This is a genomic window from Brachybacterium huguangmaarense (genome assembly GCF_025725725.1).
GTDB classification, from domain to species: domain Bacteria; phylum Actinomycetota; class Actinomycetes; order Actinomycetales; family Dermabacteraceae; genus Brachybacterium; species Brachybacterium huguangmaarense.
In genome coordinates, this window is record NZ_CP107020.1 from 2219043 (window position 1) to 2275764 (window position 56722).

Sequence of the window (56722 nt, forward strand, 5' to 3'; positions counted from 1 at the left end):
ACGAACGAGCCGTGGTCCATCCAGTAGTAGTCGGCGGCGTCGAGGCCGCGCAGGCTCAGCGACGGGCCGTCGGCGCCGCCCTCGGCGCTGTGGTTGTAGACGACGTCGCAGATGACCTCGATCCCCGCCGCGTGCAGGGAGCGGACCATGGCGCGGACCTCCTCGAGCACCGCGCCGGGGCCCGCCTCCTGGGCGCGCCGGGTCGCGTACGAGGGCTCGGGGGCGAAGTAGGACAGCGTCGAGTAGCCCCAGTAGTTGGTCAGGCCCGTGCGGGCCAGATGGGCCTCGTCCATCGCGGCGTGGATCGGCAGCAGCTCGATCGCCGTGACCCCGAGGTCCCGCAGGTACCGGGTGACGACGTCGTGGCCGAGACCCGCGTAGGTGCCGCGCAGCTCGGGCGGCAGGTCGGGATGCAGCGCCGTGAAGCCGCGCACGTGCGCCTCGTACAGCACGGTCGTGCCCCACGGGGTGCGCGGGGCGCCCTCCCGGCCGACGGGCACGTGCGGGCTCCCCACCACCGACCACACGGCCTGGTCGGCGTTGTCGTCGGTGCTCATGCGCAGCGGCCCCTCGGCGACGGGACGCAGCAGGGCGTCGACCTCGTGGCCGAACATGCTCGACAGCAGCGGGGACGAGTGGGAGACCGCGACGCCGCGCGGGTCCAGCAGCACCTTGTGCGGGTTCGCGAAGCAACCCGCGCCCGGGTCCCAGGGACCGTACACGCGCAGCCCGTAGTGCGTGCCGGGGGTCAGCCCCTCGACGTCACCCCACCACATGCCGCCGTCGAAGCGGTCGAGGCGGATCCGGTGCTCGAACGCGCCGTGGCGCACGCACAGGTCCACGGCCTGCGCCCGCGGGGCGTGCACGCCGAACGTGCCGTGCCCGGACGCGTCGACGTGCAGGCCCGGCTCCGCTGGGGGAGGAGGCGGGCCGACGGCAGGACCGACGAGGGCGGGGGCGGGGCGCGGTGACACGCGCAGAATCCTGCCACCCGCCGGGGGCCGGTGCGACATCAGGACCCGGCGCGCGGCGGCCCCTCCCGGCGCGGCCTCGGGCCCGGACGCTAGGATCGGTGCGTCGCGACGGCGGGTGAGCCGACCCGCACGGCGATGCCGCGCGGCCGGGCCACGGGCCGGCCGCACCGATGATCCACAGCACCACGGGGAGCGCACGGACAGATGAGTCAGCCCATCCAGGCACGCCACGACGATCCCCGGCGCGCGAGCGCTCCCGTGCGCTCGGGCCGCAGCTTCACCCCGGCGACGCCCGCCCTGCGCGTGCAGGACCTCGAGCGGTCCGGTGCGATCGTCACCGCGATCTCCGGGGTCTTCGGCTCACGCGTGGTGGGCCAGGAGAACCTGCGGCTGACCCTGCTGGCCTCGCTCGCAGCCGGCGGCCATGTGCTGCTCGAGTCCGTGCCCGGCCTGGCCAAGACGACCGCCGCCTCGGCTCTCGCGTCGGCGATCGGCGGCTCCTTCCACCGCATCCAGTGCACGCCGGACCTGATGCCCAACGACATCATCGGCACCCAGATCTTCAACTACGGCTCCGGCACGTTCACGACGCAGCTGGGCCCCGTGCACGCCAACATCGTGCTGCTCGACGAGATCAACCGCTCGAGCGCCAAGACCCAGTCGGCCATGCTCGAGGCGATGCAGGAGCGCCAGACCTCGATCGGCGGCGAGATCCACCGCCTCCCCGAGCCGTTCATGGTGCTCGCGACCCAGAACCCGATCGAGGAGGAGGGTACCTACGTCCTCCCCGAGGCGCAGATGGACCGCTTCCTCATCAAGGAGGTGCTGACCTATCCGCGGCCCGGCGAGGAGCACGAGATCCTCGACCGCTCGACGGCCGGGACCCTCGCCGCGCCCCAGCAGGCGCCGTCGGCCGCGGTCACCCTGGACGACATCCGCTTCCTCCAGCGCGCCGTCGACCAGGTCTACGTCGACGAGGCCGTCAAGCGCTACATCGTCGACCTGGTCTTCACGACGCGCGGCTCGGGCCCCCGGCCCGTGCCCAACCTGACCCAGTCGGTGCGGGTCGGCGCGAGCCCCCGCGGCTCCCTCGCGCTCATGCGGGTGGGCCAGGCCCACGCCCTCATCCACGGCCGCGACTACGTCACGCCCGACGACGTGCGCGCCATGCGCTATGGCGTGCTGCGCCACCGCCTCGTGCTCACCTTCGACGCGCTCGCCGGCGGCGTGTCGCCCGAGACCATCATCGACGCGGTCTTCCGCGCCGTGCCGATGCCCTGACCGCATGGCCGCCTCTCTGCTGACCCGGGTCAAGGCCAAGGTCGACCTGCACACCTCGCGCCGCGCGCGGGGCCTGATCCAGGGCCGCGGCCGCTCGATGTTCAAGGGCAGCGGCGAGGACTTCGACGACCTGAAGTTCTACCAGCCCGGCGACAAGATCTCCGACATCGACTGGAAGGCCACGGCCCGCTCGGGCGAGCCCCTCATCCGCCAGTTCAACGAGGAGCGGGTGCGCCACCTCTCGATCGTCGCCGACACCTCCGACGCGATGGCGGCGACCGCGGCCGACGGCACCTCCAAGCGCGAGGCGATGATCCTCGCGGCGGGGCTCGTGTGCTTCCTCGCCCAGACCAACGGCGACCTCGTGGGCCTCGTCGCCGGCAGCCCCGCCGGGCCCGTGCAGCTGCCCTCGCGCTCCTCCGACGGGCACCTCGAGCTGCTGCTGCGCACCATCCAGCAGAGCACGGACACCGCCTCCCCGGCCCCCGACAGCGCGTGGCTGCTCGAGCGCGCCTTCCGCGTGACCCGCCACGCCTCGCTCATGACGATCATCACCGACGAGGCGCACCCCGCCCTCGAGGACTTCTCGATGCTGCGGCGCCTGACGACCCGCCACGACCTCCTCGTGATCCGGATCGCGGACGCCGACCCGCTGCTCGCCGACGACCTCGACCACGACGTCGTCGACGTCAACACCCCGCGCGAGATCTCCTCGATCTCGCGGTCCTCGGCCCGGGTGCGGCGCGACGTGCAGGCCTACCGCACCGGCCGCCGGGACGCGATCTCCGGCATGCTCGACCACCTGCACGTCTCCCACCTGGTCACCCAGGGCGAGACGACCGTGGTCGACGACATGGTCACGCTGCTGCGACGCAGGGAGTTCCGCCGTGACCATCGCTGACGGACCCCAGATCATCGACCCGCCCCAGTACTCGATCGCGTGGCTCATCCTCGCGGTGCTGTGCGTGCTCGTGATGCTCGCCCTCGTGCTCGGCACGCTCCGTGTGACGCGCGCGGTCGTCGAGCGCGCCGCCTACCGGGCGCGGCCGAGCGACATCGAGACCCTCAAGGCCGAGTTCCTGCGCGCGGTCAACGACATCGGCGACCGCTTCGACGAGGGCGAGCTCGACGCGCGCGCCGCCCACCGTGAGCTCACGGGCGTCATGCGGCGCTTCGTGCGCCGCACCACGGGCTTCGACGTGACCAGCCAGGACGTCACGACCCTGCTCGCCGACGCCCGCACCCGGGAGGTCGGGCGCCTCGTGGCCGACCTCTACGAGCCCGAGTTCGCACGCGCGAGCGAGCGCCAGCTCGCCGAGTCCCTGCGACGCGCCCGGGGGGTGGTCCGGTCGTGGTCATGAGCCTGTGGTGGGTGACGCTGCTGCTGCTCGTCGCCGGCGTCGCGGTGTGGGCTATTGCCTTCTGGAACCGGCGCTCGACGCGGCGCGCACCCGTCGTCGTCGCCAACTCCGAGTTCCTCGAGCGCGTGCCGAGCTTCGCGCGCTCCCAGTCGACCGCCCGACTCCTGCGCGTGCTGCTCGTGGTGATCGCCGTGCTGGGCCTGGTCGGCTCGTCCGTGCTCTCGGGCCGCGTCGCGACCGAGCGCGTGCAGACCCCGGCCTTCGCCAACCGCGACATCGTGCTGTGCCTGGACATCTCGGGGTCGATGTACCAGTACGACACCGAGATCCTGTCGACCTTCGCCGACATGGTCGACTCCTTCGAGGGCGAGCGGGTGGCCCTGTCGATCTTCAACTCGACCTCGCGCACGGCCTTCCCGCTGACCAACGACTACGACCTGATCCATCGGGAGCTGTCGGCCGACGCCCAGGCGATCGACTTCGACGAGCAGGGCTACCGGATGGGCACGCGCGAGTACTCGGCGGACAAGCGGCGCCAGTTCGCGGACTTCATCGCGGGCACCCGCGGACTGGACGACCAGGCCTCTCTCGTGCCCGACGGCCTCGCGGCGTGCGCCCAGGAGTTCGACCACGCCGAGCAGGACCGGAGCCGGTCGATCATCCTGGCCACCGACAACGAGGTCAACGGCGATCCGATCTACTCGCTCGACGAGGCCGCCTCGACCCTCGACCAGCGCGACATCACCCTCTACACGTTCTACCCCGGCGCCTCGGAGTGCTCGAGCACGTGCGCCGACGAGCTCAAGCAGGTCACGGAGGGCCACGGCGGCCACTTCTTCTCCTCGAGCGACCCGAACGCGATCCCCTCGATCCTCAACCAGATCCAGAAGACGCAGGCGGCCGAGATGGGGGCGACACCGACCCTGATCCGCACCGACCACCCGCTGTTCGGCTGGGTCGTGAGCTTCCTGGCGGTCCTGGGCGTCATCCTCGCGGGATGGAGGTCGCGCTGATGCTGCGCGCCGAGCACCTGATCCCGCTGTGGCTCACGATCGTCCTGTTCGTGCCGCTGCTCGCCGCGACCGTCGTGCTGCTCGTGCGCCGGCCGCGCCAGCGCCTGGCCTGGCTGCGCCGCGCCCTCATGGTGCTCCTGCTGCTCGTGGTCGCGATCCGCCCCGCGACCCCGCTGGACACCGAGCAGACCCATCGGATGAACGCCAACGTGTTCTTCGTGGTCGACCGGACCGGCTCCATGAACGCCGAGGACTACGACGGCGACACGCCGCGGCTCGACGGCGTCAAGGACGACATGCGCGCGATCGCCGGCATGACCGAGGGCTCGCGCTACTCGATCATCAGCTTCGACTCGAGCGCGACCCAGCAGCTCCCGCTCACGACCGACGCCGGCGCCCTCGACGCCTGGATCGACACCCTCACGGTCGAGCCGACCGCCTACTCGAAGGGCTCGAACGTGGACCGTCCGCTCAGCACCCTGCTGAGCGCGGTCTCCGAGGCCAAGCGGGACGACCCCGAGTCCTCGGTCCTCGTGTACGTCCTGTCCGACGGCGAGAACACCGACTCTCAGGAGTCCGAGACCTTCAGCGCCGCCGCCCAGTTCGTCGACGGGGGCGGCGTGCTCGGCTACGGCACCGCGCAGGGCGGCCCCATGAAGACGACCGGCGGCCCCGACGCCGGCCAGTACATCACCGACTCCTCCGGCGCCCGCGGCATCTCGAAGATCGACGAGAAGCAGCTGCAGACGATCGCTCAGCAGCTGGGCGTGCCCTACCTCCACCGCACCGAGCCCGGGCAGGACCTCTCGGCGACCATGGAGGGCATCACGCTGCGCTCCATCCCGTCCACGAGCAGCCGGCGCGCGCCGTCGTTCGAGGACTGGTACTGGATCGCGGCGATCCCGCTCGCCCTGCTGTTCATCTGGGAGCTCGGGGAGATGACCTACCGGCTCCCGCGCCGCATCGAGCGCACCGACTTCACCCGCTCCGGATCCGAGGGGGGACCATGACTGCACCCGCCACCGACCGTCCCGAGACTCCCGACGCCGACGTGCCCGAGACGCTCGCGCAGCCCGAGCCCCGGCGCCCGCGCGACTTCGGCATCGACACCCGTCGCCTGCGGCGCCTGCGACGGATCGTCTTCGCGATCCTCGCCCTGCCGCTGCTCGTGCTCGGCCTGCTCGCGATCAAGTTCGTGTCGATGCCGCTCACCCAGGCGTGGTCGACCTCCGCCTACGACGACGGCGACTACCCCACGGCCGTCGAGCGGCTCGGACCGCTCGGGGTCGTCAACTGGTTCGAGCCCTACCTGCCCCATCTCACGCGCGGCACGAACCTGCTCCAGCAGGGCGACGACGCCGCCGCCGAGAAGGAGCTGCGGATCGCGCTGAGCGACTGGGAGAAGGCCTCGGACCTCAACCATCCCCTGCACGCCCAGTGCAAGATCCTCAACAACCTCGCGATCTCCATCGAGCGCCAGGCCGACCGGATCGAGGATCCCACCGAGCGCGGCGACCGTCTCTACGAGGCCGAGCAGCTGCTCGCGCCGTGCGCGGGCGGCGGCGGAGGCGGCGAGGGGCAGGGCCAGGGCGGCGGAGGCGGCCAGGGCAACGAGGACGAGGGCACGACCGGCGACAACGGCAAGCGCATCGAGGACAAGCGCAAGCAGGCCGACGAGGAGTCCGGGCGCGGCGAGCGCGAGGGCGACCAGGACGAGGGCTCCGCGCCCCAGACCGACGAGCGCGACGACAACGACCCCAAGCACGACGACCCGTCGGGCACGGAGCCGCCCGAGGAGGCGCCGACCCCAGGCGACAGCGACGACCAGGACAAGCAGGACCAGCTCGAGGAGCGCAACCAGAGCGCCAACCAGGGCGAGGGCGACGAGTCCGACGACGGCGCCTCGCAGAACCCGGCGAAGCCATGGTGAGCGCCGACCGCGCGCCCCGCGCCTACCTCGACCACGCCGCGACCACGGCGCTGCGCCCGAGCGCGCGCGAGGCCTACCTCGCGACCGCGGACGTCCTCGGCAACCCGACCTCGATCCACGCGTCGGGGCGGCGGGCCCGCGCGGCGCTCGACGACGCGCTCGACTCGATCGCAGCGGACCTCGGCGTGCCGCGCACGTGGCTCGTGCTCACCTCGGGCGGCACGGAGGCGGACAACCTCGCCGTGCGCGGCGGCGCGCTCGGCGCCCTGGCCGCCGACCCCACCCGCACCGCGGTCGCCGTCTGCGCGACCGACCACCCCGCGACCCTCGAGGCCGCGCGGGCCCTCGGCACCTCCCATGAGGTGCGCGAGCTCCCGGTCGACGCGGACGGCCGCCTGGACCCCGGCGCCGTCGACGAGGCGCTCGCCGACGGCCGCGTCGGGCTCATGACTCTCGCCCTCGCCAACAACGAGACGGGGATCCTCCAGGACGTCGAGGGCCTCGCCGCGATCGCCCGGGGCCACGGCACCCTCGTGCACACCGACGCCGTGCAGGCCGTCGGGCACGCGGACCTGCCCGCCCCCGGCGCGGTCCCGCTCATGACGATGACCGGCCACAAGATCGGGGCGCCCGTCGGGGTGGGCCTGCTCGTGGCCGACCCCGACGTGCCGCTCGTGCCGCAGAGCGCGGGCGGGGGACAGCAGCGCGGGGTGCGCTCGGGGACCCTCGACGCCCCGCACGCCGCGGCCCTCGCCGCGGCCCTCCACGAGACTCTCGGGGACGCCGAGGCCGAGCGGGCCCGGCTGCGCGACCTCGGCGCCCGACTGCGGGCGGGCATCCGCGCGCTCGACCCGAGCGCCCGCCTCACGGCCGGCGACGGGGTCGACGTCGCCGACCACGTCGTGCACGTGCTCTTCCCCGGCGCCGACGCGCAGTCGCTCCTGTACCTGCTGGACGAGCGGGGGATCGACGCCTCGGCCGGATCGGCGTGCAGCGCGGGCGTCACCCAGGCGAGCCCCGTCCTCGAGGCGATGCACGTGCCCGAGCACCTCGCCCGCGGAGCCCTGCGCCTGTCGCTCGGCTGGACGAGCACCCAGGACGACGTCGCCCGGGTGCTCGCCGCCCTGCCCGAGGTGCTCGAGCGCTCGCGCGCCGTCGCGTCCCTCACCCGCTGAGCCCGGCGCCGCCCGGGCCTCGTGCGCACGGTCGTAGACTGCGCCGGGTGCCCGGCCAGGGCGCGACCACGACCCGGGACACAGGAGCGGACGGACATGAAGGTGCTGGCAGCGATGAGCGGCGGCGTGGACTCCGCGGTGGCCGCCGCACGCGCCGCGGAGGCCGGTCACGACGTCGTCGGCGTGCATATGGCCCTGTCGAAGTCGCGAGCCCAGACCCGCTCCGGCTCGCGCGGCTGCTGCACGGTCGAGGACGCCTCCGACGCCCGCCGCGCCGCCGAGCGCATCGGCATCCCGTACTACGTGTGGGACCTGTCCGACGACTTTCACCACCTCGTGGTCGAGGACTTCCTGTCCGAGTACGCGCAGGGACGCACCCCCAACCCGTGCGTGCGCTGCAACGAGCGCATCAAGTTCGCCTCCCTCCTCGAGCGCGCCCGGATCCTGGGCTTCGACGCCGTGTGCACGGGGCACTACGCGCGCATCGGCACGGACGGCCCGGACGGCGCCCCCTCGCTGCACCGCTCGCGCAACCTGCCCAAGGACCAGAGCTACGTGCTCGCCGTGATGGGGCCGGACGCGACCGGCCGTGCCCTCTTCCCCCTCGGCGAGTTCGAGGACAAGCAGGCCGTGCGCGAGGAGGCCCGCGCCCGCTCGCTCGGCGTCTCGACCAAGCCCGACAGCTACGACATCTGCTTCGTCGCCGACGGGGACACGCGCGGCTTCCTCTCCCGTCATCTGGGCAGCGATCCGGGCCAGATCGTCGACGCCGACGGCACCGTGCTCGGCGAGCACGATGGGACCCACGGCTTCACCGTCGGACAGCGCAAGGGGCTCGGGCTCTCCCGCCCGGCCCCGGACGGCAGGCCCCGCTACGTGCTCGACGTCGACCCGGCCTCGCGCCAGGTCGTCGTCGGCGCCGCCGAGCTGCTCTCCCGTCGCGAGCTCGTGGCCCGCGACGTCGTCGGCTTCGAGCCGATCGCCCCCGGGCGGGAGGTCACGGCCCAGATCCGCGCCCACGGCGAGGCGACCCCGGGCATCGTCGAGGCGGTGCCCACGGACGGCGAGGGCGTGCTGCGTGTGCGCCTGGTCGCCCCCGTGCGCGGCGTCGCGCCGGGGCAGACCCTCGTCCTGTACGACGGCGACCGGGTGCTCGCCTCCGCGACCCTCGAGAGGCACGCGTGAGCGCGCCGCTCCTCACCGTGACGGGCGACGGCACGTTCCGCGTCGCGCCGGATCCCCGCGGTCTCGAGGGCACGGGGGACGCGGCCCTCGACGCCCTCGTGCGCCTGCGGTCGCTCCTGGGCGACGACCTCGAGGAGCAGATCGCTGCCCGCCTGTACCTGCCCGCCGCGCTCGGCACCGAGAGTGCCGACCACGTGCTGCCCGCCTCGCTGTCCCTGCTCGCGGGGACCACGGGCGACCTCACGAGCTACGGCTGGCGGCTCGGCGCCGGGACCTCGCACGCCTGGCAGCGCGCGCGGGAGCTCGCCGACCGCCTGCTCGACGCCGCGCGTATCGCCCTGCTCGAGTACAGCGGACCGCTCGTGACCACGACGCTCGGCCCCCTCACGCTCGCCGCCGCGACCTTCCTGCCCTCGGGGGAGCGCACCCTCGCCGATACCGGCGCCCTCCGCGACCTGCCCTCGCTGCTCGCCGAGGGTCTCGCCGAGCGGATCGCGCTCGTGACCGACCGCGTGCCCGGCGCGACGCCCGCGGTGCTCGTGCGCGAGGACGGGGTCGGGGCCGTGCACCGCGGCGCCGTGCCCACCGCGTCCGGGTATCGCCGCCATCGGGCGCTCGCCGCCCCGGAGATCGGCGCCCGCTGGCAGACGCTGCGCGAGGAGCTGACCGCGGCCGCGGGTCTCGACGCGAGCGGACTGACCCTCGCCCTGCCCGCCGACGCGGACCTGATCGCCGCCGCCCGCACGGCGGGCTGGCGCTCCCTCGCCGTCTCTCCCGCCGCGGCGCCGAGACTGGAGACCTCGGCGGGGCGCCGGGTGTGGGAGACGATCGCCGACGCCCGCGAGAGCGGCGTGGAGCTCACACTCGTGGTCGACCCGGCGCGGCTCGAGCGCGAGCTCGAGGCCTTCGCGGGGGCGTGGACCCAGCTCGGGTACGCGCTCGCCGACGCGCGCGGCACGACCCTGCTGGCCCATCCCCGCGCGGAGCGGCCGCAGGACCCGGCCGCGGAGCCGGGGCGTGCGGCCCTGCTGGGCGAGCAGGGCCTCGAACGCCTCCTGCGCGCCGCACCGGCCTGGGCCGAGCGTCTCGAGGCGTAGCGCGGGGGTCGGGAAGGCGGTCGCGGCAGACGGGGCGGTGGCCGCGGCGGACGTCGGTCCTGCCCTGTGGCGGACGGTCCTGCCCCGTGGCGGACCGTGGCACGGCGATCTGGGTCCGTGAGCGGGCATGTGGCATGTGTGGCGTGTTGTCCCCGCGCTCCGCCTCCCTGCTCCCTTCGTGCGGCACACCTCGCTCTCGCGAGCCCCTCGTCTCCTCCGCGGGCTGAGTTGTCCACAGGTGAAGCCCGGCTCTCCCGAATGTCGGGCCGCCGCCCTATCCTGAGATCGAACAGGTGTTCGAAGGGGGTGGTCATGGTGCGGGACTGGAGGACGAACCGGCGGCACCGTCTGTCCCCGCTGACCCGGCGTGGTCTCGCCGCGCGAGCGGGCACGCTGGACGACCTGGTGCTGTCCGACGACCTGCGGGAGCTGTGGGACGAGGCGGTGGCCGCGTCGCGGCGCCTGGCTGTGGAGATGACCTCTCTCGCACGCTTCTGGGTGGACCCCGATGCTCCCGGCAGCGATCCCGGCGAGGCCGATGAAGCGGACCTCCGGGTCGCCCTCGCGCTGCGCGTCACCGAGCACGTGGCCCACCGGCGGATCCGTCAGGCGCACGTCGTCGTGACCGAGCTGCCGCAGCTGCACGTCCGGCTGGCGGCCGGCGAGCTTCCCGTGCCGTGGATGTCACGGGTGCTCCAGCGGACCCGGGACCTCACCCCCGCGCAGCGGGTCGATGTCGATGCCGAGGTCGCGTCGTGGGATCTGGCGATCACGGCCGAGCAGTTCACCCGGCAGCTCGGCCTGATCGTCGCGCAGGCCCGCTCCCGCGGGCCACTCGCCGCCGAGCAGACGCCCGAGGCGCGCCGCCGGGTCGAGGTGACTCCTGTGGACGAGGAGGGGCTCGCGTGCCTGCGGGTGCTCGGGCCGGTCCCGGAGATCAGGTCCCTGGCGATCCGCCTGGACGCCGCGGCCCGGGCCGTGCAGGCGGCCCAGCGTCATGCCCTCTCCGCCCCCGAGGGTCCCGGCATCGAGGGGTGCGATGCGGCCCTCCCCTTCGATGACGGCTCTGTGGCGACGAGCGGACGAGCGATGTCCCTCGCGCGCCTGCGCTACGAGATCGCGACCCGATCGGTGCTGCAGACCGGTGGGGTGGAGGTGCCCGCCGCGCGGTTCCGGATCGGCGTGACCATCCCGTCCACCACCCTGCTCGGCGCCGGGGACGAGCCAGGACTGCTCGACGGAACCGTGCCCATCCCCGCGGCGATGGCGCGGTCCCTCGCCGGTGGGGAGAGCACCTGGTACCGGGTGCTGACCGACCCGGTGACCGGCGCCTATCTCCCGGCGCGGCAGGAGAGGTATCAGCCCACCTCGGCCATGCTCGAGCACCTCCGCCATCGCCAGGGGACATGTGCGGTCCCCGGCTGCGCGCGGCCCGTGTCCTGGGCCTCGGAGTGCGACCACATCGAGGAGTACGACCACGCCGACCCCGCAGCGGGCGGCAGGACCGAGGTCGAGAACCTCCATCTGCTGTGCTGGCAGCATCATCTCGCCAAGACGCTCGGGCGCCTCGATCCCTCCCGCCTGCCCACCGCCGATCGCGCCCGAGGGGTCACCCGCTGGGAACTGGGTGCGGGCACCTCGGTCGACGTGCCCGACGACACCGACCTCTGGTCGGCGCGGATCGCCGTCGAGCTCGAGCACCATTGGCGGCTTCACGAACAGCTCGAGCGTCGACGACGGCACGAGGAGCCGGGACGCGAGGAGCAGCGACGCGAGGAGCGGGGACGCGAGGAGCAGCGACCGGGCGAGCCCGGCGGCCGGCAGGACGATCGGGGAGCCGTGGATCCGCCGGCGGACGGTCGGGAGCTGCCGATCGCACCCCCGGACGAGCCCCTGTGCGCGCCTCATCTGCACAGACCGCGAGACGTGCATCACGGCGAGGGGTCCTCCGAAGGTGCTGATTCCCGCCCGATCGAGCTGCCGAAGGGTCGTCACGGCGATCCGCCGTTCCCCGGGCATTCCCAGGGAAACGACGCCGCTCGGCCCGACGATGATCTCGGCCCGCCGCCGTTCTGACATGGCGGGCGGGAATTCCTGCCGAGGCGGATCGATCCTGTGGGCGGCGGTGAGCTGGGGGTTTTCCGGATCCCCGGTCCGCGGCGCCTCCTCCGGGCCGTGCCGCGAGGTGCGGGGAGCCCCTCTCGGCGGCGATTCAGCCTGCTCACGGGATAGCCGCCTCTGTTGCGTAATGGTCTGATCCATGTGGGCGACGCCATGGTGAAGGAGATGTGAACCATGCAGACCGGGGAACAACCGGCGCTCTAGTGTGGTTCCAGGAGATCGGTCCGCAAGACCCGTCGCCGTGCGGCCATCAATGGCGCTGTCGCATCAGATCGCCACCCATTGAAGGAGTCCTCATGGATCACATCGAGCTGGATCAGTTCTTCGCCGACCGTCTCGCGGCCGACCGGTTCCCGGTCGTCTCGATCGAGATCTCGACCCCGAGCGCCGCCCTCCGCGACGCCGTCTACGCAGGCGTCGCCCGCATGGCGACGTCCCACAGCGTGCGCCTCGAGAACGGCGCCGTCGACCTCTCGCGCACCCCCGTCTCCGGCATCCAGGTGCTGGCCGTCGGCCGCCACAGCGTCGCCGACATCAAGGCTGCCGTGCGCTCGTCCAAGTCCCTGCGCGCAGGCATCGTCGTCATCGACGACTTCTCCGAGCCGGAGCTCACCCGCTTCCTCGGCCACTTCGTCGACATGCCGGCCTTCGCCTGATCGTCTCGCGACGGGACACCTCCCGTCGCCCACCGGAGCCCCCGCAGCGCCACGCGCTGCGGGGGCTCTTCGCATCTGCGGCGCAGCGCCAGGACGTCGCCCCGAGCGTGGAGTCGCGCGCGCTCCTGCTCCCGCACCTGCACCTGCTCCTGCTCAGAGCATCGCCGAGAGCACGCGCAGCGCCAGACCGCGCACGGTCACGACGGGGGTCCCGTCGCCCGCCGCCACGGCGGCCCGCCGCATCTCCTCGTCGAAGCCGATGCAGTCGAGCACCACGAGGTCGCTCGTCCGCGCCACCTCGCGGGCCGCCGCCGCGATCTCCTCCCGCGTCCCCGTGTAGGGGCTCGCGGCGCTCACCGCGACCGGTCGGACACCGATGGAGTGCCCCCACTGCGGCAGGGCCTCGGCTGTCTGCTCCGGGAGCGGCCTCACGATCCCGAGCCGGTCCGAGCCGAGCCCGCGCAGCAGGCTCGCCGTCGCATCGTGGGCGAGACGTTCGGTGAGGAAGAGCGGTCGCCCGTGGCGGACCGCGGGGAACTCGCCCGAGCACAGCAGCAGGGTGGCATCGGCCCCGGAGGCCTCGGCCCGGCCGACGGCCTGCTCGACGAGAGGCACCGCCTGGTCGTGCCCGAAGACCGCAGAGCCGCCGTCGCGCAGGCGCGAGGTGAGCGCGGACTCCCCGGGGCGCGGCGCCAGGGCGGCGATCTCCGCCCCGGTGAGCCCGTCGAGCGCGCCGTGCTCGGTCACCTCGGCCTCGGCCGGCAGCAGGGCGTGCAGGTCCTCGGACAGGTCCGCGCGCGGCGCCTGCCCGATGGTCACGAGGCCGAGTCGCATCGGTCCTCCTTCCGGTCGGCGGCGGACGACGTCCTCATCGCCGCAGGGTGGTCAGGAGACGGTCGAGCAGGTGCCGTCCGTCCACCCGGATGCCGTCGTGCTGGTACTCGTTGGTGATGAGAGGACGCAGCCCGCGGGTCGAGGCCGCCGTCCGCAGGGACAGCTCGCGCGGCACGAACATGTCGTCGTGGTACACGGCCGCCGCGACCGGGACCTCGTTGTGCGCGAGCACCTCGGGGTCGTACAGGGCCGGGAAGTCCTCGCGCTCGGCGAGCAGATGCGCCGTCTCGCGCAGCGGCACGAGAGCCGGGTCCTCCTCGAACTGCCACGGGAAGATGTGCTCGCCCGTCAGCAGGGGCGCGTCGAGGTCGGGGTCGAAGGCCGGCAGCTGTGCGCGCACCCGCTCGGCGCTCCAGCGGGTGGCCCCCTCGGACGCCGCCCCCTGCGCGTAGATCGTCTCGTGCAGGAGGGCGTACAGCGGGTTGCCGGCGAAGGAGACCTTCGCCCCGACCTCCCGCAGGAAGCGCTCGCGCAGTCGCCGGGACCCGTGCACCGTCGTGAACGGGTCCTCGAGCAGGTAGTGCAGGCCCTCGAGGCCCGTCGCGGATCCCAGCGCGATGCCGAGGAGCAGCAGCCGGCGCACCGACAGCCGCTCTCCGCTCGGCAGGCGCTCGTCGGTCTCCCGCAGGTGCGCCGCGACGTCGCGCAGGGTCGCCGCGTCCTGCGGGTACCGCTGCGCGAACTCCCCGTTGCGCCGCGCCGTCTGGGCGAAGGTGAGCTCGTAGACGCGGTCGGGCGCGCCCGTGAGCGCGGGCAGGCCCGCGGTGATGAGCACCTCCCGCAGCGAGGCCGGGGCGGCGGACAGGTACGCCGTCGCGATGAAGCCGCCGAAGGACTGCCCGAGCACGCTCCAGCGGGTCACGCCCAGGGCCCGACGCAGGCACTCGGCGTCCCCGACGATCGCATCGGCCCGGAAGTGCGCGAGGTACCGCGCCTGCGCGGCCGCATCGCCGATCTCGGCGAGGGTCTGCCGATCGGCGGGGGTCGACAGCCCCGTGCCGCGCTGGTCGAGGAGGACCACCCGGTACTCCTCGAGCGCCCGGTCGAGCCAGCCTCCGATCGACTCGGGGCGGTTGGCCCGGTTGCCCGGACCGCCCTGGAACCAGATCAGGCGGGGCCGGTCCTCGCCGCCGTCGCGCACGACCTCGCGGGCGAAGACCTCGAGGGTCTCGCCGCCGTGGGGCCGGGCGTGGTCGAGGGGGACCGCCAGCCGGTGCTCGTGCAGGCGGTGGCCGTCGATCCGATGGCTCGTGGTCTCGAGGCGCTCGGGCGCCGATGCGGTCATGTGGTCCTCCGTCGTGCCGCGTGTCCTGTCCGTCGCCCGGACGCTCAGTAGCCGTCGACGCCGAGGCGCCGGCAGATCTCGACGAGAGCCGGGTGCACGTAGCGCCCATCCTCCTCGATCGCCTCGCCGTCGACGTAGAGGGAGGGGGCGAGGTTCGAGCCGTCGCTGTGGGCGGGGGCGACCCACGGCTCGCCGCCGATCCACGACCCCTTGGTGCCGATGCCCCACTCGACGCAGCCGAAGACGCGCTCGTCCTCGACGATGCGCCCGGTGGGGCGCGTGACGCCCGGGTTGTAGCCGAGCGACCAATGCGCGACCCGGTACATGTTCGGGTCGTCCTGGGCGGCGAGCCAGGAGCGGTAGACCGCGGCGTCGCGGCCGTCGCCGACGACCTCGGTCACGACGCCGTTCTCGACCGTGAGCGAGAAGGGCTCGCGGATCAGGCCGATCTCGTCGGGGGGCCACACGGCCCCGTCGAACACGATCGTGCCGTTCTGGGTCTCCTCGAGGGGGTTCCACGAGATCTGCCCGGCGAGCATGACGGACATGCCGGGCTTGTCGGCGGGGATGCCGCGCACGTGGATCGGACGGTCTCCCGTGCGCCCCGTGATGTCGGTGCCGTTGGCGGAGGTGATGCGGACCTCCTCGCCGGCGCTCATGAGCTCCACGAGCGCGTCGCCGAGCTCGCGCACGCCCGCGTAGTCGACCTTGCCGACCGTGTCGACGAGCATCTGCACGTCCAGCCCGGTCAGGCACGTGTACCGCGTGCCGCGCGCGAGCGCCGCCCGGAAGGCCTCGGAGTGCATGATGTAGCCCAGCTGCAGCTCGATCCACACGTCCGCGCCGAGCGCGGCGCCGGCGACGGGGGCCGGCGGCTCGACGGCGGACTGCCAGCGCGTCTCGTAGCGGACGATCACCGGGTGGGCGCCGACGGCCTTGGCCGCTCCGCCGAGGAGCTCGGCGACCCGCATGTCCGACGAGGTGTCCGCCGTGATGAGGACGTTCTCGCCCTCGGTCACGCACATGATCTCCTCGATCAGCTTGCGCGCTCCCGTGAACGCCTCGAACGCGAGGTACTCGCCACGGGACTCCGTGCGATTCGTGACCTCCATGAACAGTGCTCCTTTCGAAGGGGGGTGAGGGCGGCTCGGCGGACGCGCGGCTACTTGCCGCGGAACACCTGGCCGAGGGAGGCGATCGCGTCGCCGGCGATGAGACCGGCGCCGACGAGGCTGAGCTCCTCCTCGGCCGCGGCGCCCCGGACGCGCCGCACGACGAGCCGGATCGCGAGCGCGAGGAAGATCAGCCAGCACGCGTAGGGCTGAGTCAGCAGCAGCCCGGTCGCGAGCATGACGCCCATCTGCCGCTTCGAGCCGCCGACGATCTGGATGATCGCGCCGGGGATCGCCCACAGCAGCAGGTTCTTGACGGCGTCCGGGTTGGTCAGGCCGGCGGAGATGGTGTCGGCGAAGACCGTCGAGACCGGGGGGATCGCGCCCGACTCGAAGAAGGAGTGCCACAGCAGCGCGACCATGAGCAGGGCGACCGCGAAGCCGATGATGGACGAGTAGTACTGCTGGCGCCGGCCCGAGAGCTCGTAGGCCCGATAGCCCGGGTGGCGGGAGTGGATGCGCCGCAGGATCCAGCCGGCCTTGAGGTCGTAGCCCATGTCGGCGAAGGCGGGGCCGGTCGCGGCGCAGTAGCCGACGAGGACCATGAGCGGCACCTCGGGCAGGCCGACGATGAGCCCGAGCACGAGGAAGATCAGGGTCACGGCGAAGGCCGGGAACCAGCCCGAGTGCATGGCCGCGAGACCCACGATGATCTCGTGCACGAACGCGGCGAAGGCCGCGAAGACGATCCAGCCGACGAGGGCCAGGAGCGGCATGTCGGTCGCGATGCCCGTGATGAGCGACAGCAGCAGCGCGCCGAGCATGAACAGGCCGAAGCCGCCGCCGAGCGCTGCGCCGAGCTCGCGCGGTGAGCGCGAGACCTCGAGGGCGGGATCGGGACCGGTCTCGGGCTGCGCGTCGTCCTCGGGCGTGACGGCCCCCGTGTCGGGGACGTCGTGCGCGCGGCTCCTGCGGCGCACGAAGATCCCGACGGCCTGGCCCAGGGCGACCACCCCGGCGCCGATCATGATGCCGTGCGGGATGTAGTCGGCCGAGAGCGAGAAGTCCGCGAGGCCGGGGAGGATCGTGAGGTACTGGTTGATCATCAGGCCGATGCCGAGCATGAGCAGGGCGACCACGTTGCCGATGAAGGCGACGCCCGCGGCGGACCCCGAGAGCCCGAACCACGACAGCAGCAGGCCGAGCACGCCGCTGCCCAGGAGCACCTTGGCCCGCCGTCCGCCCTGGTCGCCGGCCTTGATGGTCTCGGCCGACGCCACGCCGGGAGGCCACGGCGCGGACGCCGGGAGGAAGCGCGAGCCGAAGGCGCGGAACAGCACGAAGGAGTCGATGCCGAGCCCCACGGCGACGCCGATCAGGAGCGGCCAGATGAGGTCGGCGCGGCCGAACACCCACGCGATCGCGATGGGGGTCAGCAGCGCGTTGGCCGCGGCGAAGGTCGCGCCGGAGATCGCGGTCTGCGCCAGGTTCTGGCGGTGGACGTCCTTGAAGCGGCTCAGGCCCAGGATCCCGATCCGCCCGATGACCATCGCGATCAGCGCGCCGATCACGGACGTGTTCGCGGAGATGCCCAGGGTGGTCACGAGGTGCAGGCCGATGTAGGCGCCGATCACCGAGAGCAGGATCGTGACGATGAGGGTGCGGGGCTCGAAGGCGCTCGGATGGTGCAGGCGCTGGTCCTCGGGGGCCGGGGCCTGAGGGGTGGCGGACGACATGGTCAGTCTCGATTCGGGGCGAGGCGGGAGGGGGCGGGGTCGTGCGTCGTGCGGAGCTCGTCGACGATGCGTCCCGCGGTCGCGAGCACGTAGGCGACGAGACGGTCGGCGGGCTCCTTCATGTGTCCGCGTGGGCCGAGCACGCCGACCGAGCCGAACACCTGCTCGCCCAGGACGAGGGGAGCGGCGACGGTCGTCACGCGCGGGTCGAACTCGCCGTCGGAGACCGCGTAGCCCTCGCGGCGGGCGCGTTCGTGACGGGCCGTGAGGGCGGCGAGCGCCTCCGGGCCCGGCTCCGCGCCCTCGGCACGCAGGAGGTCGTGGGCGATGCTCGCGTCGAACAGGGCGAAGATCGCATGCCCGGAGGCTCCGAGGTGACCCGGGTAGGAACGCCCGATCTCCGTGTTGTAGCGGATGGGACCCTGCCCGTCGCGCGCGACGAGGGTGCGGTAGCGGAAGCCGTCGGGCACGCACACGACGGCGCTCTCGCCGGTCGCCGCGGCCAGCTCGTCGACGTGCACCGCGAGGCGGGTCCGCAGGCCCGGGCTCCATTCGGCCCGCCGTCCGAGCTCGACGAGACGCAGCCCCAGCGAGTAGCGGCGCGTCTCGGGATCGGCCGCCGTGAAGCCGTGGCGGGTCAGGGTGGTCAGGATGCGGTGCACCTGCGACTTGTCGAGCCCGAGCTGCTGGGCGAGCTCGGTCACGCCCCACACGGGGTGGTCGTCCGTGAACGACTCGAGGACCGCGAGGGCGCGGGCCACGGTCTTGAGCTCGCCGCCGCGGGCGGCGCCGTCGTGGGGGTCCTGGTCGAGCATGGTCTCAGTCCGTCGAGCCGGGGGTCTGCAGATGCCGTGCCGACCCGTAGATCTCCACGAGCCGCGCGAACTCGTCCTCGTCGAGGAAGCGGACGGTGCCGGCGCCGAAGCCCTTGGCGACCTCGAGCGCGAACCGTGCCGCGAGCGCGATGTCCGTCTCGTGGCTCGCGCCGGTCGCGCTGCCCGCGACCGCGGACTCCGTCGTGAGCGCGAGGCCGACCACGGGCACGTCGGCCGCGGTGGCCGGCTGGAGGATCGAGTTGATGTGGTACAGGCCGTTGGAGTACGGCGTGATGTCCTGGGTGCTGAGCGGGAAGACCTGCGCGGCGATCCCGCACACCGTCTCGTAGGTCGCCACGAGGTCGGGGCTCACGGGCAGCACGTAGCCCTGCTTGACGGTGTTGGACAGGGCGATCCCGCGGTGGTTGATGAGGCGGTTGCCCTTGGTGGTGTCGATCGAGATGATCGCGTCCATCTCGTCGGTCACCTCGTGCCGGTTCATGATCTCCATGTCGACCGGCGAGTCCATGAAGGGGACGGGCTCGTGCGGGCGGGTCGGGGCGTCGGGGCACACGTGGGTGCACACGATGACGTCGCCCGGCAGCACGTCGCCGCGGGCGTGCATCTGCACGAGCTTGGCCGCGAGGGCGAGAGCGGCGGCCGCCCCGTCGCCGTCCGAGACGAAGCCGATGCGCTCGGGTCGCGCGCCGATGCCGCCCAGACGGCCGATCACGCCGAGGGTGGGGGCGGGGCCGCCCGTGCGGCGGCCCTGGGAGCCCGGGATCGTCACGCTCACGAAGTCGGTGCTGCCGCGCTCGCCCTCGACGGTCCGCGTGGTGATGTCGAGGGCGGGGTCGTCGCTCCGGGCGCGCAGGGACTCCACGATGCGCGGCCCGCTCGCGGCGGGGTCGTCGAGAAGGTCGAGGGTCTCCAGGACCTGGGTGAGCATGTGGCCTCCCTCACCGGTGGACAGGTTCCGCAGACCGTATGCGGGGCCTGTCGCGCCCGTGAAGAACGTTCCATTATGCGATCTACCGTTGCGCATAGCGCAACAGAGAGAGCGGTGTCAGCTCGTGAGCAGCGCCCCGGCCCCGCCGAGCAGACCCACCACGACCGTCACGGCCGCGGCGAGCACGACGGGCCGACCGCCCACCTGGCGCAGCAGCGCGATCCGCACGCCCGTGCCGAGGGCGAACATCGCCGCGGCCAGGCACAGCGTCTGCACCGGCTTGGCGACGTCGAGCACCGCGGTCGGGATCAGCCCCGTCGAGCGGACGGCCACCGCGACCAGGAAGCCGATCACGAACAACGGGACGAGAGGCGGACCCGAGCGCCGCGCACCGGCGTCGTCCGCCCCGTGTGCGGCGGCGGGATCGGTCCGGCGTCGGCCGCGCCGCTCGGCGGCCACGAGCAGGGCGATCATCGGCGCGAGCAGGAGCACGCGGCCGAGCTTGACGAGCACGGCGACCCGCAGGGCGTCCTCGCCCACGAGGCTGCCCGCGGCGACGACCTGGGCCACCTCGTGCACCGACGCGCCGATCCACGTCCCGGCCGCGCGGTCGCCGAGTCCGAACGCCCCCGTGAGCACCGGCATGAGCGGGATCAGGACGGTCCCGAAGACCACGACGAGGGCGACCGCGGTCGCGACCTGGGTCTCGAAGCGCTCGGTGGCGACCTCCTCGTCCTCGCCGTCCTCCCGGTCGGGGGTGAGGGCGCCCGCCGCGGCGGCCACGGCCGCGGCGCCGCAGATCGAGAACCCGCACGCGATGAGGAGCGCCTGCGTGCGCGGGATGCGCAGGGCGCGCCCGAGCAGGATCCCCGCCGCGGTCCCGCCCGCCACGACCGCGACGATCAGCACGATCACGCCCGGGCCGAGGGCGAGGATGTCGCCGAGCGCGAGCTGCAGGCCGAGCAGCACGATGCCGATCCGCAGCACCGGCTTCGCGGCGACGTCGAGCCCGGGGCGCAGCACGCCCGGCAGGACGCCGATGTTCGCGGCGAGCGCGCCGAGCAGGATCGCCACGAGCGCCGTCGAGGCGGCCGGCACGGCGAGGGAGAGGGCGTAGGCGGCGACCGCGACCACGACGCTCACGGCGAGGCCGGGCAGGACGCGGCGGACGCGCCCGGGAGCGGGGGAGGGGGCGGTCGAGCGCGGGGCGGTGAGGGAACGGGGCATGCCCTCCAGGGTCCGGCGCCCGGCCGCTCGGCGGTAGCCGTCGATCCGCTATCGCCCATATCATCTGCGATATGTCACCGCGTCCCGACATCCCCTCCCTCGAGCTGCTCGTGGCCGTGGCCGACACCGGGAGCCTCTCGGGGGCCGCCGCCCTGCTGGGTCTCGCCCAGCCCAACGCCTCACGCCAGCTGGCCCGCCTCGAACGACGTCTCGGGACCCGCCTGATCGCGCGCGGGGCCCGGGGCAGCGAGCCGACCGCGGCGGGCCGGGTCGCCGTCGAGCACGCCCGGCGCGTGCTCGACGCGGCCGACGCCCTCGTCGACCAGGTGCAGGCCGCCGCGGGAGCCGGACGGGTGTGCGTGCTCGCCTCCCAGACGATCGCCGAGCACCTCATGCCCGCCTTCCTCGCCTCGCTCGCGAGCCACCTGCCCGACACCCCCGTCTCCTTCGAGGTCGCCAACACGACGGGCGTGCTGAGCGCGCTGCGGCGCATGCGCGCCGACCTCGGCTTCGTCGAGGGGACGGACATCCCGCCGGGCCTCTCGAGCCGGGAGGTCGGCCGCGACCGGCTCGTGGCCGTCGTCGCCCCCACACATCCGTGGGCCGCTCGCGAGCGGATCGACGCCGACGAGCTCGCCCGCACGCCGCTCGTCGTGCGCGAGGAGGGCTCGGGCACGCGCGACGTGCTCGCCCGCGCGCTCGCGCCGCGCACGGTCGCGCCGCCCGCCCTCGTCCTCCACTCCAACGCGGCCGTGCGCACCGCGGTCGTGGGCGGCGCGGGATGCGCGCTCCTGAGCGAGCTCGCCGTGGCCGACCACGTGCGCTCCGGGCACCTGCGGGCGCTCGCGGTGACGGGCGTGGACCTGCGCCGCAGCCTGCGCGCGGTGTGGATCGGCGACCTGCCCCGACGCCTGGCCGCACCGCTCGACGAGCTCGCCGGCGCGGCCTGACCCGCGGCCGCCCCCGCATGGAAGGCTGGGGCGATGGATCTCCTCCTCTTCGGCGGCACCGGCTTCCTGGGCCGGGCCCTCGCCCGGGCCGCCCTCGACCGCGGGATCCACGTCGTGTGCGTGTGCCGCGGCACCTCCCCGCTTCCGGCAGGGGTCGAGCACCTCGCGGCCGACCGCCAGGACGACCGGGCCCTCGCCATGCTCGGGGAACGGCGCGTCGACGCCGCGATCGACCTGACGAGCCATCCCGGCCAGGTGCGGCGGGCCCTGCGCGACACGGCCGCCGCGCACTGGACCTACATCTCCTCCGTGAACGTCTACAGGGACTTCGACGTGCCCGACCAGAGGGAGGACGCGCCGGTGCGCGAGCCGCTCGCGGGTGAGGACCTGACCGACATGGAGCTCTACGGCGATGCCAAGGTCGCGTGCGAGGACGCCGTGCGCGAGCACGCGGAGGCCTGGGCCGTCATCCGGCCGGGGCTCATCGGCGGCCCCGGCGACCGCTCCGGCCGCAGCGGCTACTACCCCTGGCGCTTCGCCCACCCCACCGGCCCCGACGTGCTCGTCCCGGATGCGCCCGGAGCGGGCGTGCACCTGATCGACGTGCGAGATCTCGCCGCCTGGATCGTCACGTGCGCGCAGCGGCGGATCACCGGCGTGTTCAATGCGAGCGGCGCCTCGACCACGTTCGAGCACCTGCTCGCGGCCTCCCGTCGCGCGGCGGGCACGCCTGCGACGGTGACGACGCGGCCCGTGGATCCGGCCCTGCTCGCGCGCGAGCACGTCGTGCCGTGGGCAGGGCCACGCTCCCTGCCGCTGTGGATCGACGCGCCCGGCTACGAGCACTTCGGATCGGTCGACTCGGGCGCGGCCCGAGCGGCCGGGCTGACCCGAAGGCCGCTCGAGCAGACCCTCGCCGACGTGCTCGCATGGGAGGAGGAGCGCGGTCGCCATGAGGGCGCCGGACTCACCGACGAGGAGGAGCGTCAGCTGCGCACGTCGCTGTGAGGCGAGAGCTCTCGCACCATGAGCACGCGCCGGCCGAGGCGGTCGAGTCCCAGCTGGGCCTCGGTGGCCTCGAGGGCGCGGAAGAACGGTGCGTCACGCGCGGGGGTCTCGACGAAACCGTGAGCCGCGTAGAACGGCGCGTTGAAGGGCACGTCCGCGAAGGTCCGCAAGGTGATCGAGCGGTATCCGCGTCGCGCCGCCTCGGCGCACGCGGCCTCGACGAGAGCGCCGCCGTGACCGCGTCGCGCCTGCTCGGGCACGACGGCCAGCTGCTCGAGATGGGCGACCGTCTCGACCTCGAGCACGTGGACGAAGCCGACCGCGGGCCCCGCGGGCCGCTCCGCGGCGACGAGCACGAAGCCGGGAGTCGCGGTCCGAGCCTCGCCCGGCTCCGCCGCCTCCGCGCCGAAGGGCTCGGGCCCGAAGAGGTCCTCGAACCGGGCGTCGGCGGCGCTCTCGATCGCCTGGAGGCGATCGACGTCGGCCGTGGTCGCGGGACGGATCTCTCGGCGCATCCGACCAGTGTGCCCCGTGGGACCCCTCGTGCGGGCGGGACCGGCCGGTCGGGCACCCGCCCGTGACCCCGGGAATGTCCGGCGGGTGCGCCACAATGGGCGCGTGACCGCCAAGAAGAGCACCTCGCCCGATGCCGCGCCCGACGACCGCGACGACGTCGCGGCCACGACGCGCAGCGCCCAGGAGCGGATCGCCGAGCTGACCGCGCAGATCGAGCAGGCCCGCGTCGAGTACTACGAGAAGGACGCGCCGACCCTCACCGACGCGGACTACGACCAGCTCGAGCGCGAGCTGCGCGAGCTCGAGGCGCGCAACCCGCAGCTCGCCCGCGCCGACTCGCCGACCCAGACCGTCGGCGGGGGGGTGGCCGCGGGCTTCGCGCCCGTCGAGCACCTCGAGCGCATGCTCTCGCTCGACAACGCCTTCAGCCTCGAGGACGTCGACGAGTGGGCCCACCGGGTCGAGGAGGGCCTCGGCGGGGCCGCCGAGGTCGAGTACCTGACCGAGCTCAAGATCGACGGCCTCGCGATCGACCTGGTCTACGAGGACGGCCGTCTGGTGCGCGGCGTGACCCGCGGCGACGGACGCGTGGGCGAGGACGTCACCCCCAACGTGCGGACCATCGCCAACGTGCCCGAGCGTCTCGACACCGACGAGCCGCCCGCCGTGCTCGAGGTGCGCGGCGAGGTGTTCTTCCCCTCGGCCGCGTTCGAGGAGCTCAACGAGCAGCGCAGGGAGGCCGGGCTCGCCGAGTTCGCCAACCCGCGCAACACCGCGGCCGGCTCGCTGCGCCAGAAGGACCCCGCCGTGACGGCGTCCCGCGCGCTGCGGGTGTACGTGCACGGCATCGGGGTCCACGAGGGCGTGACGCTCGGCTCCCAGTCCGAGGTGTACGACCAGCTCGCGGCGTGGGGCCTGCCCACCTCGCCGCACACCCGCGTGCTCGGCAGCCTCGCCGACGTGCACGCGTTCATCGAGCACCACGGCGAGCACCGCCACGACGTCGAGCACGAGATCGACGGCATCGTCGTCAAGGTCGACGCCTTCTCCCAGCAGCGACGCCTCGGCTCGACCTCGCGCGCGCCGCGCTGGGCGATCGCCTTCAAGTACCCGCCCGAGGAGGTGACCACGACCCTCCTGGACATCCAGACCCACGTGGGCCGCACGGGACGGGTGACCCCCTTCGGCGTGCTCGAGCCCGTCAAGGTCGCGGGCTCGACCGTCGAGTTCGCGACGCTGCACAACCAGTTCGACGTCGAGCGCAAGGGCGTGCTCATCGGCGACACGATCGTGCTGCGCAAGGCGGGCGACGTGATCCCCGAGATCGTGGGCCCCGTCGAGGCGCTGCGCGACGGCTCCGAGACGGCGTTCGAGATGCCCCGGCGCTGCCCGTCGTGCGGGACCGAGATCCGGCCCGAGCGCGAGGGCGACAAGGACTGGCGCTGCCCCAACGCCAAGGACTGCCCCGCGCAGGTAACGGGACGCATCGCCCATGCGGCGGGCCGCGGCGCCTTCGACATCGAGTCGCTCGGCGAGGAGAGCGCCGTCGCGCTCACCGACCCCGATCTCCGACGCCCCGAGGCGCTCGCCGCGCTCCGCGCCGGCCATAGCGTCTACCTGCCGATCCGCGATCTGGAGGACACCCGCCTGCCCGGCTTCGTGGTGCTCAAGAACGGTCAGGAGAGCGAGGGCACCGACGGCGTGCCGCTCCTGCGTGTCACCGATCCGGACGATCCGCTGCTGCCGCCCCTCCAGGAGCCGTGCGTCACGACCGGGGCGAACCTCTTCGACCTCACCGCCGAGCAGCTGCGCGACGTGTTCGTGTGGCAGCCGGAGCGGCGCGACGGCGAGGCCACGGGCGACTGGCGGGTCCAGCCGGCGTTCTGGTCGCGCCCCACCTTCCGCCACTACAAGCGCGACGGCGCCTGGAAGCAGGTCAAGGAGCCCGCGCCGCTCAAGAACACCGGCGTGCTCGTCGACGAGCTCGCCAAGGCGCGCTCCCAGCCGCTGTGGCGCGTGCTCGTCGCCCTGTCGATCCGCCATGTCGGGCCCACCGCGGCCCGGTCGCTCGCGACGGCGTACGGCTCCATGGACGCGATCCGCGAGGCGGACGTCGACCGGCTCGCCGACACCGACGGCGTGGGCGGCATCATCGCCGAGGCCGTGCGCGAGTGGTTCTCGGTGCCGTGGCACGAGGAGCTCGTGCGCGGCTGGGAGGCCTCCGGCGTGCGCATGGCTGACGACGTCGAGGAGGGCTTCACGAAGACCCTCGAGGGGCTGACGGTCGTGGTCACGGGCGGCCTCGAGGGCTTCACGCGCGACGGCGCCAAGGAGGCGATCATCGCCCGCGGGGGCAAGGCCGCCGGCTCCGTCTCGAAGAAGACCGACTACGTCGTGGTGGGGGAGAACGCCGGCTCCAAGGCCGACAAGGCGCGCGACCTCGGGCTCACGATCCTCGACGAGGCCGGCTTCGTGGAGCTGCTCGCCCACGGCCCGGCCGAGACGGACACGGAGGAACCCGACGACGAGGCCGACTCGGAGGACTGAGCGTGTTCCGGCTCAGCGCGCGGCGGGTGGCTGATCGATGCTCCCGACGCAGGCGGCCCTCGCTGATGGCCCAGGGTGAGGGTTAGCCTGCACGGAGATTCTCCATTCACCTATCTGGTGGGTGAGTGCTCCGGAAGGAAATGCTGATGTCGTTGCAGGAGAACGTGAACGCGGCGTACGAACGGCGTTCGAGTGCCTGGGAGTCGGCACTTTCTCAGATGCACGGGTGGCTCACGAGAGAATGTGCTGGCGCTCTCCGGGACGTTCAGGACAAGTCCCGGCTCCACGTCGACGCGGGTCGGATCAAGGACCGTGGGCGCGCGAGCGCGAAGCTCGCCAAGAAGATCCAGGACCTCGACGCCCAGGACGCAGCGGATGCTCCCGACGTCGAGGACCGGGTGCGGGACATCGTCGGAACGAAAGTCCTGTGCAAGTCGACCAGGGATCAGAAGCTGATCGTGGAGCATCTGCAGAAGGCGGCCGTTCGTGCCGGGCTCGGCGTCGTGGAGACGAAGGACTACACGTCATCGCCCAAGGCGTCCGGATATCGCGCTTTCCACTTCATCTTCGCGGTGGATGTTCCCGGCGAGGGCGACGTGAACGTCGAGGTGCAGATCAAGACTCGTCTGCAGGATGCGTGGGGCGAGTTGACGCACGAGAACTCCTACAAGTCGGGTTCGCCCATCAACAAGACCGCATTCCATGACGATGTGGCGCTCACCATGGCGAATCTCCTGTCGGAGGTCGATCGTCTCGCGGACTGCCTCGCTCAGGACATGGAGTCGGTGATCGAGGACGACGACCAAGGCGGGATGAATCCGGTCGCGGCGGCCCCCGTGCGCGTGGACGTCGTGACGACCGGCCCTCGTTACGCCCTGGCGGAAGATGCCAGGGGCGATCGGGGCCTGATCCGCGCGATCGATGTGCGCGACCTTGCCGGCGAGCACGGACTGATACGCGTCGACGACTACGTGCGCTGTCACGATGTGCTCGAGGTCAATGTCGTCGAGGGTGATCGTGGCCGGTTCTTCAAGCCGGTCCGGTTGCCTGAGCACGCGGAGTGAGCGGCGCTGCGGGACGAGCGATGCGGAGCCGCGCCCTCGAACCCGCCCCCCGTCCCGCCCCCGGGCCGTTCAGTGTGACCCCTCGTCACAGGTGCAGACGTTTGGCGAGCTCGTGGCGCACCTCCGCGCCCCGGGCCAGCTGCAGCAGGCCCAGCACGCCGAGGCTGAGCACCCCGCAGATCGCGGACGGCAGCGGGGTGGTCGTCCAGCCCAGGGCGAGGAAGACGAGCGGCACCAGGCCGAGCAGCACCGTCAGGGCGCTGTAGAGGATGTGCTCGCCGACCTCGATGCGCATCACCCGCACCGTGATGAGCAGGGCCACGACGGCGCACGCGCAGACGATCGGGACCGCGTAGGTGACCGACCAGCGGTGCCAGCCGGTGAGGTAGTCCCAGTAGACGCACAGCAGCCCCACGAGCACCACGAGGTACACGGTGCCCTTGGCGACGTTGCGCCGCTTGCGCACCGCCATCAGCACCACGAGCCACATGGTCGCGATGCCCAGCCATACCGAGCGCACGGCGCCGAAGCCCGCGAGACCCTGCCGGAACAGGAGCTGCGCGAGGAGGGACGCGGCGATCACCGCGAGCGAGGTGACGAAGAGGGTGCGCAGCACCCGGCGGCGAGAGAAGACCAGGGGAGCGTCCGGCAGCGGGCTCGGGGTCGCGTGCCCGATCAGCGGCGCCCGGCACAGGGGGCAGCGCTCCCAGTCGCCCTCGACGCGCACGAGGCATTCGGCGCAGCGTCTCACGACTCCTCCCGGGCGAGCTCGGCCTCGGTCACGCGCGCGGCGGCGACGCTCACGTCCATGCCGCGGGCGGTCAGCTGCCGGGCGAACTCACGGATGTGGCCCGTCTCGACGAACGGCGAGGTGAAGCTGATCGTGAGGAGCCCCGCATGGGACATGGCGCAGAACTGCGGGCGCGCCGCGGAGACGTGGAACAGCATCCGCCCGACGTGCGCCTCGGCCGGATCGGGCAGCCGCACCTGTCCCAGGTTCGAGACGGCCACGGTGAGCCCGCGGTTGGCGACGGCGTTGATGAGGCCCAGCACGACGTCCTTGAGCGGACGCGGCACGATGCGCAGGCCCGGCATGCGCTCGAACCTGATGAGGGTGCGCAGGCGGCGCTCGAGGGCAGGCGCCGTGGCCTGCGGGCGGAACTGCTCCTGGAGATCGCGGCAGACGGCTCCCAGGTCGTCCTCGCCCTCCGCGTAGGTGTGCTGGACCCGCACGGTCGCGAAGAAGTTGCGCGCCGAGGTCGAGGGGAAGAACTGCCGCAGGTTGACCGGCACCGAGGCCGCCAGGGTGCGCGAGGCCCCCAGGCCGCCGGAGGACAGGCGGATCGACTCGAAGAACAGGCCCGTCAGCAGCATCGTCACGGAGCAGCCCTCGGCGCGCGCGAGCGCGAGCACGTCCGCGGCGGGCACGGTGAGCTCGACGGCGCGGGTGCGGTTGTCCGGGGTGCGCGTGCCGCGGACGCGGTGCACCCGGCCGCGCGGACGCCGGAGCAGCCGGCCGGTGCTCGCCGGCCCCTCGGGTGCGGTCGCGGAGCCGCCGGCGACCGTGAGCACCGCGGGTGCGGCATCGCGGCCGAAGGCCGAGTCGGATGCCGGCGAGGCGCGCCGTCGGCGGCGACGGAAGTAGTGCGCGAAGCTGTCGACGGTCAGCGCGTGCCGCGATCCCGCCGGGTCTCCCGAGGTCCGGTCCGTCGTGGTCGCCTCGGGTCGACGGGGCTCGGGAATGGTGCCCTCGTCCGGCGTCGGTGTCTGCGCCGTCGCCGCCGGGGTCGTCGGCGCACGGTCGCGTCGGCGCACGTACGCGGTCACCAGATCGGTGAGGAACCACAGGGCTCCGGTGCCGTCGGAGAGCGCGTGGAAGATCTCGAGCACGATCCGGCGCCGATGGTGCACCACCCGGAACAGCAGGTTCCGGCGATCGACCTGGTACAGAGGCGCACACGTGGCCTGCGTCTCGGGCTCGACGCGCGGGCGCAGGTCGCTGTCCTGCAGGTAGTACCAGAACACGCCGCGCCGCAGCACCGCGTGGTAGAGCGGGTAGCGGTCGTAGGTGGTCTCGAGCGCCTCCTGCAGCAGCGCGGGGTCGACCTCGTGGTCCATCTCCGCGCTGAGCCGGAACACCTTGGGGTCCGCGTCGGTCCGGGCGGCGAGGAAGATGTTGGAGGCGTTGTCGAGCCGCACCCACACCCGCCGGGTCATGGCGACCGGTCCGGCTCGTCGAGGAAGGCGTTGATGACCTCGTACGCCTCGCGCAGGGGCCGGGAGAAGCGCGGCAGGGTGATGAAGCCGTGCAGGGCTCCGTCGACCCGGTGCAGGCGCACGGGCACGCCCGCCGCCGCGAGCGCCCGCCCGTAGGCCTCGCCCTCGTCGCACAGCAGGTCCAGCTCCGCGGAGATCAGCAGGGTGCTCGGCTGGCCGGACAGGTCGGTCGCCATGAGCGGTGCGACCAGAGGGTCCTGGCGCAGCGCCGGGTCGGGCACGTAGAGGTCCAGATAGTCCTGGACCTCGGTGCTCGTGAGCCGGTACCCCTGGCCGTGCTCGCGCACGGAGGCGAAGGGCGAGGTCTGCGGGTCGTGATCCCAGTGCATCACCGGGTAGAGCAGGATCTGGCGGCTCGCGCACCGGGCCTGCTCCTCGCGCAGCCGCAGCGAGACCGCGGCGGCGAGGTTGCCGCCGGCCGAGTCCCCCACGAGCACGATGTCCTCGGCGTCCTGCACCCCGGCCCGGGCCGGGTCGTCCAGCAGCAGCCGTGCCACCCGCAGGCAGTCCTCGAGCCCCGCCGGGAACGGGTGCTCGGGCGCGAGTCGGTAGTCGACGGAGGCGACCACGCAGCCGGTGAGCTCGGCCATCGTCGCGCACGCGGGGGTGTAGCTCTCGATGTCGCCCGTGACCCAGCCGCCGCCGTGGAAGAAGAGGAGGAGCTCGCGGCGCCTCTGCTCCTTGGGGCGGAAGACGCGCACCGGGATCCCGTGGCTGCCGTCCTCGGCGAGGATCTGGCGGTCGAGGGGCCGGTAGCGCGCGGCGGGCAGTGCGGCGAGCTGGCGCTGGAGGCGGCGGACCTTCTCGTAGTCCTCCCGCATGTTGAGCCGCGGCGCGGCGAAGCGGCGCAGCACCGCGCGGGACAGCCGACTCACGGGCGGGCGGTGGCGGGATGGCCGGGGCATGGGCCCAGCTTAGGGACTTCGGCGCCGAGGGATCTGGACGCCCCGGCCGAGTGGGCTATACCATTTGGGGAGCGTGCGGGAAGGCGCCGCGGACCGGATCTGCACGAGTGGGCCGCGCGGCGCGAGCACGGGAGCTGAGGAGCATCGACATGAACACGTTCGAGGACGTCGTCCGGGTCATCACGGACAACCTGTTCTCGCAGGTCGCCATCCTGATCGGGATCATCGCCCTGATCGGCCTGGCCCTGCAGAGAGCGCCTGTCAACGAGGTGATCGCGGGCGCCCTGCGCGCCACGATCGGCGTCGTAGTGCTGAACATCGGCGTCGAGATCTTCACGGGCGGCCTGTCGAGCTTCCAGACCATCGTCTCGAGCTCGATGGGGCTCGAGGCGCCGAAGGCGACGTCCTCGCTCGCGGACTTCTCCGCCGGCCCCGGCTCGGTGGTGCCGCTCATCATCGCGGGCGGCTTCGTGGTGCACCTGATCCTCGTGCGCATCTTCCCCGCGGCACGCTTCGTGTACCTCACGGGCCACCTCATGTACTGGATGAGCGTCGTGATCGCGGCGAGCCTCGTCGAGGCCTTCACCGACGTCAACCGGTGGGTGCTCGCGGGCGTCGGCTCGATCCTGATCGGCTGCTACTGGGTGCTGCAGCCCCTGTGGACGGCCCCGCTCATGCGCAAGGTCATGGGCGACGACGAGGTGGGCCTGGGCCACACCGACTCCCTGATCGCGATCGGCGCCGGCTACGGCGCGCGGGCGCTGCGCCTGGGCGATCCGGTCGCCCACGACTCTGAGACCGTGAAGCTGCCCCGCGCCCTGTCGTTCTTCAAGGACATCAACGTCTCGACCGCGACCGTCATCGGCGTCATCATGCTGATCGCGGTGCTGTTCGCCGACCCGACCGTGGTCCACGAGCAGATGGGCGACTCCACCGTGCTCCCCGCGGTGTGGGCGATCCTGCAGGCGCTGCGCTTCGCGGCCGGCATCGCGATCCTGCTGTTCGGCGTGCGCATGTTCCTCGCCGAGATCGTGCCCGCCTTCCGCGGCCTGTCCGAGAAGGCGCTGCCGGGCACCAAGCCGGCCCTCGACCTGCCGGTCACCTTCACCAAGGCCCCCACCTCGGTCATGATCGGCTTCCTCACCTCGACGGTGGTCTTCCTGCTGCTCATGCTGCTGTTCTCGGCCACCGGCTGGTTCGTCCTGGTGCCGCCGATGATCATGCTGTTCTTCGGCGGCGGCGCGGGCGGCGTCTTCGGCAACGCGGTCGCGGGCTGGCGCGGCGCCGTCTTCGGCGGCGTGCTCAACGGCATCGTGCTGGGCTGCGGGCAGGCGATCGGCTGGTCGCTCTATGGCTCGACCGCGCCCGAGCTCGCGACCCTCGCCGACGCCGACTGGTACGCGGTGGGATGGATCCTGATCGGCCTCGGCTCGCTCGTCTCCGGACTGGGGGCCTGGGCGATCTGGACCCTGCCCGTGCTCGCGCTCGTCATCACGATCGTGGTGCTCGTGCTGCTGGGCCGCCGCACGGACCACGGCGCGGCCCGCGAGGCCCGCACGGCCTCGGCGACGACGGCGGCCGCACCGCCGCAGGCCCGGGCCTCGGCGACCCGCCCCGACCCGCTCTCGGTGCTCGCGGTCTGCGGCGCGGGCATGGGCTCGAGCCTGATCCTGCGCACCACCGCCGAGCGGGCGCTCGCCCAGCGCGGCATCTCCGCCCGCCTGAACCACACCGACATCGGCTCGGCCCGCTCCGAGCACCCCGACGTGGTGGTCGCCCAGGCCAGCTACCTCGAGGAGCTCGGCACGATCGCGCCGGTCATGGTCGCGGTCGACAACTTCGTCGACGTCGACCACGTCGGCAGCCGCATCGTGGAGGGCCTTGAGAAGGAGGGATGGGCATGATCGACGACCTGCTCGAACGGATGCGGCAGATGAGCGCCGCCAACGAGGAGCCGCTGCGACGCACCGCCGAGGCGATCGTCGCGACGGGACGCGCGGACGGCCTGGTGCGGCCGGCCGGGGCCGGCCACTCGCTCGTCGCGGTCATGGAGACGTTCTTCCGCGCGGGCGGCCTCGCCTTCGTGCGGCCCCTCTGGCACGAGCGCATCCTGCCGCTCGCGAGCGCCGGCGGCTCGACGAGCGCCGAGCGCGAGCCCGGCCTGGGCCGGGGCGTCGCGGAGGCCGCCGGCATCCGTCCCGAGGACACCGTGATCGTCTACTCGACCTCGGGCGTGAACCCCTACCCGGTCGAGATCGCGCAGGCGGCGCGGGCCGCGGGCGCCCAGGTGGTCGCGGTGACGTCGGTCGCGGCGAGCCGGCGCGCCCCGCTGCGCGCGGGTGTGCGCCTGATGGACGTCGTCGACGTCGTCATCGACACCCAGGTGCCGCCCGGCGACGTGACCTGGCCGCTCGCAGCCCCCGTCACGGCGCCCGTGTCGAGCCTCGCGAACACGTGCGTGTGGGCCGAGGTCCTGCGTCGCGTCCACGACCTCGCGCCCGAGGTGCCGTGCTGGCGCAGCGCCAACATCGAGGGCAACGACGAGCTCAACCGCGTTCTCGAAGAGCGCTTCGGCCCGCGGATCCCGGAGCTGTAGCCGGCAGGATGCTCGCGGCGAGCTCGAAGCGTCCGCCCGGGTAGGTCGAGACCGTGCGCTCGACGACCGTGCCGGCCGCGATCGAGACGCGCACGAACTCGAGCACGGCGGAGCCGGCGTCGACCCCGAGCAGCTCCGCGTCCTGGGCGCTGGCGAGCCCCGCGCGGATGCGCTGCTCGCCCGCGTCGAACCGCACCCCGAAGTCCCTCTCGAGCACGTCGTAGAGGGACACGGCGGCGAGGTCGCGGCGATGGATGCCGGGCGTGATGGTGGCGTTGAGGGCGGCCCGCTCGATCGCGATCGGACGCCCGTCGGCCAGGCGCACCCGGTCGATCCGGGCCACCGGATCGGCCGGGGAGATCCCGAAGACCTGGGCGAGCTCGGCCCCGGCCGTCTCCTCGCGCGCCGAGAGGACACGGCTGGACGGGGTCATGCCGCGGCTGCGGATGTCCTCGCTGAAGCTCGTCAGCCGCAGCGGCACGCTCACGGCCGGGCGCGAGACGAACGAGCCGCGGCCGACCTCGCGGCGCAGCAGACCGGCGCGCTCGAGCTCGTCGAGGGCGCGGCGCGCGGTCATCCGGGACACCCCCGACGACGCGGCGAGCGCGCGTTCGCTCGGCACCGCGTGGCCCACGGGCAGGGACTCGATCGTGTGCCGCAGGTCCTCGACCAGCGCGCGGTACTTCGGCAGCTCATCCACCCCCAGATCGTGCCATGCCCGCTCGCGGGCGGGCGCGAGCCCGCCTACCCCTCGAGCGCGAGGACGAGCGGCAGGACCGGTCCGGAGCCCGCGCGACGCAGCAGGCGCGCGGCGACGGTCATGGTCCACCGGGTCCCGATCTCGTCGTCGACCAGCAGGACCGGCGCGCCGTCGAGGGCTTCGAGGCCACGGGCGAGCTCGGGGCCCACCGCGAAGCGCTCCCACAGGTCGGCGACGCGGAAGGCGCTGTTGCCGCCCGGTCGCAGCGGCCCCGATCCCGGCGCGAGGTCGAGCGTCCCGAGGTCCTCGAGGCGGCCGACGGCGGCGATGCCGTGCGCCATCGACGCGACGAGCCCCGGCCTCGTGACCGAGGGGACCGCGACGACCGCCCGGGGGCGTTCGGCCCAGTCCCATTGCGCGAGCACCTCGACGATCCGGCGGCCGAGGTCGGACGGCACGGTCCCGTCGACCCGGTTCCCCTCGGCGTCGGTCGCGAGCAGCTCCCGGAGCCGCTGGCCCCAGCCCAGGTCCGACAGGCGGGCGAGCGCCCGCCCGCTCTCGGCCCGCTCGCCCTCGGGGATGCGTCCCCGCGGGGTCCTGCCGCCCTCGTCGACGACGTGCAGACGGTCGAGCCCCTGCGGCCACTGGGCACGCGGCTCGACGGGCACCCCGACCCGCGCGAGCAGCCGGTCGACCTCGTCGACGCTCCCGCCCTGCTCGTCGGCTCCCCGGCCGAGGCCGCCCGCGGCAGGGAACCAGGGGCCCGTGCACAGGTCGCAGCGCCCGCACGGCTCGGCCGTCGTGTCGTCGAGCTGGCGGGCGAGGAAGACCATCCGACAGCCGGGGTCGTCGTGGGGGCCCAGGTGCTCGTAGGCCAGCATCGCCTCCTGCTCCTCGCGGCGCGTGCGGGCGACGTTCGCGTAGCGCTCGGCGTCGTAGGACCAGGCGGCCCCCGTGGACACCCAGCCGCCGCGGACCGCCTCGACGGCGCCGTCGACCGCGAGCACCTTCAGCAGCAGCTCGAGCGCCGAGCGCTTGACGTCCACCCGCGCCTCGAGGGCAGGGGTGGACAGCGGCGCGGCGGACGCCTCGAGAGCCCCCAGCACGGCCCGGGCGCTCTGCTCGCTCGGCATCGACGCGGTCGCGAAGTACTCCCAGATGCGGCGGTCCTCGTGGCCGGGCAGCAGCAGCACGTCGGCGCTCGCGGTCGCACGCCCGGCACGCCCCACCTGCTGGTAGTAGGCGACGGGCGAGCTCGGCGCACCCAGGTGGATGACGAAGCCGAGGTCGGGCTTGTCGAACCCCATGCCCAGCGCGCTCGTCGCCGCGAGCGCCTTGACCTCGTTGTCCTTGAGCGCCTGCTCGAGCTCCGCGCGCTCCTCGGCGTCGGTGCGCCCCGTGTAGGCGCGCACCCGCCGGCCGGGCCGGTCCAGCAGCTGGGCCAGGTCCTCGGCCGCCGAGACGGTCAGGGTGTAGATGATGCCCGAGCCCTCGAACGCGTCGAGCCGCGCCACGAGGTACTCCAGGCGCGCCCGGTCGTCCGGCAGGGCGAGGCAGCCGAGCCGCAGGGAGTCGCGCGTGAGCGGACCGCGCAGGGTGAGCACGTCCTCGCCGCCGTGGCCGAGCTGCTCGGCGACGTCGTCCACCACGCGGCCGTTGGCGGTCGCGGTCGTCGCGAGCACCGGCACCCCCGCGGGCAGCGACGCGACGAGGTCGCGCAGTCGCCGGTAGTCGGGCCGGAAGTCGTGGCCCCAGTCCGAGATGCAGTGGGCCTCGTCGATCACGAGCAGCCCGCAGCGCTCGATCAGCCGCGGCAGCTGCTCGTCGCGGAAGCGCGGGTTGACGAGACGTTCGGGGGAGACGAGCAGGACGTCGACGCTGTCCTCCGCGAGCCGGCGCTCGATCTCGCCCCACTGGGTCGGGTTGGCCGAGTTGATGGCCTCGGCCCGCACGCCCGCCCGGGCCGCCGCCGCGACCTGGTCGCGCATGAGGGCCAGCAGAGGGGAGACGATCAGGGCCGGGCCCGAGCCGCGCCGCCGCTGCAGCAGGGCGGCGAGGAAGTAGACGGCGGACTTGCCCCACCCGGTGCGCTGGACCACGAGAGCGCGCCGATGCCCGGCGACGAGCGCCTCGATCGCCTCGAGCTGACCCGCGTGGAAGCGGGCGTCGGCCCGGCCGGTGAGGTCCTTCAGGGCGGCGAGGGCCTCGTCCTCGAGGCCCGGGCCGACGAGATCCGGGTCGACGGCGGTGGGGGAGGTCGGTGTCGTCATGTCCTCAGTGTTCCATCGGCCCCCGACAGGCGAGGAGGCGAGCACGGCGGTGGGGGACGAGGGCGGCGTGGGGAGGGGCCGCCCGACGTGCCGGACACATCGAGATCGCGGTCGTCATCTCCCCCCCCCACGACCGCTGTGCAGACGTCGATGCCCACGGGCCCCCGGGCTCAGCTCACACCAGCATCGACAGGCACGAAGACGTCGATAAGCCGCGCTCTGGCGACGCGAACGTGCACCTCGATCCAGGGACACGACGGCAACGTGCACCTCGGCGACGGAGACCAGCGCCAGTCCCCATCGACTACTGCAAGGGGGTCGCCGTCCACGCCCCCTGACGACCAGAACGCAGGTGTCGATCCCAGATGACGACCAGAACGCAGACGTCGATCTCGCATGACGACCGAACACGGCGATCTGGATGTCCGCGGCCCCCGTCAGGTCCGCTCGCCGGGCCGTCCGCGGTCCGGGCCGTCGGCGCTGCGCCTCCGCCACAGGTCGAGCAGGCTGCGCCCTGCGCCGCGGCGTGAGCGGACCCTCTCGTGGTGCGTGATCGGGTACAGGGCGAGGCCCACGAGCACCGCCAGGGCGTGCCCGCGCGCGGTGAACCCCGTGCCCTCGACGGCGCCGTAGACGACGACCGCGGCGAGCACCGCCCCCAGCAGGATCCGGCTGCCGCCGCGCACGCGATAGACCATGAGCGCCGCGAGGGTCATGAACCCATAGCTCGCGCCCGTGTCCTGGACGTTCCACAGGGTGTCCGGGGCGTGGAGGTAGCGCACGTGCACCCAGACGTCGACGGCCGCGCCCGCGGTCGCGAGCACGTGGCCGGTCGCGAACGCCGCGATCGTGCGCGCCGAGCCCAGCCAGCGCTCCGCGGGCGCGAGCAGCGCCGCGAACAGGGCGAACCACACGACCAGCTCGGCCTTGGTCACGAAGAAGGCGCTGCGCACGAGCACGCGCACCGGCTCGCTCGACAGGTGTCGCAGGTTGGTCGACTGCGCCCGCAGGAACGCCGCCCGCGCGTCCTCGGGCATGCCCAGCAGCACCCAGGTCGTCACGACCAGGATCGCGAGGTACACGAACGTCGCCGGGGCGCTCGCGACGTACCACCGCACGGTGCCGCCGTGACGCCTCCAGGCGCGCGCGAGCGGCGCCGTCAGCTTCCAGTCGTTGGCGAGCGAGAGGGCCGCGAGCACGCCGATCCCCACGGTGGCGGCGGGCAGGAGATGGCGCAGCATGGCGGCATCGTAGGCGCGGCGGCGGCGCTCAGCCGTCCGCGGTCACCGTGTCACTCGCCCGAGGGCTCCTCGGGGGTCTGCTCGACGGAGTCGGGCAGACCGGCGCGGCCGGCCTCCCACTCCGCGTTCTTGCCGGCCTTGAGGCGGTCGGAGGTCGACTCGCCGTCCCGCAGCGGGTTCTCCTTGGTGGCGAGCGCCTCCCGCATGCGCTGCTCGAGCTTCTGGGCCTCGCGGATGCGCGGGTCGTCCGACGGCTCGTCGCGGTCCTCGGGGTCGTGCGCGTGGTAGTCGATGGTCGGGTCGACGGACATGGCGGCTCCTTGGTCGGGTCCCTCGCGGGCGCAGCGGTGACCGGGGTCACAGCATACCGGGGCCCTACAATCGGAGGCATGCCAGCGATCGGACGAGAAGACGTCGCACGCCTCGCCGACCTCGCGCGGATCCAGCTCACCGATGACGAGATCACCCGGTTCGCCGGGGAGTTCGACGCCATCATGGACGCTGTCGCCTCCGTGTCCGAGGTCGCCGACGACGATGTGCCCGCCACCAGCCACCCCATGCCCATGACCAACGTGTTCCGCGCCGACGAGGTCACCGAGACCCTCACCCAGGAGCAGGCGCTCTCGGGCGCCCCCGACGCCGAGGACGGCCGCTTCGCGGTCCCGCAGATCCTGGGGGAGGAGTGACCATGGCACCCGCACACGACACCATCCGCCTGTCCGCCGCCGCGATGGCCGCGGCGCTCGCCGCCGGCGAGGTCTCCTCCGAGGACCTCACGCGCGCGCACCTGGCCCGCATCGCCGATGTCGACGGCGACCTGAACGCCTTCCTGCACGTCAGCGAGGACGACGCGCTCACGACCGCACGCCAGGTCGACGCCCGCCGCGCCGCTGGGGAGGATCTCCCGGCCCTCGCCGGCGTGCCCGTCGCCGTCAAGGACGTCGTGGTCACCGAGGGCATGCCGACGACCGCCGGCTCGCGCATCCTCGAGGGCTGGGTGCCCCCGTACGACGCGACGCTCGTGACCAAGCTGCGCGAGGCCGGCCTGCCGATCCTCGGCAAGACCAACATGGACGAGTTCGCGATGGGCTCGTCGACCGAGACGAGCGCGTACGGGCCCACCCGCAACCCGTGGGACCGCGACCGGATCCCCGGCGGCTCGGGCGGCGGCAGCGCCGCCGCGGTCGCGGCGTTCGAGGCCCCGCTCGCGATCGGCACCGACACGGGCGGCTCGATCCGCCAGCCCGGTGCCGTGACCGGCACCGTCGGCGTCAAGCCCACGTACGGCTCCATCTCGCGCTACGGCCTCATCGCCATGGCGAGCTCGCTCGACCAGGCCGGCCCCGTGACCCGCACCGTCGAGGACGCCGCCCTCCTGCACGAGCTCATCGCGGGGCACGACCCGCGGGACTCCACGTCGCTCACCGGCGGCTTCGGCTCGTTCCTCGACGCCGCCCGGTCCCGGGACGTCGCGGGCCTGCGCGTGGGCGTCATCGAGGAGCTCGAGGGCGAGGGCTTCGCCCCCGAGGTCCGCGCCCGCTTCACCGAGTCCCTCGCGGCCCTCGAGCGCGCCGGCGCCGAGATCGTGCGCGTCTCGTGCCCGAACTTCCGGTACGCCCTCGGCGCCTACTACCTGATCATGCCGTCGGAGGCGTCGAGCAACCTCGCCAAGTTCGACGGCATGCGCTACGGCCTGCGGGTGGTCCCCGAGGACCATCCGACCGCCGAGTCCGTCATGAAGGCCACGCGCGGCCAGGGCTTCGGCGCGGAGGTCAAGCGCCGCATCCTGCTGGGCACCTACGCCCTCTCGGCCGGCTACTACGACGCCTACTACGGCAGCGCCCAGAAGGTGCGCACGCTCGTCCAGCGCGACTTCGCGAGCGCGTTCGAGAAGGCCGACGTGCTCGCTTCGCCGACCTCTCCGACCGTCGCCTTCCGCCTCGGCGAGAAGACGGACGACCCGATGGCGATGTACCTCAACGACATCGCCACCATCCCCGCCAACCTCGCCGGCACGCCGGGCATCTCGGTCCCCTCGGGCCTGGCCGAGGACGGTCTGCCCGCCGGCATCCAGTTCCTCGCCCCCGCGCTCGCCGACGACCGTCTGTACCGCGTGGGCGGCGCCCTCGAGGCGCTGCTCGAGGACTCCTGGGGCGGTCCGCTGCTGGCCCAGGCCCCCGACCTGAAGGGAGCGTCGCTGTGAGCGCCGCCGACACCCTCGTCGACTACGAGGACGCGACCGACCGCTACGACCCGGTGCTCGGCATCGAGGTCCACGTCGAGCTCGGCACCGTGACCAAGATGTTCGACGGAGCGCCGAACATCTTCGCCGCCGAGCCCAACACCGCGATCACGCCGGTCTCGCTGGGCCTGCCCGGCACCCTCCCGGTCGTCAACGGCCGCGCGGTCGAGTACGCGATCCGGATCGGGCTGGCCCTGAACTGCCGGATCGCCGAGTCCTGCCGCTTCGCGCGCAAGCAGTACTTCTACCCGGACCTGACCAAGAACTTCCAGACCTCGCAGTACGACGAGCCGATCGCCTTCGACGGTCATCTTGACGTCGAGCTCGGGGACGGGGAGATCTTCCGCGTCGAGATCGAGCGCGCGCACATGGAGGAGGACGCCGGCAAGAACACGCACATCGGCGGCGCCACGGGCCGCATCCACGGCGCGACCCACTCCCTCGTCGACTACAACAGGGCCGGCGTGCCGCTCGTGGAGATCGTGACGCGCCCGATCACGGGCGCCGGCAAGCGGGCCCCCGAGGTCGCCGCCGCGTACGTGCGGACCCTGCGCGACATCTTCCGGGCGCTCGACGTCTCCGAGGCGCGCATGGAGCGCGGCAACGTGCGGGCCGACGTCAACGTCTCGCTGCGCGAGAGCCCCGACGCCCCGCTCGGCGTGCGCTCGGAGACCAAGAACGTCAACTCCTTCCGCTCGATCGAGAAGACCGTGCGCTACGAGATCTCGCGGCACGCCGGGATCCTCGACGCGGGCGGCACGGTGATCCAGGAGACCCGCCACTTCCACGAGGAGGACGGCTCGACGAGCTCGGGCCGCGTCAAGTCCGACGCCGAGGACTACCGGTACTTCCCCGAGCCCGACCTGGTGCCGATCGCGCCGAGCCGCGAGTGGGTCGAGGAGATCCGTGCGGCGCTGCCCGAGCTGCCGAGCGCCCGCCGGCGCCGGCTGCTCGCATCGTGGGGCTTCACCGAGCTCGAGATGCGCGACGTCATCAACGCCGGCGCGCTCGACGCGATCGAGCTGACGGTCGCCGCGGGCGCCTCGGCCCAGAGCGCGCGCAAGTGGTGGATGGGCGAGCTCGCCCGTGTCGCGCGCGAGCAGGAGACCGAGCTCGAGGCCCTCGCGGTCACGCCCGCGCAGGTCGCCGAGCTGCAGGGCCTCATCGACGGCAAGCAGATCAACGACAAGATCGCGCGTCAGGTGCTCGCCCGGGTGCTCGAGGGCGCGGGCGACCCGGCGGCGATCGTCGAAGCCGAGGGGCTCGCGGTCGTCTCCGACGACTCCGTGCTCACCGACGCCGTGAACCAGGCGATCGCCGACAACCCGGGCGTCGTCGAGAAGATCCGCGGCGGCAAGGTGCAGGCGATCGGCGCTCTCATCGGCCCGATCATGAAGGCCACGCGCGGTCAGGCCGACGCGGGCCGCGTGCGCGAGATCATCATGGAGACCCTCGGCGTCCAGCCCTGACCGGGCGGTCTCCGACCGGGCGATGACCCGGCCGCGCCGACCGGACGGCGGTCAGCGCAGCCGGGTCATCTCGACCTCGACGAACATGTCCGAGCTCGCATCGCCCATGAACATGCCCTGCAGCGGGGCGACGTCGGCGTACTCGCGGCCGACGCCGACCTGCACGTGCAGCTCGCCCGGCACGGTCGCGTTCGTCGGGTCGTAGCCGTGCCAGGTGCCGTCGAACCACTGCACCCAGGCATGGGACTCCCCGACCACGGGCTCGCCGAGCGGCGCCCGGCGGTCCGGCATGATGTAGCCCGAGACATAGCGCGCCGGGATGCCCACGTGACGCAGGGCCCCGATCATGACGTGCGCGAGGTCCTGGCACACGCCCTTGCCGGCCGCCCAGCTGCGCGCCGCGGTCGACGTGACGTCGGTCGAGCCCGACTCGTACGTCATCGCGTCGTGGACCATCTCGCCCACCTCGAGGCCGCACGCGTCGACGGTGGCCGCCCCTCGCGCGATCTGCTCGACGCGCTCGACCAGGTCGGGCGCGGGATCGACCATGCGCGAGCAGCTCAGGTACTCGTTCCAGCGGTCGGAGAAGGCCGCCGCCTCGGCGATCGTCATGTCGCTGCCCTGCGGCGCGGGGCGCGTGACGTCCAGGCTCGTGTCCACGCGCACGGTCATCCGGTCGTGCGCCTGGTGCAGCTCGAAGGCCGTGACCTGGGTGCCCCAGTAGTCGATGTACCCGTAGGACCACGGGTGCGGGGTGATCGCGATCGTGCGCTCGCGGATCAGCTGCTCCTCGGAGTACTGGGGCGCCATCCGGATCGCGTTGAAGGAGTCGGTCACCTCGCCCGAGTACCGGTAGCCGGTGGTGTGGACGATGCGCAGGGTGGTCGTCATCGGGTCACCTCTCGCGCCACTGGGAGATCAGGGCGCCCTCGAAGTAGCGGCTGGTCAGGGCCTGGGTCGCGCGGCGGCACACGTCCTGGAGCCGGGAGGTGACGCCGGCGAGGTCCGCCATCGCGTCGCCCGGCTCGAGGTACTCGACCGTCGCGCTCGCGCGTCCCAGCAGGCGCTGCGCGCCGTCCTCGAAGCCGGTGCGCAGCGGGTTGGGGTCCAGCGCCGCGAGCTCGTCGCGGGCCTCGGTGAGGCAGTGCACGACCGAGCGCGGGAACAGGCGGTCGCGCAGCAGGAAGTCGGTGGCGGCCGCGACCGTGTCGTCCCGGCCCCGGGTCGTGACGAAGGCCTGCTGGGCGCTGCAGGCCCGCAGCAGCAGCTGGTGGGACGTGGCCCGCGGGGGCACCGCGGTGGTCGCCGAGAGGATGCGCGCCGTCATGTCGACGCGCTCGATGTTGCGCCCGGCGACGAGGAAGTGCCACGCCTGGTCGCGGGTCATGGTCTCGTCGAGGGTGCCGATGATCATGGCGCAGAAGTCGTGCACGTCGCGGCACGCGAGCGCGGGCCGCAGGGCGGCCAGGCGGCCCGACCCCACCCGGTGGTAGGACCGGTTGATGACCTCCCAGGTCGACACCGAGAGCACCTCCCGTGCGCGCCGCGCGGACTCCCGGCAGTTGGTGAGCGAGGCGACCATCGACAGCGACGAGGCGGGGTCCAGGCCCAGCACCGACCAGACCTCCTCGGGCGAGGGATCGGCCGACAGGCCCGCGCCGAGCGCACGGCACAGCTCGATCCCGAAGGGATGGGCGCCGCCGCTGGCCCGGTCGGCCCCGAGGTCGAGGTTGACCTCGAGGACCCGGGCCACGCCCGAGGCCCGCTCGACGTAGCGCCCGATCCAGAACAGCGACTCCGCGATCCTGCTCAGCATGTCCGTGCCTCCTCGCCGACCGTCGCGCAGCTCTGCTGCTGCTGTTGCTGCTGCTGCTGGGCGCCCGCGCTGTCCACCTCGGAGATCTCGGGGGCGACGACGTCGACCTCGTGGAGGACCACCGTCTCCTCGTCCTCGGGCGTCCGCTCCCGGCCCGGTGCGCGCAGCACCCAGGTGTCCTTCGAGGCGCCGCCCTGGGAGGAGTTGACGATGTACTGGCCCTCGCCGCGCGCGACCCGCGTGAGGCCGCCCGGCAGGACCCACATACCCTGGCCGTCGTTGAGCACGAAGGGGCGCAGGTCCACGTGACGCGGCCGCAGCCGCCCGTCGACCACGGTGGGCACCGTGGAGAGCTGGACGAGGGGCTGGGCGATGTAGCCGCGCGGGTCGGCGAGCACCTTCTGGCGCGCCTGCTCGAGCTCCTCGGCGTCGCACTGGGGGCCGATCACGATGCCCTTGCCGCCCGACCCGTCGACGGGCTTGATGACGAGCTCGGCGAAGCGGTCCATCGCCTCCTCGCGCTGGCCGGGGTCCTCGAGGCGCCACGTGTCGACGTTGGGGATGATCGGCTCCTCGCCCAGGTAGTAGCGCACGAGGTCCGGCACGTAGGAGTAGACGAGCTTGTCGTCGGCCACCCCGTTGCCGATCGCGTTGGCGATCGTGACGGTGCCGTTGGCCTGGGCGGAGACGAGGCCCGCGCAGCCCAGCATCGAGTCGTGGCGGAAGTGCACGGGGTCGAGGTACTCGTCGTCGACGCGGCGGTAGATCACGTCGACCACCTGGAGGCCGCCCGTGTCCCGGAGGTAGACGCGGCCCTGGCGCGCCACGAGGTCGCGGCCCTCGACGAGGGGGACGCCCATCGTGCGGGCCAGCAGGGAGTGCTCGAAGTAGGCGGAGTTGAACACCCCGGGGCTCATCACGACGACGTGCGGGTCGGTCACGCCGGGCGGCGCGCACGCCGCGAGCGCGGCCCGCAGCCGGGCGGGATAGTCGTCGACCGGTGCCATCGGGTAGCGGCGCACCGCCTCGGGCAGGGCCGCGGTGATCGCCTGGCGGTTGGTGAGCACGTAGGAGACGCCCGAGGGGATGCGCACGTTGTCCTCGAGCACGCGCATCGTGCCCTCGCCGTCGCGCACGAGGTCGATGCCCGCGATGTGGATGCGCACGCCGCCGGGCGGCTCGAAGCCCGCGACCGCGCGCACGAAGTGTCGGGAGGTGGTGATGAGCGCGCGCGGCACGACGCCGTCGTCGAAGACCTGCCCGGCGCCGTACACGTCGGCCAGGAAGCGCTCGAGCACGGCGACCCGCTGGGTCAGCCCCGCCTCGAGGCGGCTCCACGGCTCGGCCTGGATCAGGCGCGGCACGATGTCGACGGGGAAGGGCTCCTCGCGTCCGGAGAAGTCGAAGGTGACGCCGGTGTCGAGGTAGCGCGTGCCGAGGTAGGCGTTGCGCGCCGTCAGCTCGTCGCCGCCGAGGCGGTCGAAGACGTCGGTCAGCGCGCCGTACTGCGGGCGCACCCCCTCGGGGCCGATCATCTCGTCGTACGCGCCGCTCACGGCCGGCGGGTAGTGGGCCAGGAGGTCGTCCATGGGCGGAACTGTCCGGGATCGGGCCCCTCGCCGCCAGCCGCGCCCGGGCCCGTGTCCGAATCGAGACCTGGCGCGCCCGGCGGTGATACGACCCGGCAGCGGAGCGGCGCGTCTGCACCGGCCGGGTGACGACCCCCACTGTCCGGATCGTGGGCGGTCCGTCTCGGCATCCGGCGCGTAGAATCCGTGCATGCCCCCACTGCGCTCACGAACCTCGACCCATGGCCGCAACATGGCCGGCGCCCGCGCCCTGTGGCGTGCGACCGGCATGGAGAAGTCCGACTTCGGCAAGCCGATCGTCGCCATCGCGAACTCCTACACGCAGTTCGTGCCCGGCCACGTTCACCTCAAGAACCTCGGCGACCTCGTCGCCGGGGCGATCAAGGAGGCCGGCGGGGTCTCCAAGGAGTTCAACACGATCGCCGTGGACGACGGCATCGCGATGGGCCACGGCGGCATGCTGTACTCGCTGCCCAGCCGTGACGTGATCGCCGACAGCGTCGAGTACATGGTCAACGCGCACTGCGCCGACGCCCTCGTGTGCATCTCCAACTGCGACAAGATCACGCCCGGCATGCTCATGGCCGCGATGCGCCTGAACATCCCCACCGTCTTCGTCTCGGGCGGCCCGATGGAGTCCGGCGCGCCCGTCGAGGGCGTGGTCGACCACCGCCTGGACCTCGTCGACGCGATCTCCCTGTCGGCGGACGACAGCATCACCGACGTCCAGCTCGCCGAGATCGAGGAGAACGCGTGCCCCACGTGCGGCTCCTGCTCGGGCATGTTCACCGCCAACTCGATGAACTGCCTGACCGAGGCGCTCGGCCTCTCCCTGCCGGGCAACGGCACCACGCTCGCCACCCATGCCTTCCGCAAGGAGCTGTTCCTGCGGGCCGGCCGCACGGTCGTGGACCTGGCCGCGCGCTACTACGGCGACGACGACGAGTCGGTGCTGCCGCGCAGCATCGCCACCAAGGCCGCCTTCACCAACGCCATGAGCCTCGACGTCGCGATGGGCGGCTCGACCAATACGGTGCTGCACATCCTCGCGGCCGCGATCGAGGGCGGCATCGACTTCGGCCTCGACGACATCGACCGTCTCTCGCGCTCCGTGCCGTGCCTGTCGAAGGTGGCGCCCAACTCGATGAAGTACCACATCGAGGACGTGCACCGGGCCGGCGGCATCCCCGCCATCCTGGGCGAGCTCGACCGGGGCGGCCTGCTCGACCACTCGGTCCACGCCGTGCACTCGCCGGACCTGCACTCGTGGCTCGCGGACTGGGACGTGCGCGGCGGGAGCGCCACGAAGGAGGCCGAGGCCTTCTTCCACGCGGCCCCCGGCCGCCAGCGCACGACGCACGCCTTCTCCCAGACCAGTCTCTACGAGGAGCTCGACACCGACGCCGAGGGCGGCGCCATCCGCGCCGTCCCGCACGCCTACACCAAGGACGGCGGGCTGTGCGTGCTCAAGGGCAACCTCGCCGAGGACGGCGCCGTCATCAAGACGGCCGGCATCACCGAGGACCTGTTCCACTTCGAGGGCCGCGCCGTCGTGTGCGACTCCCAGGAGGAGGCCGTCCAGAAGATCCTCGACAAGACCGTCAAGGAGGGCCACATCGTGGTCATCCGCTACGAGGGTCCCCAGGGCGGGCCGGGCATGCAGGAGATGCTCTACCCGACCTCGTTCCTCAAGGGCCGCGGGCTCGGCAAGGCGTGCGCGCTCATCACCGACGGCCGCTTCTCGGGCGGCACCTCGGGCGTCTCGATCGGGCACATCTCGCCCGAGGCCGCCGAGGGCGGCCTGATCGGCCTCATCGAGGACGACGACAGGATCGTCCTCGACGTCGACCAGCGCCTGCTCCAGCTCGACGTGCCCGACGAGGAGATCGAGCGTCGGCGGGCCGCGAAGGGCCCGCTGCCGTGGCGCCCCGAGCACCGTGAGCGTCAGGTGTCACAAGCGCTCAAGGTGTACGCGCACCTCGTGCGGTCGGCCACCTACGGGGCGACCCGCCGCCCGCTCGACTGACGGTCGCTCTCACCGTCGGCAGCGCTGCCGCCGTCGCCGCGTCCGCCGTGACCGGCGGGGCGCCCCGATAGGGTGGTGCGATGCGCAGGGCGACTCGACGGCGATCACGATCGGGTCGGTCCGTGCGGGGTGGCCGATGAGAGTCGTGCTCGCGGCGGTGGGAAGCCGAGGAGATGTCGCCCCGTTCGGAGCCCTGGCGGCTCGGCTGCAGGAGACCGGCCATGACGCGCACCTGGTGACGCATGCGACGCTCGCGGCGTGCGTGCCCCGCGGTGTGCCTCTCGTCCCCGTGGACAGCGACCCGCAGCGGCTTCTCGCCGGTCCCGCCGCCGAGGCCCTGCGGCGTGGCGACCTCCGTGCCGTGAACCGAACGCGCGGCGAGTTCGCCGACTTCCTCTCGTCCTTCTTCGAGCCGACCTCCGATGCCCTCGAGGACGCGGACGTCCTCGTCGCCTCGACCTTCGCGCTCGCCCCGGTCGATGCCGCCCTGTCCCGACGAGTGCCCGTGATCCGTGCCCACATGTGGCCGGAGAACAGGAGCCTGGGGGGCCCCATGCCTCTGCTCCCGTTCAGCTGGCTGCTCCCCAGCCCCCTCCGACGAGGGATGCGCGGCGCGCTGCGCAGGGTCGAGAGGTACTTCGGCGGTTTCGACGGAGGGTGGACGAGGGGCCGGCTGCGCCTGCACCCCCACCATCCCGTCGGTCTCTCGACCGCCACGCACGGCACTCTCCTGGCCGTCAGCCCCGCGGTCCTGCCGGCCTCGCGCATCGAGGGGTGCGCGACCGGATGGTGGTGGCCGGAGTCGGTGACGTCGCCGAGCTCCGGCCTCGGGCCCGTGTCGACCACCACCTCGCCCTGGGTCTCGATGACCTTCGGGTCGATGCCTCAGGACGATCTCGAGCGCGTGCTGACCGTCGTGTCGTGGGCAGCCGAGCGCGTCGGCGTCCGCGCCCTCGTCCAGCTGGCGGGAGCGGAGGGGTTCGACGACGGCACCGTCCTCGGCATCGGCGAGGAGCCTCACGCCGCGCTCTTCGCCCGCGTCGATCTCGCCGTCCACCACGGAGGCTCGGGAACGACCGGTGCGGTGGCGCGGGCGGGGATCCCCTCGGTGGTCGTCCCTCACCTCGCCGACCAGTTCTACTGGGGCCATCGCCTCCGCACGGTCGGCGTCGCTCCGCCCATGCTCCCGCGCGGCATGCTGACCGGTGAACGCCTGGCGCGCAGGATCGAGACCGGGCTGAGGCCGGAGATGCGCCGACGCGCCGCCGAGCTGGGACGGCGGGTGCGGTCGGAGGACGGAACCGGCGAGGCCGTGCGCGTCCTCGTCGACGCCGTCGAGCGGCCGGAACGACGCACCGGGGGCCCGCGGTCGACGCGTGGACGAAGCGGGTGACCACGCCCGCGCCGTCCGGCCCGGAGCGTACGGCCGGCGGCGGGAGAGTTCTCGGAGCGATCCGGCGCCGTGCCGGGCGGCTCCCCGCTGGTACGGTGGCCGCTCTCACCGTCCTTGCCGTCCTGCTCGTGCTGGGGGATCGGTACGGCCCGCACGGCGACGAGCTCTACTTCCGCATGCTTCCCCTCGCATGGTGGTACGAGGACCAGCCCCCGCTGACGGTGTGGCTCACCCATCTCATGACGACGATCGACGACGCCCTGTGGGTCCAGCGTGCACCCGCCGCCTGTACCGCCGCCGCCGGGGCCCTGCTCGCGGCCCGGTTCCCGTCCGTGCTGGGGTACGGCCGACGGGTCCAGACCGTCGCGGCGTGGGCTCATGCCACGACGGTCTATCCGCTGATCATGGGACACGTCTTCCTCACCGGCACCCTCGACCTGCTGGCATGGCAGGCGGTCGTGCTGATGGTGGTCCTCGCTGATCGCGGGGATCGGCGCGGACTGGTCTGGGCCGGGGTCATCGCTGGTGCGGCATGCTGGAACAAGCTCCTGATCCTCCCGCTCGTCGGCGCGCTGGCCCTCTCGCTCCTGGTCGTTCGACGGGACCTGCTGTTCTCGCGCCAGGCCGCGCTCGGCGCCGCTCTCGCCGTCGTGATCGGGGCTCCCCAGGTGATGGCGCAGGCGCTCCACGGGTGGCCCATGCGGCAGGTCTCCGGGGACCTCATCGCCCTGCACGGGACGCTGAACCGTGCCCTGGTCCTCCCGCTGCTGGTGGCCTTCGTCGGGCCGCCGCTCGTGGGGGTCTGGGGACGCGGCCTGGCCTGGTCGGCGCACGACGGATCCCGCGTGGGCATGCTCCTGCCCGCGGGCGTGGTCCTCGTGCTGTGGAACCTCGTCGCTCCGGCCCAGCCCTACTACGCCGTCGGCCTGTTCCTGACCGCCCTGTCCCTGGGGTGGGGGCCGATCAGCCGCACGACCTCGCTCGCGTGGAGGCGGGCTCCCGCCGTCCTCGCCGCGAACGCGGCGATCGCGGCGGTCCTGGCGCTGCCGGTGCTCCCGGTGCCCTCGCCCGTGTACGCGGCCGTCTCCGCGATCAACCCGGTGGCCCGCGACCAGGTCGACTGGCCGGCGTACGTCGCCCAGGTCGACCGAGCGCGCGCGAGCCCCGAGTCCGCCGTGGTCACCGACAGCTATGCGCTGGCCGGAGCCGTCGACTTCTACCGTCCGCCGTCGGGGGCCGGCGGCATCGACGTCGCCTCGGGGCACAACGCCCTGTGGCAGATGGGACCTCCGGCCGCCGGCGAGGTGCTGCTGGTCGGTGACCGAGCGGTCGCGCAGCGCGACCACTTCGCGTCCTGCACCGACGCGGGCGCTCTCACGCGGGGAGCGAGCGATCCCTTCGGGGTCGCGGGCTCACCGATGGTCAGCTGCTCCGGTCCGCGGGGCGGCTGGGCGGCGGTGTGGCCGAGCTTGCGTCATCTCGGCGGCTGAGCCGTCGCAGCGTCGAGGTGCAGGCGCCGCGCGGAGCAGCGTGCACGCCTCGAGCAGAAGCGCGAGGAACAGCGCGACCAGCGAGACCATCTCCGCCGCGCCATGGAAGCGGGCCTGGGGGAGCAGATGCGCGGAGGTGCACACGAGCGCCACCGTCCCGAGCGCCCCGCGGACGGCGGGCGCCGCCACGGCGCCGGGGGAACGCGACCCGGTCCGGGGCAGATCGGCCCGCCGGACCTCGCACACCGCGCTGACCACGAGGAGCGCCGAGGCGACCGGCAGGGCGAGGACCGCGCCGGCCATGTGCAGCCCGTGCGCCGTGTCGGAGGGGGAGAGGCCCAGCAGGACCAGGCCGAGCCCCGCACTCAGAACGGCACCCCGCGGGGCGGGGTGCCGTGCGGCTCGCAGTGCCGTGGCCGCGCCCACGAGCGACAGGCCCGACCCGAGCAGTCCCGCGTTGAAGGCCGCGGCACGAGGCGAGCAGATCCATCTGCCGTCGGCCGTGAAGCAGCCGCGGGCTCCGAGATCGCTGATCATGGTGAGCGGCCACGCGTACTGGACACCCGGGGCCGCCAGCGCCCAGAGCGAGGCCCCCGCGAAGATCACGAGGGCGACCAGGAGGAGCGCCGCCCCGGTGCGGCGCGTGAGCTCCTGCGTGTTCACCGTCCGTGCTCCCTCTGCTCCGTGTGCGCCCCACGGTCTCATGGCGCGGACGGCCGCCGGATGTCCGCCGCCGTCGGCGCCGTGCTCAGGCGCCGACGGCAGAGGCGAAACGCTCGGCGACGATGTCCGCGATGAGCGGGTGGTCGCCGAGCGGCTCGGCGACCAGATCCGCCCCGGCATCGGCCAGGACACGCTGGAAATATCCCGGCACGAGCAGATAGCTGGCCACCACGACGCGGCGGCCCGGGTCCTGCTCGCGCAGCGCCGCGACGGCGGCACCCACGCTCGGCTCGGCGGCCGCGACGAAGCCGAGGGCCACGGGGCGCCCGAGCCGCGCGGCGAGCAGCTCGCGCATGCGCGCCGCCATCTCCTGCCCCGCGCGGTCGCGCGTGCCCGCGACCGCCATCACGACCGCGTCGTGCTCGCCGAGCCCGCACTCCTCGAGACGCTCGGCCATGACGTCGGCCAGGCGGGGGTCGGGGCCCAGGGGAGGGGCGGCGAGCGCCGCATGACCCTCGACGGCGTGCGCGATGTCCCAGGCCACGTGGTAGCCCGTCGACAGCAGCAGCGGCACGACCACCGCGTCGGGAGCGTTCTCGGGGCGCGTGCGTCGATCGTCCGCCGAGCGCGCGGCGACCGCGTCGACCACCGTGGCGACATCAGGGTCCTGCACGTCGACGTACGCCTCGCGGACGGCGGTCGAGCCCAGCTGGTGCTGGACCCGCGTCAGGATCGCGCGGATCACGTCACGGCCTGCACGGCTCCGGGTGCCGTGCGCGCAGCCGATGAGCACGGGCGCGCCGTCGTGCGCGGGAACGGGCCTCGGCGCGCCGTCGGGGAGCGCCTCGCGGCCCGACCCGTGGATCTCGCCGGCCGGCTCGGGCGGGGAGAGGAAGCCCTCTGCCGCGGTGCGCCCCACCACGATGACCGAGGGGAAGCCGATGCCCTCGTCCGCCACGACCCGCTCGATCGTGCCGATCGTGCCGCGCACCGCGCGCTGCTGCGGCGTGGTCGCGCTCTGCACGACCGCGACGGGGGTCGCCGGATCGATGCCGTTGAGCAGCACCTGCGACACGAGGCGCGGGAGCCACTCGACGCCCATCATGAGCACGGTCGTGGTGCCCGGGTCCCGCAGCGCCGCGAGGTCCGCGGGCCCCAGGTCGCCGTGGGCGTTGACGACGTGGAGCGCCACAGCGGCGCCGCGGTGGGTCACGGGGACGTCGGCGGCCGCGGGTCCGGCGATCGAGGAGGTCACTCCGGGCACCACCTGCACGGGCACGCCCGCGGCGCGGCACGCGAGGACCTCCTCACCGCCGCGGCCCAGCACGAACGGATCGCCGCCCTTGAGACGCACGACCCGCTTGCCGGCGTGCGCCTGCTCGACGAGTACCCGTTCGATGTCGGCCTGGCGCATCGAACGGCCGCCGGGGGTCTTGCCCACGCCGATCACCTCGACGCCCGCGCCGAGCAGCTCGACGAGACCCGCGGGCCCGAGCCGGTCGACCACGACGACGTCGGCCTGGCGCAGCAGCGCGAGGCCGCGGACCGTCAGCAGGTCGAAGGCCCCGGGGCCGCCGCCGACGAGGGCGACGGACCCCGGCTCGAGCCGCACGGGGGAGAGCGCCTCGACCGCGAGCGGGTCGTCTCGCCCGTCCTCGACGTCCGTCATCGGGCGTCGGCGCGCGGCCGCGGCGAGGACGCGACGAACAGCACCCCGTCGCGCACCTCCGCGTCGAACACGTCGATCTGCTTCTTCTCGCCGCCACCGGCGTCGATCACCTCGCCGGTGTCCAGGTTCCACACCTGCTTGTACATGGGCGAGGCGATCGTGGGGACGACGACGGACTCCTCGGGTGTCCCGCCCGGCACGACGTGCGTGCCGACGAGGCCGCGGGACAGGATGTTGGCTCCCGAGTACGGGTCGTGCTGCTGGATCGCGTGCACGCTCCCGTCGTCCAGCAGGAACACGCCGATCTGCGTGTCGTCGGGCAGCAGCGCCGCAGCGCCGCGCTCGACGCTCAGGGCCGCGAGGGGGCAGATCTCGATCATCGACCGATCAGTCAGGGCATTCATGGCTCGTCGTCTCTCGTCTCGTGGGGCTCGTGGGGGTGGCGCCGCCGGTCACGGCTGCTGGGCGAACGCGGGGACCGGGTCCTCGTGCTCGTCGCCGTGCTCGCGCGCCTCGAGGAGCGAGCCGTACGTGACGAAGTCCTCGGCGGTCGCCGGGCGGGCCTGTCCGCGCTCGGGGACGTAGCGCAGCTCGTCGTCGGTCTCGCGCGGGGCGTTGACGAACGAGACGAACTTCGCCGCGCGCTCCGGGTCGTTCACGGCCTCCGCCCACTCGTCCACGTACGAGTCGACGTGGCGCTGCATGGACTCCTCGAGCTGCTCGCCGATGCCGAGCGTGTCGTCGACGATCACGCGCCGCAGCTCCTCGATGCCGCCCCGGTACTCCTCGACCCAGCGCGCGGTGCGCTGGAGCTTGTCGGCCTCGCGGACGTAGAGCATGAGGAAGCGGTCGATGCAGCGCCGCAGGGTCGCGTCGTCGAGGTCCTCGGCGAGCAGCTTGCCGTGCGCGGGCTGGGCACCGCCGTTGCCGCCGACGTACAGGTTCCAGCCGCGGTTGGTCGCGATCACGCCGACGTCCTTGGCCTGGGCCTCCGCGCACTCGCGGGCGCACCCCGACACCGAGATCTTGATCTTGTGAGGCGAGCGCAGACCGCGGTAGCGCTTCTCGAGGTTCACCGCCATCGTGGTCGAGTCCTGCACGCCGAAGCGGCACCAGTTGGTGCCCAGGCACGCCTTGACCATGCGCAGCGACTTGCCGTACGCGTGTCCGGACTGGAAGCCCGCGTCCACGAGGCGCTTCCAGATCTCCGGGAGCTGCTCGAGGCGCGCGCCGAACAGGCCGACGCGCTGGGCGCCGTTGAGCTTGACGTACAGACCGTAGTCCTGGGCGACCTGCGCGATGACCATGAGGCCCTCGGGCGTGACCTCGCCGGCGGGCATCGCGGGGATCACCGAGTAGGTGCCGTCCCGCTGGATGTTCGCCATCACGAAGTCGTTGGTGTCCTGCAGGGAGCCGAGCTGGCGGCCCACCGGGTTGTGGCGGCGCCCGGTGATCGCGCCGAGCGTCGAGAGGATCGACGCGACCGTCGGGCGGCACACCGCGCAGCCGCGACCGGTGCCGAAGGCAGTGACGACCTCCGTGAAGGTCTCCTGGCCGCCCTCCTCGACGAGCTTGAACAGCTCGGCGCGGGACTGCGCGAAATGCTCGCACAGGGCATGGGAGACGGTGATGCCGCTCTTCTCGAGCTCCTGGTTGAGGATCTTGGTGAGGGTCGGCACGCACGAGCCGCACACCGTCCCCGCCTTCGTGCACTCCTTGATCGCGCCCACGGTGTGGCACTCGTGCTCGGTGACGGCATTGCGGATCGTGCCCGCGTCGACGTTGTTGCACGAGCACACCACGGCGTCGTCGGGCAGCGCGGTGTCGGCCATCGCGGTGCCCTCGGGGGCGATCACGGCCGAAGGGTCGGCGCCGAGCTCGCGGCCGATCAGCGGGCGCAGCTGGGAGTACAGCTCGATGTCGCCCACGAACACGCCGCCCAGCAGGCGCTTGGCGTCGTCGGACATGACGAGCTTGCGGTACTTGCGGTTGACGGGGTCGACGAACGAGACCTCGAGCGCGTCGGGGCTCACGGCGTTGACGTCCCCGAAGGCGGCGGCATCGACGCCCACGCCCTTGAGCTTGGTGCCGTCGTCGGCGCGGTGATGCGTGCGGTCGCCGCCCAGGAAGCGGTCGACGACGACGTCGGCCATGTCGTTGCCGGGGGCGATCAGACCCGCGCACACGCCGTTGAAGGACGCGCACTCGCCGATGGCCCAGATCGCGGGGTCGGAGGTCTGGCAGGTGTCGCCGACGATCACGCCGCCGCGCTCGCCGATCGCGAGGCCGGCCTCGCGGGCCACGCGGTCGCGCGGGCGGATTCCGGTCGAGAAGACCACGACGTCCACGGGCAGCTCGGTCTCGTCGGAGAGGTACGCGGTGCCCATCGCGCCGTCGCCCGCGGGCGTGAAGCGGGTGGCGCCCACCCCGGTGCGCGCGTGGATCCCGAGATCCTCGATGAGCAGGCGCAGCATCTCGCCGCCGCCCTGGTCGAGCTGGACGCTCATGAGGCGGTCGGCGAACTCGACCACGGTGGTGTCGACGTCCATGTTCTTCAGGGCCGCGGCGGCCTCGAGGCCGAGCACGCCGCCGCCGACGACCATGCCCCGCAGGGGGCGTCCCAGGGCCGCGCCACGGGTGGCGACCCACTCGGCCAGGCGCTCGACGTCCTCGACGGTGCGGTAGCTGAACGAACCGGGCAGGTCCTTGCCCTCGGCGCGCGGCGCCCAGGCCCACGAGCCGGTCGCAAGCACGAGCCGGTCGTAGCGGTGCACGGTGCCTGACGCGGTCGTCACGGTCTGCGCGGCACGGTCGACGGCCTCGACCTTGTCGCCCGCGACGAGCGTGATCCGCGGGTCGTCCCACACGGAGGGGTCGAGCGCGAGCATGCTCGCGTCGTGGCGCGTGAACCAGTTGGACAGGTGCACGCGGTCATACGGCTGCTCGGGCTCCTCCCCGATCACGGTGAGGCGCCAGGAGCCGTCGGGGTCCTGGGCGCGCAGCCGGGCGGCGAAACGGTGCCCGGTCATGCCGCCGCCGGCGACGAGGATGCGGGCGTCGGTCAGGTCGGGCGCGGGCGTCGCGGAGCTGATGAGAGGCGACGCGTCGACGGGCGCGGTGGTGTCGGGGGAGCTCATGGGGCGATCACGAACCTTCGGGTGTGGGGGCGAACCTGCTCTGTGAGCCTAGGAGAGAGACACCGTTTCACGCAGGACCTTCGGTCCGAACGGGCCTGTCGTCCCCTCGCCGCCGCCCGCGTCGCGCGGGACGGGATGCCGTCCCGCATCGTGGACATGGTGGGAGCGGGGCGGGGGGGTCGCTAACATGACCGGCATGCAGATGATCCTCCTCGTAGTTACCGAGCGCGGCTGACGCCCGTTCGTCCCTACGAGACGTCTTCCGCGCACCCCTCGAGAGCCCTCCGGCCGAGGGGTTTTTTCGTGCCCGCTCTCGATCGACACACCGACCTCCCGACCCGACGACCCCAGGAGTTCCGATGGCCGCACCACGCGTCACCGGCGCACAGTCGCTGATCCAATCCCTCGAGCATGCCGGGGCGGACGTCGTCTTCGGCCTTCCCGGCGGGGCGATCCTCCCCACCTACGACCCGCTCATGGACGCCCAGCACCTGCGGCACATCCTCGTGCGCCACGAGCAGGGGGCGGGCCACGCCGCGAGCGGCTACGCGCATGCGACCGGCAAGGTCGGCGTGTGCATGGCGACCTCCGGCCCGGGCGCGACGAACCTGATCACCGCGATCGCGGACGCCCAGATGGACTCGATCCCGATGGTCGCGATCACGGGCCAGGTCGGCTCCTCCTTCATCGGCACCGACGCCTTCCAGGAGGCGGACATCGTCGGGATGACGATGCCGGTGACCAAGCACAACTTCCTGGTGACCGACCCGGCGCAGATCCCGCGCACGATCAAGCAGGCCTTCCACATCGCCTCGACCGGCCGTCCCGGCGCCGTCCTCGTGGACGTCACCAAGGACGCCCAGCAGGCCGAGACGACGTTCGAGTGGCCCGAGGGGCTGGACCTGCCGGGCTACCGTCCCGCGCCGCGTCCGCACCACAAGCAGGTGCGCGAGGCCGTGAACCTGTTGGTCCACGCCAAGCGGCCCGTCTTCCTGATCGGCGGCGGCGTGATCCGCGGCGGCGCCTCGCGCGAGGTGCGCCAGCTCGTCGACCTCTCGGGCGCGCCCTTCGTGACCACCCTGATGGCCCGCGGCGCGCTGCCGGACTCCCATCCCGCGCAGCTGGGCATGCCCGGCATGCACGGCTCGGTCGCGGCGGTCTCGGCCCTCCAGCGCGCCGATCTCATCATCGCGATCGGCGCCCGCTTCGACGACCGCGTGACGGGTCGCCTCGACTCCTTCGCGCCGAACGCGACCGTGGTCCACGCGGACGTCGACCCCGCCGAGATCTCCAAGAATCGCGAGGCGGACGTGCCGATCGTGGGCGAGGCCCGGGACATCGCGACCGCGCTGACCGTCGAGCTGCGCGAGCGTCTGGCCGAGCACGACGAGCGCGACTACGAGTCGTGGTGGGCCACGCTCGACAACCTCCGGACCACCTATCCGATGGGCTGGACCGAGACCGCCGACGGCCACACCGCCCCGCAGAAGGTGATCCAGCGCCTCGGCCAGATCTCCGGACCGGAGTCGATCTTCGTCTCGGGCGTGGGCCAGCACCAGATGTGGTCGGCCCAGTTCATCGGCTACGAGCACCCCAACACCTGGATCAACTCCGGAGGGCTGGGCACGATGGGCTACTCGGTGCCCGCCGCGATGGGCGCGAAGGTCGGCATGCCCGACCGCACCGTGTGGGCCATCGACGGCGACGGCTGCTTCCAGATGACCAACCAGGAGCTCGCGACCTGCGTCATCAACGAGATCCCGATCAAGGTCGCGATCATCAACAACTCGAGCCTGGGCATGGTCCGCCAGTGGCAGAACCTGTTCTACGACCAGCGCTACTCCCACACCGACCTCAACACCGGTCACGGGACGCGCCGCATCCCCGACTTCGTCAAGCTCGCCGACGCCTACGGCTGCGCCGGACTGCGCTGCGAGCGCGACGAGGACATCGACGCGACGATCGAGAAGGCGATGCAGATCGACGACCGCCCCGTGGTCGTGGACTTCACCGTGAGCGCCGACGCGATGGTGTGGCCGATGGTGCCCGCCGGCGTCTCCAACGACGAGATCCAGATCGCCCAGGGCATGACGCCCGAGTGGGAGAGGGACATCTGAGCCATGCAGAACGCGAGCACCACCACCAAGTCCATGCTTCCCAACACCCACACCCTCTCGGTGCTGGTCGAGAACAAGCCCGGCGTGCTGACCCGCGTCGCGGCGCTGTTCGCACGGCGCGGGTACAACATCTCCTCCCTCGCCGTGGGCCCCACCGAGCACCCCGAGATCTCCCGCATCACCGTCGCGGTCGACGTCGACGAGCAGCCGCTCGAGCAGATCACCA

The 56722-nt window shown here is 73.0% G+C and carries 48 protein-coding genes (2 of these 48 only partly in view); 25 read left to right on the top strand and 23 right to left on the bottom strand.

Annotated features, from left to right (window positions below):
* Positions 1-974 carry the 5' portion of a glycogen debranching protein GlgX gene (gene glgX / locus BRM3_RS10120; protein WP_263593200.1) on the bottom strand. 1276 nt of this gene lie to the left of the window's left edge, so 974 of the gene's 2250 nt are visible here — the first part of the coding sequence; it begins with the start codon at positions 972-974; its stop codon lies off the left edge, out of view.
* Between the two features lie 204 nt (positions 975-1178).
* On the opposite strand from glgX, the gene BRM3_RS10125 reads away from it, so the two are divergent.
* The 11 genes from BRM3_RS10125 to BRM3_RS10175 all read left to right on the top strand — a co-directional run bounded on the left by BRM3_RS10125 (position 1179) and on the right by BRM3_RS10175 (position 12793).
* Entirely contained in the window at positions 1179-2255 is a 1077-nt protein-coding gene (locus BRM3_RS10125) for an AAA family ATPase (RefSeq protein ID WP_263593201.1), read from the top strand.
* Positions 2256-2259: 4 nt separating this feature from the next.
* A complete protein-coding gene (locus tag BRM3_RS10130; RefSeq protein ID WP_263593202.1) occupies positions 2260-3156 on the top strand; it encodes a DUF58 domain-containing protein in 897 nt (298 codons plus the stop codon).
* A complete protein-coding gene (locus BRM3_RS10135; protein WP_263593203.1) occupies positions 3143-3616 on the top strand; it encodes a hypothetical protein in 474 nt (157 codons plus the stop codon). The genes BRM3_RS10130 and BRM3_RS10135 overlap by 14 nt, the downstream gene beginning before the upstream one ends.
* A complete protein-coding gene (locus tag BRM3_RS10140) occupies positions 3613-4629 on the top strand; it encodes a vWA domain-containing protein (RefSeq protein ID WP_263593204.1) in 1017 nt (338 codons plus the stop codon). The genes BRM3_RS10135 and BRM3_RS10140 overlap by 4 nt, the downstream gene beginning before the upstream one ends.
* A complete protein-coding gene (locus BRM3_RS10145; RefSeq protein ID WP_263593205.1) occupies positions 4614-5639 on the top strand; it encodes a vWA domain-containing protein in 1026 nt (341 codons plus the stop codon). Before BRM3_RS10140 ends, BRM3_RS10145 begins: the two co-directional genes overlap by 16 nt.
* Positions 5636-6559, top strand: a complete 924-nt coding sequence (locus BRM3_RS10150; RefSeq protein ID WP_263593206.1) for a hypothetical protein — start codon at positions 5636-5638, stop codon at positions 6557-6559. The genes BRM3_RS10145 and BRM3_RS10150 overlap by 4 nt, the downstream gene beginning before the upstream one ends.
* Entirely contained in the window at positions 6553-7734 is a 1182-nt protein-coding gene (locus BRM3_RS10155; RefSeq protein ID WP_263593207.1) for a cysteine desulfurase family protein, read from the top strand. The genes BRM3_RS10150 and BRM3_RS10155 overlap by 7 nt, the downstream gene beginning before the upstream one ends.
* A 96-nt stretch (positions 7735-7830) precedes the next feature.
* Positions 7831-8919 carry a tRNA 2-thiouridine(34) synthase MnmA gene (mnmA, locus tag BRM3_RS10160; RefSeq protein ID WP_263593208.1) on the top strand — a complete coding sequence of 363 codons (1089 nt, stop codon included), beginning with the start codon at positions 7831-7833 and terminating at the stop codon, positions 8917-8919.
* On the top strand, positions 8916-10016 hold the full coding sequence (locus tag BRM3_RS10165; RefSeq protein ID WP_263593209.1) for a hypothetical protein: 1101 nt from the start codon (positions 8916-8918) through the stop codon (positions 10014-10016). Before mnmA ends, BRM3_RS10165 begins: the two co-directional genes overlap by 4 nt.
* A gap of 312 nt (positions 10017-10328) precedes the next feature.
* Entirely contained in the window at positions 10329-12092 is a 1764-nt protein-coding gene (locus BRM3_RS10170; protein ID WP_263593210.1) for an HNH endonuclease signature motif containing protein, read from the top strand.
* A gap of 341 nt (positions 12093-12433) precedes the next feature.
* On the top strand, positions 12434-12793 hold the full coding sequence (locus BRM3_RS10175; protein ID WP_263593211.1) for a hypothetical protein: 360 nt from the start codon (positions 12434-12436) through the stop codon (positions 12791-12793).
* A 153-nt stretch (positions 12794-12946) separates the two neighbouring features.
* Here BRM3_RS10175 and BRM3_RS10180 read toward each other — a convergent pair whose 3' ends face one another.
* The 7 genes from BRM3_RS10180 to BRM3_RS10210 form a co-directional block, all read right to left on the bottom strand.
* Positions 12947-13627, bottom strand: a complete 681-nt coding sequence (locus BRM3_RS10180; RefSeq protein ID WP_263593212.1) for an AroM family protein — start codon at positions 13625-13627, stop codon at positions 12947-12949.
* Positions 13628-13661: 34 nt separating this feature from the next.
* Positions 13662-14972, bottom strand: a complete 1311-nt coding sequence (locus BRM3_RS10185; RefSeq protein WP_263593213.1) for an alpha/beta hydrolase — start codon at positions 14970-14972, stop codon at positions 13662-13664.
* Between the two features lie 44 nt (positions 14973-15016).
* Positions 15017-16084 carry a M29 family metallopeptidase gene (locus BRM3_RS10190; RefSeq protein ID WP_263593214.1) on the bottom strand — a complete coding sequence of 356 codons (1068 nt, stop codon included), beginning with the start codon at positions 16082-16084 and terminating at the stop codon, positions 15017-15019.
* Positions 16085-16134: 50 nt separating this feature from the next.
* The gene (locus BRM3_RS10195) at positions 16135-17820 is read right to left on the bottom strand and encodes an OPT/YSL family transporter (protein ID WP_263593215.1); all 1686 of its coding nucleotides are present in this window, start codon (positions 17818-17820) and stop codon (positions 16135-16137) included.
* A gap of 2 nt (positions 17821-17822) precedes the next feature.
* Complete coding sequence (locus tag BRM3_RS10200; RefSeq protein WP_263593216.1) at positions 17823-18635, bottom strand: IclR family transcriptional regulator; 813 nt, start codon at positions 18633-18635, stop codon at positions 17823-17825.
* Positions 18636-18639: 4 nt separating this feature from the next.
* Positions 18640-19584, bottom strand: a complete 945-nt coding sequence (locus tag BRM3_RS10205; protein ID WP_263593217.1) for a DUF1177 domain-containing protein — start codon at positions 19582-19584, stop codon at positions 18640-18642.
* A gap of 117 nt (positions 19585-19701) precedes the next feature.
* Positions 19702-20811, bottom strand: a complete 1110-nt coding sequence (locus BRM3_RS10210) for a YeiH family protein (RefSeq protein WP_263593218.1) — start codon at positions 20809-20811, stop codon at positions 19702-19704.
* Between the two features lie 71 nt (positions 20812-20882).
* Here BRM3_RS10210 and BRM3_RS10215 point away from each other — a divergent pair, with 71 nt between their 5' ends.
* The gene (locus BRM3_RS10215; RefSeq protein ID WP_263593219.1) at positions 20883-21761 is read left to right on the top strand and encodes a LysR family transcriptional regulator; all 879 of its coding nucleotides are present in this window, start codon (positions 20883-20885) and stop codon (positions 21759-21761) included.
* 33 nt (positions 21762-21794) lie between these two features.
* A complete protein-coding gene (locus BRM3_RS10220; protein WP_263593220.1) occupies positions 21795-22769 on the top strand; it encodes an NAD-dependent epimerase/dehydratase family protein in 975 nt (324 codons plus the stop codon).
* Here the strand turns inward: BRM3_RS10220 and BRM3_RS10225 are convergent.
* Positions 22748-23284: a GNAT family N-acetyltransferase gene (locus tag BRM3_RS10225; RefSeq protein ID WP_263593221.1), complete on the bottom strand. Its 537-nt coding sequence runs from the start codon at positions 23282-23284 to the stop codon at positions 22748-22750. The genes BRM3_RS10220 and BRM3_RS10225 overlap by 22 nt on opposite strands.
* Before the next feature lie 103 nt (positions 23285-23387).
* On the opposite strand from BRM3_RS10225, the gene ligA reads away from it, so the two are divergent.
* Positions 23388-25832, top strand: coding sequence for an NAD-dependent DNA ligase LigA (gene ligA / locus BRM3_RS10230; RefSeq protein WP_396126905.1), 2445 nt, complete (start codon positions 23388-23390; stop codon positions 25830-25832).
* 146 nt (positions 25833-25978) lie between these two features.
* Complete coding sequence (locus tag BRM3_RS10235) at positions 25979-26896, top strand: GTP pyrophosphokinase (RefSeq protein ID WP_263593222.1); 918 nt, start codon at positions 25979-25981, stop codon at positions 26894-26896.
* Between the two features lie 85 nt (positions 26897-26981).
* Here BRM3_RS10235 and BRM3_RS10240 read toward each other — a convergent pair whose 3' ends face one another.
* From BRM3_RS10240 to BRM3_RS10250, 3 genes are read right to left on the bottom strand one after another with little or no spacing between them, the layout of a single operon-like run.
* Entirely contained in the window at positions 26982-27647 is a 666-nt protein-coding gene (locus tag BRM3_RS10240; protein WP_263593223.1) for a DUF6320 domain-containing protein, read from the bottom strand.
* A complete protein-coding gene (locus BRM3_RS10245) occupies positions 27644-29113 on the bottom strand; it encodes an alcohol acetyltransferase (RefSeq protein ID WP_263593224.1) in 1470 nt (489 codons plus the stop codon). The genes BRM3_RS10240 and BRM3_RS10245 overlap by 4 nt, the downstream gene beginning before the upstream one ends.
* Positions 29110-30078, bottom strand: coding sequence for an alpha/beta hydrolase (locus tag BRM3_RS10250; protein WP_263593225.1), 969 nt, complete (start codon positions 30076-30078; stop codon positions 29110-29112). Before BRM3_RS10250 ends, BRM3_RS10245 begins: the two co-directional genes overlap by 4 nt.
* 149 nt (positions 30079-30227) lie before the next feature.
* Between BRM3_RS10250 and BRM3_RS10255 the strand changes: the two genes are divergently transcribed.
* Both BRM3_RS10255 and BRM3_RS10260 read left to right on the top strand, forming a co-directional pair.
* Positions 30228-31982, top strand: coding sequence for a PTS transporter subunit IIC (locus BRM3_RS10255; RefSeq protein WP_263593226.1), 1755 nt, complete (start codon positions 30228-30230; stop codon positions 31980-31982).
* A complete protein-coding gene (locus tag BRM3_RS10260; RefSeq protein ID WP_263593227.1) occupies positions 31979-32674 on the top strand; it encodes a sugar isomerase domain-containing protein in 696 nt (231 codons plus the stop codon). Before BRM3_RS10255 ends, BRM3_RS10260 begins: the two co-directional genes overlap by 4 nt.
* On the opposite strand, the gene BRM3_RS10265 is transcribed toward BRM3_RS10260, so the two are convergent.
* From BRM3_RS10265 to BRM3_RS10280, 4 genes are all read right to left on the bottom strand, one after another.
* Positions 32625-33374 (bottom strand): GntR family transcriptional regulator, encoded by a 750-nt coding sequence (locus BRM3_RS10265; protein WP_263593228.1) that lies wholly within the window; start codon positions 33372-33374, stop codon positions 32625-32627. The two genes, BRM3_RS10260 and BRM3_RS10265, sit on opposite strands and share 50 nt — an antisense overlap.
* Positions 33375-33418: 44 nt before the next feature.
* Positions 33419-35644, bottom strand: a complete 2226-nt coding sequence (locus BRM3_RS10270; RefSeq protein WP_263593229.1) for a RecQ family ATP-dependent DNA helicase — start codon at positions 35642-35644, stop codon at positions 33419-33421.
* 437 nt (positions 35645-36081) lie between these two features.
* Positions 36082-36885, bottom strand: a complete 804-nt coding sequence (locus BRM3_RS10275) for a rhomboid-like protein (protein ID WP_263593230.1) — start codon at positions 36883-36885, stop codon at positions 36082-36084.
* A 50-nt stretch (positions 36886-36935) separates the two neighbouring features.
* Positions 36936-37196 (bottom strand): hypothetical protein, encoded by a 261-nt coding sequence (locus tag BRM3_RS10280; protein WP_263593231.1) that lies wholly within the window; start codon positions 37194-37196, stop codon positions 36936-36938.
* Positions 37197-37274: 78 nt separating this feature from the next.
* Here BRM3_RS10280 and gatC point away from each other — a divergent pair, with 78 nt between their 5' ends.
* Genes gatC through gatB form a run of 3 tightly spaced genes read left to right on the top strand, consistent with a single transcriptional unit; the run spans position 37275 to position 40596 of the window.
* The gene (gatC, locus tag BRM3_RS10285; protein WP_263593232.1) at positions 37275-37571 is read left to right on the top strand and encodes an Asp-tRNA(Asn)/Glu-tRNA(Gln) amidotransferase subunit GatC; all 297 of its coding nucleotides are present in this window, start codon (positions 37275-37277) and stop codon (positions 37569-37571) included.
* Positions 37572-37573: 2 nt separating this feature from the next.
* Positions 37574-39088, top strand: coding sequence for an Asp-tRNA(Asn)/Glu-tRNA(Gln) amidotransferase subunit GatA (gene gatA / locus BRM3_RS10290; RefSeq protein ID WP_263593233.1), 1515 nt, complete (start codon positions 37574-37576; stop codon positions 39086-39088).
* Positions 39085-40596 carry an Asp-tRNA(Asn)/Glu-tRNA(Gln) amidotransferase subunit GatB gene (gene gatB, locus BRM3_RS10295; RefSeq protein WP_263593234.1) on the top strand — a complete coding sequence of 504 codons (1512 nt, stop codon included), beginning with the start codon at positions 39085-39087 and terminating at the stop codon, positions 40594-40596. The genes gatA and gatB overlap by 4 nt, the downstream gene beginning before the upstream one ends.
* A 51-nt stretch (positions 40597-40647) precedes the next feature.
* Here gatB and BRM3_RS10300 read toward each other — a convergent pair whose 3' ends face one another.
* From BRM3_RS10300 to BRM3_RS10310, 3 genes are read right to left on the bottom strand one after another with little or no spacing between them, the layout of a single operon-like run.
* Complete coding sequence (locus tag BRM3_RS10300; RefSeq protein WP_263593235.1) at positions 40648-41487, bottom strand: transglutaminase family protein; 840 nt, start codon at positions 41485-41487, stop codon at positions 40648-40650.
* Positions 41488-41491: 4 nt separating this feature from the next.
* Positions 41492-42412, bottom strand: a complete 921-nt coding sequence (locus tag BRM3_RS10305; RefSeq protein ID WP_263593236.1) for an alpha-E domain-containing protein — start codon at positions 42410-42412, stop codon at positions 41492-41494.
* Positions 42406-44001, bottom strand: coding sequence for a circularly permuted type 2 ATP-grasp protein (locus BRM3_RS10310; protein WP_263593237.1), 1596 nt, complete (start codon positions 43999-44001; stop codon positions 42406-42408). The genes BRM3_RS10305 and BRM3_RS10310 overlap by 7 nt, the downstream gene beginning before the upstream one ends.
* Before the next feature lie 190 nt (positions 44002-44191).
* Between BRM3_RS10310 and ilvD the strand changes: the two genes are divergently transcribed.
* The 3 genes from ilvD (at position 44192) to BRM3_RS10325 (ending at position 48910) form a co-directional block, all read left to right on the top strand.
* Positions 44192-46027, top strand: coding sequence for a dihydroxy-acid dehydratase (ilvD, locus tag BRM3_RS10315; RefSeq protein WP_263593238.1), 1836 nt, complete (start codon positions 44192-44194; stop codon positions 46025-46027).
* 136 nt (positions 46028-46163) lie between these two features.
* Positions 46164-47420, top strand: a complete 1257-nt coding sequence (locus tag BRM3_RS10320; RefSeq protein ID WP_263593239.1) for a glycosyltransferase — start codon at positions 46164-46166, stop codon at positions 47418-47420.
* Between the two features lie 95 nt (positions 47421-47515).
* Positions 47516-48910 carry a glycosyltransferase family 39 protein gene (locus BRM3_RS10325; protein ID WP_263593240.1) on the top strand — a complete coding sequence of 465 codons (1395 nt, stop codon included), beginning with the start codon at positions 47516-47518 and terminating at the stop codon, positions 48908-48910.
* Here the strand turns inward: BRM3_RS10325 and BRM3_RS10330 are convergent.
* The 4 genes from BRM3_RS10330 to nirB all read right to left on the bottom strand — a co-directional run bounded on the left by BRM3_RS10330 (position 48833) and on the right by nirB (position 54379).
* Positions 48833-49573, bottom strand: coding sequence for a hypothetical protein (locus tag BRM3_RS10330; protein WP_263593241.1), 741 nt, complete (start codon positions 49571-49573; stop codon positions 48833-48835). The two genes, BRM3_RS10325 and BRM3_RS10330, sit on opposite strands and share 78 nt — an antisense overlap.
* A gap of 85 nt (positions 49574-49658) precedes the next feature.
* Entirely contained in the window at positions 49659-51242 is a 1584-nt protein-coding gene (cobA, locus tag BRM3_RS10335; RefSeq protein WP_263593242.1) for a uroporphyrinogen-III C-methyltransferase, read from the bottom strand.
* Complete coding sequence (locus tag BRM3_RS10340) at positions 51239-51646, bottom strand: nitrite reductase (NAD(P)H) small subunit (protein WP_263593243.1); 408 nt, start codon at positions 51644-51646, stop codon at positions 51239-51241. The genes cobA and BRM3_RS10340 overlap by 4 nt, the downstream gene beginning before the upstream one ends.
* A 48-nt stretch (positions 51647-51694) precedes the next feature.
* Positions 51695-54379, bottom strand: a complete 2685-nt coding sequence (gene nirB / locus BRM3_RS10345) for a nitrite reductase large subunit NirB (RefSeq protein WP_396126908.1) — start codon at positions 54377-54379, stop codon at positions 51695-51697.
* A 359-nt stretch (positions 54380-54738) separates the two neighbouring features.
* Here nirB and BRM3_RS10350 point away from each other — a divergent pair, with 359 nt between their 5' ends.
* Positions 54739-56496, top strand: coding sequence for an acetolactate synthase large subunit (locus BRM3_RS10350; protein ID WP_263593244.1), 1758 nt, complete (start codon positions 54739-54741; stop codon positions 56494-56496).
* Between the two features lie 3 nt (positions 56497-56499).
* Positions 56500-56722 carry the 5' end (the start) of an acetolactate synthase small subunit gene (gene ilvN, locus BRM3_RS10355; RefSeq protein WP_263593245.1) on the top strand. 323 nt of this gene lie beyond the right edge of the window, so only the first 223 of its 546 coding nucleotides appear in the window; its start codon is at positions 56500-56502; its stop codon lies off the right edge, out of view.

Excerpts from the sequence above, each read along its gene's own strand:
- BRM3_RS10280 (WP_263593231.1), bottom strand. The coding sequence starts at position 37,196 with ATGTCCGTCGACCCGACCATCGACTACCACGCGCACGACCCCGAGGAC.
- gatC (WP_263593232.1), top strand. The coding sequence starts at position 37,275 with ATGCCAGCGATCGGACGAGAAGACGTCGCACGCCTCGCCGACCTCGCG.
- mnmA (WP_263593208.1), top strand. The coding sequence starts at position 7,831 with ATGAAGGTGCTGGCAGCGATGAGCGGCGGCGTGGACTCCGCGGTGGCC.
- ilvD (WP_263593238.1), top strand. The coding sequence starts at position 44,192 with ATGCCCCCACTGCGCTCACGAACCTCGACCCATGGCCGCAACATGGCC.
- BRM3_RS10310 (WP_263593237.1), bottom strand. The coding sequence starts at position 44,001 with ATGGACGACCTCCTGGCCCACTACCCGCCGGCCGTGAGCGGCGCGTAC.
- BRM3_RS10125 (WP_263593201.1), top strand. The coding sequence starts at position 1,179 with ATGAGTCAGCCCATCCAGGCACGCCACGACGATCCCCGGCGCGCGAGC.
- BRM3_RS10220 (WP_263593220.1), top strand. The coding sequence starts at position 21,795 with ATGGATCTCCTCCTCTTCGGCGGCACCGGCTTCCTGGGCCGGGCCCTC.
- BRM3_RS10205 (WP_263593217.1), bottom strand. The coding sequence starts at position 19,584 with ATGCTCACCCAGGTCCTGGAGACCCTCGACCTTCTCGACGACCCCGCC.
- BRM3_RS10195 (WP_263593215.1), bottom strand. The coding sequence starts at position 17,820 with ATGTCGTCCGCCACCCCTCAGGCCCCGGCCCCCGAGGACCAGCGCCTG.
- BRM3_RS10150 (WP_263593206.1), top strand. The coding sequence starts at position 5,636 with ATGACTGCACCCGCCACCGACCGTCCCGAGACTCCCGACGCCGACGTG.
- BRM3_RS10275 (WP_263593230.1), bottom strand. The coding sequence starts at position 36,885 with ATGCTGCGCCATCTCCTGCCCGCCGCCACCGTGGGGATCGGCGTGCTC.
- BRM3_RS10260 (WP_263593227.1), top strand. The coding sequence starts at position 31,979 with ATGATCGACGACCTGCTCGAACGGATGCGGCAGATGAGCGCCGCCAAC.
- BRM3_RS10190 (WP_263593214.1), bottom strand. The coding sequence starts at position 16,084 with ATGGAGGTCACGAATCGCACGGAGTCCCGTGGCGAGTACCTCGCGTTC.
- BRM3_RS10155 (WP_263593207.1), top strand. The coding sequence starts at position 6,553 with ATGGTGAGCGCCGACCGCGCGCCCCGCGCCTACCTCGACCACGCCGCG.
- BRM3_RS10140 (WP_263593204.1), top strand. The coding sequence starts at position 3,613 with ATGAGCCTGTGGTGGGTGACGCTGCTGCTGCTCGTCGCCGGCGTCGCG.
- BRM3_RS10175 (WP_263593211.1), top strand. The coding sequence starts at position 12,434 with ATGGATCACATCGAGCTGGATCAGTTCTTCGCCGACCGTCTCGCGGCC.
- BRM3_RS10225 (WP_263593221.1), bottom strand. The coding sequence starts at position 23,284 with ATGCGCCGAGAGATCCGTCCCGCGACCACGGCCGACGTCGATCGCCTC.
- BRM3_RS10200 (WP_263593216.1), bottom strand. The coding sequence starts at position 18,635 with ATGCTCGACCAGGACCCCCACGACGGCGCCGCCCGCGGCGGCGAGCTC.
- BRM3_RS10300 (WP_263593235.1), bottom strand. The coding sequence starts at position 41,487 with ATGACGACCACCCTGCGCATCGTCCACACCACCGGCTACCGGTACTCG.
- cobA (WP_263593242.1), bottom strand. The coding sequence starts at position 51,242 with ATGACGGACGTCGAGGACGGGCGAGACGACCCGCTCGCGGTCGAGGCG.
- nirB (WP_396126908.1), bottom strand. The coding sequence starts at position 54,379 with ATGAGCTCCCCCGACACCACCGCGCCCGTCGACGCGTCGCCTCTCATC.
- BRM3_RS10215 (WP_263593219.1), top strand. The coding sequence starts at position 20,883 with ATGTCACCGCGTCCCGACATCCCCTCCCTCGAGCTGCTCGTGGCCGTG.
- BRM3_RS10350 (WP_263593244.1), top strand. The coding sequence starts at position 54,739 with ATGGCCGCACCACGCGTCACCGGCGCACAGTCGCTGATCCAATCCCTC.
- BRM3_RS10255 (WP_263593226.1), top strand. The coding sequence starts at position 30,228 with ATGAACACGTTCGAGGACGTCGTCCGGGTCATCACGGACAACCTGTTC.
- gatA (WP_263593233.1), top strand. The coding sequence starts at position 37,574 with ATGGCACCCGCACACGACACCATCCGCCTGTCCGCCGCCGCGATGGCC.
- BRM3_RS10185 (WP_263593213.1), bottom strand. The coding sequence starts at position 14,972 with ATGACCGCATCGGCGCCCGAGCGCCTCGAGACCACGAGCCATCGGATC.
- BRM3_RS10210 (WP_263593218.1), bottom strand. The coding sequence starts at position 20,811 with ATGCCCCGTTCCCTCACCGCCCCGCGCTCGACCGCCCCCTCCCCCGCT.
- BRM3_RS10130 (WP_263593202.1), top strand. The coding sequence starts at position 2,260 with ATGGCCGCCTCTCTGCTGACCCGGGTCAAGGCCAAGGTCGACCTGCAC.
- BRM3_RS10235 (WP_263593222.1), top strand. The coding sequence starts at position 25,979 with ATGTCGTTGCAGGAGAACGTGAACGCGGCGTACGAACGGCGTTCGAGT.
- BRM3_RS10145 (WP_263593205.1), top strand. The coding sequence starts at position 4,614 with ATGGAGGTCGCGCTGATGCTGCGCGCCGAGCACCTGATCCCGCTGTGG.
- BRM3_RS10270 (WP_263593229.1), bottom strand. The coding sequence starts at position 35,644 with ATGACGACACCGACCTCCCCCACCGCCGTCGACCCGGATCTCGTCGGC.
- BRM3_RS10305 (WP_263593236.1), bottom strand. The coding sequence starts at position 42,412 with ATGCTGAGCAGGATCGCGGAGTCGCTGTTCTGGATCGGGCGCTACGTC.
- BRM3_RS10180 (WP_263593212.1), bottom strand. The coding sequence starts at position 13,627 with ATGCGACTCGGCCTCGTGACCATCGGGCAGGCGCCGCGCGCGGACCTG.
- BRM3_RS10320 (WP_263593239.1), top strand. The coding sequence starts at position 46,164 with ATGAGAGTCGTGCTCGCGGCGGTGGGAAGCCGAGGAGATGTCGCCCCG.
- BRM3_RS10340 (WP_263593243.1), bottom strand. The coding sequence starts at position 51,646 with ATGAATGCCCTGACTGATCGGTCGATGATCGAGATCTGCCCCCTCGCG.
- BRM3_RS10250 (WP_263593225.1), bottom strand. The coding sequence starts at position 30,078 with ATGCCCCGGCCATCCCGCCACCGCCCGCCCGTGAGTCGGCTGTCCCGC.
- BRM3_RS10245 (WP_263593224.1), bottom strand. The coding sequence starts at position 29,113 with ATGACCCGGCGGGTGTGGGTGCGGCTCGACAACGCCTCCAACATCTTC.
- BRM3_RS10170 (WP_263593210.1), top strand. The coding sequence starts at position 10,329 with ATGGTGCGGGACTGGAGGACGAACCGGCGGCACCGTCTGTCCCCGCTG.